Raw genomic sequence first — 57053 nt, 5'->3', positions numbered from 1 at the left:
CGTCGTCGAGGGTGACCGATCCGGCGTCGGGCGTGTGGAGTCGGGCGATGCTGCGCAGGAGGGTGGACTTGCCGCTGCCGTTGGGGCCGATCAGCGCGGTGACCGTGCCGGCCGCCAGGTCGAAGGATGCCGACTCCACGACCCGCCGGTTGCCGTAGGAGACGCCGAGGCCCGCGACGCTGAGGGACGGCGGGACTGCGGAGTCATCGAGGGGCACAAGCTCAGGTTAGGCAAACCTAAGCGGAAGTGCAAGAAATAACGTCACATGGGCGTGCGCTAATCCTCCCTCCAGCGAGGGTGGCCGTCCATTCGTGTGCGCCGAGGGGCAGAAATGACCGCCGAAAGCGGCTTTCGGCGGTCTTTTCTGCTTTCTCGGCGCTACGGGTCCAGATCAGCCCTCGGGCAGTGCAGCGAAGGCCTTCCTGGTGTCGTTGTACCAGCCCATGCCCTTGATGGGGTTCTTCCAGCGGCCCGTCATCGCGTCGTGGGCCGCCTGGTGCCGGGTATCACCGGCCGCGGTGGCGTCCTTCAGGTGCTGGTCCTGGGCCTTGATGACGTCGTCCGCGGAGTCACCGTGGAGCGCCAGGTCGCAGGGGCCGCCGAGTTGCCTGCACGTCATGGTCTTCATGAGAATTTCCTTCTGGTGGGTGCGGTGTACGAGATCGGCGTCTACCGCCCTCGTACTGATGACGAGTCCGGCGCCGGAAATGTGACCGCCGGCGTCATTTCCGGTCCGCGGCGGTTCGCCGGGTGAGGGAGGCCAGGACGTCCGGCTCGGCGCGGAACGTGATCGCGCTGACCGCACCGTCGGTGATCGTGAAGTCGAACGCCACCCGGGCCGCGCCGCGGTGGAACCACGCCGCGCCCGGCCGCCCGTCGACGAACACCGGGAACGCCGTCGTGGCGGCGCCGTCGAACATCGCCGCCACCGCGTTGCGCCCCTCCAGCCGGGCCGGGGTGCCTGCGGCGATCGCGTCGGCGTCGGCGAGAACGACGACGTCGGGCGCGAGCAGGTGCACCAGGCGCGCGAAGCTGCCGCCCCGGGAGGCGGTGAGGAACGCGTCCACCACCTCCCAGTCGGCCGGGGTGCCGTCCGGGGCGAGGGAGGAGACCCTGGTCCGGGCCCTCGAGGCCAGCTTGCGGGCGGCCTCCGGCGAGACCGTGAGGACGGTCGCGATGGTGCGGAAGTCCACGCCGAAGGTGTCGTGCAGGATGAACGCCACCCGCTCGGACGGCGACAGGCGCTGCAGCACCACCTGGAGGGCGACGCCGACGCTGGTCGCCTCGGCCACGTCCTCGGCCGGATCGGGGATCGTGCCGGCTTCCAGCACAGTGTCCGTCGGCTCCGGGACCCGGGACCGCAGGCGGTCGAGGCAGAGGCGGGTCGTGACGACCGTCAGCCAGGCCGGCACGTTCTCGATCACGGTGTCGGTGGCGTCGAAGCGCAGCCACGCCTGCTGCACCATGTCCTCGCCCTCGGCGCGGTCGTCGAGGACGCCGGCAGCGATGCGGACGAGGCGGGGGCGCTCGGCCTCGAACTGTTCCGTCGGGTCCATGCGCACACCCTAGACCCGTCCGTGCCAGGGCGGCAGGAGGACTCTGGCCCCCGGTCATGGGCGGGCGTACAGTCCGCCCATGGCAGACGATCCAGTCCAGACGAACCCTGACAACTACCGCGTGGTCTTCGAGAACGACCGCGTCCGTGTCCTGGAATACACGGACGAGCCCGGCCACATCAGCACCGAACACCACCACCCCGACAGCGTCATGATCACCGCCGGGTCCTTCCACCGGCGGCTGCATGCCCGCGGCACGAGCGTCGAGGTGGAGCTCCTGGAGGGGGCGGTCCGCTGGCTGCCGGCCCAGGACCACTACGGCGAGAATACCGGCTCGACACCGACGCACGTCTTCTTCGTCGAATTGAAGGAACCCGATCCGAACCCCACCCCGGACGGCCCGCAGCTGGGTCCGGTCAAGCTCTGGCCGGCCTGACGCCGACAGATACCAAGCAGGCTGATGATTCGCGTACGCTGAAGGAACGACGTCGAAGAACGTGCCCGGGCGGTCCTACCCCGCACCCCGCATGGCGTCGTACGGCCAGCAGGATCCATCGGAAGGACTCCCATGAGCACGCAGAACGAGCAGCCCCAGCACGACGCGTCGGCCGACGAAGAGCTGTCCGAATCGCTCGAGGGCCACGAGAAGCTGTCCCAGGACGACGACGGGGGCTCACCCCTCGAGGAGATCGAGGACAGCCCGGTCCGCACCAAGAACAGCTGACTACTGCTCCATCCCGCACACGAACGGGGCGTCCGCTGCTGCGGGCGCCCCGTTCGTTTGTCCCGCATAGGAAATGGTCAGGTATGTCGCGTACCGGGGCGCCGGTACCGGGTCTGCTGAGCGTCGCGCACGGCTTCCATCATTTCGTCGACGGACATGAGCACCGTCGTCTCGAACCAGCTCAGTGCGCCACCTCCGCTGATAGCCAGAGCGACCGACCCAGCAAACTCCTGAGAGACTGCTTCGAGCTCCCCGACGGCGAGTACCTGTTCAGGGCGCTGGTTCGCCGAGCCGGATAGCCGCACCAGAACCAGGACTCAACCCGGCCCTGGCCGCTGCGCCGCGGTCCCCGGCCCGCACCATCAGCCCGGCCCTACCATCGGCCGGCTCATTCGATTCGCCTTGCCGGACGAGGAGCCGGCTGGTGTAGCCGTTGTCCTGCCCCCACTGGCTACTTTGCTCACCGGTAGTTCACCCGTCGTGGGCGAGGCGGGCCGGGTGGGAACGGTTGGATCGTTGCGCGCGAGTGTCACCGGCGCATCCTCCACCCGAAGGGATTCACCCATGGCCCGTCTTGTCGGCCCCATTTGTTCTGCTGTTGCCGTCGTCGTCGGGCTCTCGTTTCTCGCTGTTCCTGCTTATGTCGGCCAGGTCGACGCCGCCGCCGAGTCGACAGAGCCCCACGGCAACGTCGAGCACCAGGCGGGTCTGCTCCTCGTGGGCCACCGCGGTGCCGCGGGTACGGCGCCCGAGAACACCGTGGCGGCCTTCAAAGACGGCCGGGCCGCCGGCGCGGACTTCATCGAGGTCGACGTTCAGCTCAGTGCCGACGGTGTCCCGTTCCTCTTCCATGACGACACGCCCGCCCGGACCACGAATGTAGAGGACGTCTTCCCGGAACGCGACGGCGACCCGATCACGTCCTTCACGTGGGCCGAGCTGCAGCAGCTCGACGTCGGCTCGTACTTCGACGGGCGCTTCATCGGCGAGAAAATCCCGCACCTCGACGACGCTGCGAGGGTGGCTACCCGCGCCACGGGCGTGTACATCGAGATCAAGTCGCCGGTGAACTCGCCCGGCATCGAGGAACTGGTGGCCGAGGAGCTGAGCGCCGAATCTGCGTGGCGGAAGCTGGTCGGCGCGGACAAGGTGCAGGTACTCGGCTTTGACGAGTCCTCCAACCGCAGGTTCGCTGCGTTGGCACCGGAGGTCCCGCTGCAGCAGCTCACGGGTGTGGTCCCGGGGTCCGAGGTACTGGCCGACTGGGCCACCGTCGTGGACTCCGTCGGCGCGAACTACCGTGGCCTCACCCCTGCCGATGTCATCAGGGTGAAGGAGGCGGGCCTCGTGATGGGCGTCTATACCGTGAACTCGCCGGAAGCCGTGCAGGCCGTCGCGGATTTCGGTGTCGACGTCGTGATGACTGACTTCCCAATTCAGAACAGTCGTTCCCTGCGCGGGGTTCCCGCGTTTCCGGGTGCAGCCCTGGAGATCAGCGGAGCCGTGAGCAATCCGTTGGGCTACGATGTCCTGCCGGGGGCAGGGGAGTATGTGATGCTGCGGAATGCCTCAGGCTCTGCAGTGGACGTGAGCGGGTATTTCCTCCGGGACGCCGCGAAGAACGTCCTGCGGGTGGGGGAGGGCTATGTCCTGCAGCCCGGTGGTGAGTTGCGCGTCCACACCGGCCCCGGCACGAACACCTCGACCGCCTGCTTCAACGCAATGCCGTCCTCCGTCCTGAACAACACCGGCGACTCGCTGGGTCTGTGGACGCCGGAACTGCGCCTGCTGGACGTCTACGCGAACTAGCTGTGCGTGTCATGACCTTGGTGACGTCCCCGAAAGGCGTCCCCGACGGTCCGCGAGAGCTGTCCGAATCGCTCGAGGGCCACGAGAAGCTGTCCCAGGACGACGACGGGGACTCACCCCTCGAGGAGATCGAGGACAGCCCGGTCCGCACCAAGAACAGCTGATAACTGCTCCATCCCGCACACGAACGGGGCGTCCGCTGCTGCGGGCGCCCCGTTCGTGTGTTCTCCGGGGGCTACTTCGTGAGGTCCACCCGGTACGTGCCCGAGGCCGAGCCGTCCTCACTCGTCACTGTGAGGACGGTGGTGCGGTCCTTACCCGAGGGCTGAGTGACGGTTACCGTCGCATAGGGATCGGCGGTAACGGCCGAGACCGTGGGAACCTTCCCCTTCGACGGAACCGCGTAGGCGGTGATCTCGGGGGAGAACCCGGCCACCGGCGTGTCGCCGAGGCTGATCGAGGAGAGCGTGGCGTCCGAGGACGCCGCGGGGACGAGCCCGAGCACCTGAATCTCGCTGACCACCATGTGGGTGTTCGGGCGTGCCGTCATGACCACGCGAACGGACTGCGCCGTGACGCCGCTGATCGGCAGAGTCACTGCGGGGGCCGGCGAGCCGCCTGGGACGTCGACCGGCGAGCCGACATCGCTCCACGCGCCGTCGGCGCCCTGGACCTGGAGCTGGACGGACTGCGCGTAGCTGTCTGTGGTGCCGTCGCGGAAGAAGTTCACGACGACGCCGCCGACGGGCTGCGCGGACGGCAGAGTGACCGTCAGGGTCTCCGAGGTGTTCTTTGCACTGGACTTCCAGTTGGACCAGGCCTTGTCGCGGAGGTCCCCGTTGAACAATCCAGCCGTGCCGTAGCCCGGCTCGGTGAAGGTGGCCGCGGCGGTGGTGCCGCCGTCATCGGCCACGTTGTCCAGCGTGCCCTCGGTGACCTGGATGCGGACGGTCGCCGGGAGTGTGCCGTCCGCGCCGTCATCCGCCCGGCCGGCCAGCTCGTACACGCCGGGGGCGGGGTAGCTGACGGCGGTGTCCCAGGTGACGTCACGTTCCACGGTGCCGCCGAGGCTTCCCACGGCCGTGACGGTAGCCGGCAGGACGGGGACGGCCCCGACGACGGCCTTGGCGCGTGCCGGCTGCGTGGAGACGAGGGTGTCGACCGTGACGGTCAGTTCGGCGGGGAACTGCGCGCCGGTGACGTCCGTCGCGATGCCCTTCACCTTGACGGTCCCGGCCTTCTTCCAGCGGTTCCCGTTCGGGATCTTCCACTCGACGGGGATGGCTCCGCGGGCGCCGTCGCGGTACACGGGAGTCACTGTCTCCGGCAGCACGGGTGCGGTGCCGGGAACGGTGAAGGCGGTGGCGGGTTCGACGTCGATTACGGTCTCGTCGATCAGTGCCCAGCGCTGGTTCGCACCGGAGTTCGCGAGGTACAGCGTGACTGCCGCACCCTCGGCGGTCGATCCGCCACCCACCTCGAGCAGGAGGTCGGTCTCGGCGTTGACGAGGGTGTAGGTGCCGTCCCCGGTGGTGGAGGCGATCCACTCGGCCCGCGGATTGCCGCTGGCGGGAGCGACGACGGCGGCGCCGCCCTCGTCGGCGAGCTGCGCGGAGCCGTCGAGCGTGGTGATCGAATAGCGCTCGCGGTTGGTGTTGTCCTCACCCAGGCTGGTGAAGCGGAACAGCTGCTGCGCGTCGGCGGGGTCGGTGGCGCTGATGACGGCGGTACCGCCGGTGGTTTCGATGGACTTGCCGCTCTGCACGCCCTGCAGCCGGTACACGTGGCCGTTCTGGATGGCGGCCGCGTCCTCGGCGATGCCCGAGACGCCGTCGACCACGAAGGTGGTGACGGACTCGGCCGGTGCGGTGACCACGGCGCTGGCGCCCTCGATCGCGACCGGCTCACCCTCGACGAGGGCGCCGTCCGCGTCGCTGACCACGGGCGTCACCGTGGCACCCTTGGCAACGGAGCCGAACTTCGAGAAGTCGAGGACCAGGGGCTTGTCCTCGGCGTCCTCGTTGATGTGCACGACGGCGGCACCGGCGCCGGTGATCGCGGCGGTCGTGTCCTCGTCGTTCACCTGCACCAGGCGGTCGCCGGGCTGGATGTAGTGCGTGTAGTTCCGCACGGTGTTGAACTTGGTGTTCGTGTAGATGGGGCACGTCTCGAGGGTGTCCACGTCGGTGCAGTCGAAGGGCATCTGGATGCTGCCCCAGTTGGCGCCGGCAGCGCTCTCGCCGCCGGGGGCCATGTTGTCGTAGTCCTCGACGGGCTGCCAGAACACCCAGGCGCTGGGCTCGAGCTCGCGGAGGTCGTCGGTGATGCGCTTGGCCATGCCGAGGCCCGGTTCCATGCTGGTGAAGCTTTGGCCGTTCCCCCAGGAGCCCTCGACCTCACTCATCCACAGCGGCTTGTCCTCGGCCTTGGCGATGTCCCGCACGGTGGTGCGCTGGCCGGTGCCGTAGGTGTGCACGTTCAGCTGGTCCACGAGGGCGCGGACATCCTCGGGGTAGGAGTTCCAGTTGGTGGCGAAGGTGCCGGGATTCGTCTCGTCCATCGCGGAGATGGTGGCGGCGGTGTCAGCGTCCTGCAGCTTCGCGGCGAGGTCCCGGAGGACCCGCTGCTGCAGCTGCGGGCCCATGTGGGCGCCCTCCTGGCGGCCGCCGGTCGGTTCACCGGAGGCGTCGAGCTGCGTACTCCAGTAGTTGGTGTTGGGCTCGTTGAACGGATCGAGGGTGTCCACCTCGATGCCGTGAGCTTTCTCCAGTTCCTCGGTGACGCGCACCAGGTAGGCGTTGAAGTCGGAGATACTCTCGGGCTTCAGCTGGTCGGCGGTGGAATTGAACCCGCCGGAGGTGTAGCCGCTGACGGTCTGGAACCAGGGCGGGGAGTTGCTGAACGTCTCCCAGTGCGTGATGTCCTGCTTGATGCGGTCGATCCACCAGCGCTGCGTGGCATCCGCCTCGAGGTTCCAGTCCGCGGGGTCCTCGGGTGACCACCAGTCGGTGTCCTCGCGCGTGGTGCCCTCGGGTGCGTTCCACCAGCCCTCGACGGCGCCGCCGGGACGCAGGTAGTCCTTCACATCGGGGGCGTTGCCGCCGCCGATGTTGTAGCGGGCGATGTTCAGGTTGAGGCCGTCGGGTCCGAAGACCAGCTCGGCGAGCCGGTTCCGGATCTCGTCGGGATAGTCGCCGGTGGCGTTGGCGAACCAGACGAGGCTGGTCCCCCAGCCCTCGAACTCCTCGCCCTGGTAGGAGGGGTCGGGGGTGAGCGTGAGGGCGCCATCGGGTACGGCCGGGGCGGTGGGCGGAGCGGGACGGGCGGGTGGTGCGGCCTGCGCCGCACCACCCATGAGGGAGGCGGCCGCCAATACGGCGGCAACTCCGGTCGCGGCCGCCTGGGTGGCGCGCCTGGATCGATTCGTCATTGAACGTGTTCCTTCCAGCGAGGTTGTGCAGGTCCTACGAGACGGTGGTGCGGTCCTTCCTCGTGAGCACGGCGACGGAGCGGGGAGCCAGCTTGGACTCCTCGCCGGTGAGGGTGTCGCCGTGGACGCCGGTGATGTCCACGGGCGCGTCGGTGCGGTTGATGAGGAAGACGTAGTCGGCGCCGTCGCCGGCACGGATGACCTGCTCGACGGCGCCGCGGAGGTCGGCGGGCAGCTCGCTGGTCAGCCCGGCGCGGGCCGCGAGATCCGCGAGGACGGGCTCGAGGCCCTGGGCGCCGAGGCGGGCGCCCACGTAGGCGGCACTGCCGGATCCCGGATCGGAGGAGACGGCGCGGCGCGTCACGGCGGCGTCGCCGGTATGGTCACCGCTCGTGTAGCGGGCGAGGACTTCGACGTCGTCGGCGCGTGGTAGGACTCGATCGGCCCACAGCGTCGCGGCGGTCCCGTTGTCCAGCTGGACGGTGTCGCCGTCGAGCAGGGGCCCGAACTCGTCGATGCGGATGCCGAGCAGGTCCGCGAGGGCGCCGGGGTAGCCGCCGAGCCAGATGTGGTCGTTCTCGTCGGTGATGCCGCTGAAGTAGCTCGCGACGAGGTGCCCGCCGCCGGTCATGTAGTCCTCGAGGCGCGCCTTCAGTGCGGCCGGGACCACGTGGAGAACGGGGGCGACGACGAGCCCGTAACCGGTGAGGTCCGCCGCGGAGGGGACGACGTCGGCGCGGAGGCCGAGGGCGAGGAACGCCGAGTACCAGTCGAGGGCCTCCTGCTTGTAGCGGAGGCGGTCGGTGGGGTGGGAGTCCTGCTCGGAGGCCCACCAGGAGTCCCAGTCGAAGAGGATCGCGGCCGGTGCCTGGCGGCGGCGGGAGCCGACGACGTCGGACAGTCCAGCCAGTTCACGGCCGAGCGCGACGACGTCGCGGAAGATCGGGCTGTCCTCGCCGGCGTGGGGGACCATCGCGGAGTGGAACTTCTCGGCGCCGGCCTTGGACTGCCGCCACTGGAAGTAGCAGACGGCGTCGGCGCCGTGCGCCACGTGGGTGAGGGAGTCGCGGCGCAGGGCCCCGGACTTCTTGGGGGTGTTGATGGGCTGCCAGTTCACGGCGCTGGTGGAGTGCTCCATGAGGAACCACGGCCTGCCGCCGGCGATGTTGCCGGTGAGGTTCGCGGAGAAGGAGAGCTCGTCCACGCCCTGCGGGCCGGGGACGAAGTAGTGGTCGTTGGCGACGAAGTCCACCTCGGCGGCCCAGTCGGCGTAGTCCATACCCTTGGTCTCGCCCATGACCATGAAGTTCGTGGTGACGGGGATTTCCGGGGTGATGCGGTTCAGGATGTCGCGTTCGGCGCGCAGGTACTGCTTGAGGGCGTCGGAGGAGAAGCGCTTGAAGTCGAGCTGCTGCGTGGGGTTGGGGTGCGAGGCGGCCTGGCGCGGGGGCAGGATCTGCTCGAAGCGCGTGTACCGCTGGGACCAGAAGTCGGTGCCCCAGGCGTCGTTGAGGGCGTCGATGCTGCCGTACCGGTCGGTGAGCCAGAGGCGGAAGGCGCGGGCGGCGTCGTCGGAGTAGTCGTAGATGTTGTGGCAGCCGAGCTCGTTGGAGATGTGCCAGGCGCAGACGGCCGGGTGGTCCCGGTACCGCTCGGCCATCGCCGTGACGAGCTTGAGGGCATGCTCGCGGAACACGGGGCTGGTGGGCCGCCAGTGCTGGCGTGCGCCGGGCCAGAGGGTGCCGCCGTCGGCCGTGACGGGCAGGATCTCGGGGTGCTCGGTGGCGAGCCACGGTGGCGGGGAGGCGGTGGCGGTCGCGAGGTCGACGGCGATCCCGCTGGCGTGCAGGAGGTCGATGACCTCGTCGAGCCAGGCGAAGTTCCAGGTGTCCCGCTCGGGCTGCAGGCGGGCCCAGGAGAAGATCGCGAGGGACACCACGTTGACGCCGGCCTCGCGCATGAGGCGGACGTCCTCGTCCCACGTCTCGCGCGGCCACTGCTCCGGGTTGTAGTCGGCGCCGAACGCCATGCGTGCTCGGTTCGGTTCGGACGGCCAGCGCAGCCAGCGGTGGGTGGTGGGTGTCGACACGGTAGTGCTCCTTGGGGATGTCTCTCGAGGCGTTCAGGCGCGGGTGGGCCTCCCGCCGTCGTCGTGCCCTTGTTCTGTGAGGACGGGCAGGGGCGACGACGGCGGGTACAGCGGGATGGGACGGACCGGGCGGGTGCGCGCGAGCTCCCGCCCGGCCCGGGTCTGATGGTGCAGGTGCAGCTGGTGCTACTCCGAGACGGTGAAGCCCTGGTCGGTGCCGTACTTGATGCTGGCGTCCTGCCAGCTCTTCAGCCCGTCCATGAGAGGGGTGTCCGAGACGTAGGCCTGGCCGGCGGTGTCGTTGAAGATGCTGTTCGCGTAGACCTGGAAGGGCAGGTAGGACCAGCCCTCGACGACGTTCGCTGCGGACTCGGCGAAGAGTTCGTTGGCCTTCTGGCCGCCGAAGTACTCGAACTCCCGGTTCAGGAACTCCTCGGATTCGAGGTCGGCCGTCGTGGCGGGGAAGGCGCCGCCGTCGATGCGCGTCTGGACGCCGTCGCCCACGCTCGCGTAGTCGAGGAAGGCGTAGGCGAGGGCCGCGTTCTCCGTGGCGGACGGGACGGCGAGCGAACTGCCACCGTTCTCGGCCGTTGCGGTGCCGCCCTCTTCCCACTGGGGGAGCGGTGCCACGCGCCACTTGCCCGCGCCGGCCTGCACACCGGACTCGAAGTTGCCGGGCATCCAGGCACCGGTGTTCAAGGTTGCGATGGTCCCGTCGCCGAGGCCCTGGTACCACTCGTCGGTCCAGGAGTTGATGGGGGCCACGAGGTCGTCCTCGATGAGCTGCTGCCAGGTCTCGGCGAACTGCGTGGAGCCCTCGTCGGTGAAGTCGATCGAGACGTCGGTGCCGTCCACGGTGTAGGGCTTGCCGCCCGCCTGCCAGATGAGGCTGGTGGTCAGTCCAGCGTCGCCCGTGTCATTGGTGATGTAGACGTCGGGGTCGGCCTCGTGGATGGTCTTCGCCGCTGCGACGTACTCGTCCCAGGTCGCAGGGATCTCGACGCCGAACTTCTCGAAGACCTCCGTGTTGTAGTACATGACCATGGGGCCGGCATCCATGGGGAGGCCGTAGATGCCCTCGCCCTGCTGGACGGCGTTCCACGGGCCGGGGCTGAAGGTCCCTTCCAGGTCCGAGGCCCCGAGGGCGCCGATGTCCGTGAGGGAATCGGCGAGGGCGAACTGCGGCAGGGCGAAGTACTCGATCTGGGCGACGTCGGGGACCCCCGAGCCTGCGGCGATGGCGTTCTGCAGGGCCGTGTACTGGTCGTTGCCCGTTCCGGCGTTGACCACTTCGACGTCAACGTTGGGGTGCAGCTCCTCGAACTCCGCGGCGACGTCCTGGACGGTCAGGTCCCAGGCCCAGACCGTGAGCTCGCCGCCCTCCTCCAGCGCCGCCGCGACGTCGTCGGCGTTGGCGCCGTCCGCGCTGCCGCCTCCGGCGTCGTTCCCACCGCCGCCACACGCCGTCAGGGCGAGGGTCGCGGCGAAGGCCAGGGCGGATCCGCGCAGTACGGCGGGGGCGATTTTCCTGTTCATGGATTTCCTTATCACTTCGTTGTTGACGGGAGGGGTTCTACTCTTTGACGCTTCCGGCGCTCAGGCCGGACTGCCAGTACCGCTGGAGGAAGAGGAACGCGATGATCAGCGGCAGGATGGTCAGCAGTGCGCCGGTGATGACGAGGTTGTAGATGGCGTCGCCGCCCACGGTGGACGCCTGGTTGTTCCAGGCGTTCAGGCCCAGGGTCAGGGGGTACCAGTCCGGGTTCTTCAGCATGATCAGCGGCAGGAAGTAGTTGTTCCACGTGGCCACCATGGTGAACAGCAGCACCGTGACGATGCAGGGGCCCAGCAGCGGCAGGCAGATCTGGAAGAAGGTGCGGAACTCGCCGGCGCCGTCCATACGGGCCGATTCCAGCAGTTCCGTGGGGATGGCCTGCGCGGCGAAGGTCCACATCAGGTACAGGCCGAACGGAGAGATGAGGGACGGGATGATGACCGCCCAGGGCGTGTTGGTGAGCCCCATCTCGCTGAACATGAGGAACGTGGGGACCGCCAGGGCAGTGCCGGGAACGGCCACCGCCCCGATGACGACGGCGAACACGGCCTTCTTGCCGGGGAAGCTGAACTTCGCCAGGGCGTAGCCGCCGAGGACGGCGAGGAACGTCGCCCCGCCGGCCCCGACCACCACGTACAGCACGGTGTTGAGGAACCAGCGGCCGAAGATGCCGTCGTCGTAGGCGAGGGTGTCCTGGATGTTGGAGAACAGGGCGAAGTCGTCGCTGAACCAGAGACCGAACGAGGTGAAGAGATCGGCCTGGGTCTTGGAGGCGTTGATGAACAGCCATACCAGGGGCACGAGGCTGTAGACGAGGACGATGCCCGTCAGGGCGGTGAGCAGGACGTTGCGCCTCGGGTTGTCGAGGCTGCGCCGCGTGCTCCTCATGCGCACGTACGCGGGCTTCTGCTGCCGGGTCCGGGTGGGTTCGGTGGCGACACTCACGGTCAGCCCTCCTTCCGCATGCCGCGCAGCTGCACGGCGTAGGCGATGACCATGGTGATGACGCCCATGATGATGGCCACGGTGGCGGAGTAGTTGTACTGCTGGCCGGAGAAGCTCAGCGAGTAGGCGTACAGGTTCGGGGTGAAGTACGTGGAGATGGAGTTCGGCGCCAGGCCCTGCAGGATCGCTGGTTCGTTGAACAGCTGGAAGCTGCCGATCACCGAGAAGATCGTGGCCACCACGAGGGCCCCGCGGATGGCGGGGAGCTTGATCGCGGTGACGAGGCGGAACTGGCTGGCGCCGTCGATCTCCGCGGCCTCGTACAGGGACTTCGGGATCACGCGGAGGGCCGAGTAGAAGATCAGCATGTTGTAGCCGATGAACTCCCACGTGACGATGTTGCCGATCGCCGCGAGGATCAGGTCCGGGGAGAGCGGGTTGGGCAGGTCGGTGCCGAGGGCGCTGTTGATGTTGCCCACCAGGCCGAACCGCGTGCCGTACATGAAGCCCCACATGAGGCTGGCGACGACGGCGGGCACCGCGTACGGCAGGAAGATCGAGATCCGGAAGAAGGACTTCCCGTAGAGCCGGCCGCTGTCCAGCGCCAGGGCTACGAGGAGCGCGATCAACAGCATGATCGGGACCTGCACCGCGAGGAACAGCGTGACCCGCAGGAGGGAGGACCAGAACTGGGTGTCCTGCAGGGCCTGGGAGTAGTTCGCGAGTCCTACGAAGCCGTTGCCACCCACGAGCTGGTTGCGGAAGAAGCTCAGGTAGATCGAGTACGCGATGGGGGCGAGGAAGACGAGGGCGAAGACCGCCATGAACGGGCCGATGAAGAGCCAGCCGGACCAGGAGCGCTTCTGCGTGCGCTTCGGTGCTCGCTTCGCGGGCTTCGGTTGCGTGCCGAGTACCGCCGGTGGGGGTGACGCCGTCGTCATCTTCGTCCTTCGTGTCGGGCGATGTTTACGTAAACACAGATGCGTTTGAGGGCGGCATGTTTACGTAAACATTGTTGTTACGATGGTCACATGTCCTCCCCGTCGCGTCAACACCCCGTTCGCGAGGATCGGCGTGTCTCCATGTCCGACGTCGCCCGGCTCGCCGGCGTGTCGGCGCAGACGGTGTCGCGGGTCTCCAACGGCAGTCCGGGCGTCATCGAGGCCACGCGGCAGCAGGTCATCGCGGCGATGAATGAGCTCGGCTACCGCCCCAACAGTGCGGCGCGGGCCTTGAAGCGGGGCAGCTTCCGGACCATCGGCGTCATCTTGTTCACGCTGTCCACCACCGGGAACGTCCGCACGCTCGAGGCCATCGCGGCACGCGCTGCGGAGGAGGACTACGCCATCACGCTGATTCCCGTAGCCGCGCCCACGCAGGCCGGGGTGCGGGGGGCGTTCTCACGGCTCAATGAGCTGGCGGTGGACGGCATCATCGTGATCATGGAGGTGCACCTGCTCGACGCCGCCACGGTGTCCCTGCCGCCCGGCGTCCACGCCGTGGTAGTGGATTCCGATGCGAGCGAGAGCTACAGCGTGATCGACACGGACCAGGCCGACGGCGCCCGGAAGGCCGTGGAGCACCTGCTGGACCTGGGCCATTCCACGGTGTGGCATGTGGCCGGACCCTCGGAGTCCTTCGCGTCGGAGCGGCGCGTGAATGCGTGGCGGTCCGTGCTGGCTGACCGGGGGTGCGTCGAGCCCGCGCTGCTGCGCGGTGACTGGTCGGCGGAGTCGGGCTACCAGGCCGGGCTCGCACTGGCGTCCTCCGACTGCACCGCGGTGTTCGCCGCCAACGATCAGATGGCGCTCGGGGTGCTGCGGGCCTTCCACGAGAAGGGTGTCCGGGTGCCGCAGGACGTCTCGATCGTCGGCTTCGACGACATCCCCGACAGCACCTCCTTCAGCCCGCCCCTGACCACGGTGCACCAGGACTTCGCGGAGGTGGGCCGGCGCTGCGTGGACAAGGTGCTGAAGCAGATGCGGGAGAACTCGACGGAGCCGGGGCTGGATCTCGTGCCGACGCGGCTCGTGGTGCGGGCGAGCACCAGCGCGCATGTGGTTGCCCCGCGAAACTGACACGTAATCGAATCGGTGCTCCTGCGAAACCTGGCTCTGTTGGAATGGGGCATCACTCGGAGCTCTCACGACCCACCTGATGGAGGCGGGCTCCGCCACCTCGTCAGAAGGACACCAGGCATGCTGTTTTCCCTTTCACCGTCACTGCCTCGTACCCGACGCGTCACGTCCGGGGTCGCCGCAGGACTACTCGCGGCCGCCGTCGTCGCCGGTCCCGCTGTCGCTGCACCCAAACCACTGCCGCTGGACCTCAGCACCGCCGGCGTCGCCGACGTCCAGGCCGGTCTCGCCTCCCGCAGCTTCACCTCCGAAGCCCTGGTGCAGGCCTATCTCGCGCGCATCGACGCCCTGAGTGTGAACGGGCCACACCTGAATTCGGTGCGTTCCATCAATCCCTCGGCGCTGAATGATGCGAAGGCACTGGACGCCGAGCGGAAGAAGGGCAAGGTTCGCGGCCCGTTGCACGGTGTGCCGGTGCTGGTGAAGGACAACATCGATGTCGCCGGCATGCCCACCACGGCCGGTTCCGTGGCTCTGGCGAACTCTTTTCCCGCCGCGGATGCTCCGATGATCGCGGAGCTGAAGAAGGCCGGTGCGATCATCATCGGCAAGACGAACCTGACGGAGTTCGCGAACTTCATGACGAACGGGATGCCCGCGGGGTACAGCTCGCTCGGTGGCCAGGTGCTCAACCCCTACGACGCCAGCCAGACGCCCAGCGGTTCCAGTGCCGGCTCGGGGTCGGCGGGAGCCGCGGGGCTTGCGACCCTGACCATCGGCACGGAGACTTCCGGGTCCATCCTCAGCCCTGCCCGTGCCAATTCGCTGGTGGGTGTGAAGCCGACCGTGGGTATCGCGAGCCGGACCGGCATCATCCCGATCTCCGCCACCCAGGACACCGCGGGACCCATGACGAAGTCCGTGTACGACGCCGCGGTGCTGCTGGGTGCGATGACGAGCATCGATCCTGAGGATCCCGCGACTGCGGCGAACCCGAGCGACAACGTGGACTTCACGGCGGCCCTCAGCGACAGCGCCCTGGTGGGGGCGCGCCTCGGCTACGTCGCCAGCAACACCGACCCGGTGTACACGGCGTCGCTGGATGCGTTGCGGGCCCAGGGTGCAACGCTCGTTCCCGTCACGGTCGGCGGTACCACGGCGCCGAGCATCCTCACCCTGGAGTTCGAGCGGGACCTCAACGCCTATCTGGCGCGTCTTCCCGAGGACGCACCGATGGACACGCTCAGCGACATCATCGCGTACAACAGCGCCAATGCGCCCGCGGCGCTGAAGTTCGGGCAGACGCTCCTGACGGACTCGGAGGCAGTGGACCTCGGTGATCCGGCGCAGTCAGCACGGTACGAGGCGGCCCGCGACACCGGCCTGGCGGAGACCCGGGACGCTATCGACACCGTGCTGACCGCGAACGACCTCGATGCGATCGTGTCCAACTCGGCGACGACGGGTGTCGGGGCGCGGGCGGGCTATCCTTCCGTGATCGTGCCGTCAGGCTACTCCGAGGCCAACCGGAGGCCCTCGGGCGTCGTGTTCCTCGGCACCGCGTGGAGTGAGGCGGACCTCCTCGGCTTCGCCTACGACTTCGAGCAGGCCACCAAGGCCTGGCAGTCGCCGCAGAACATCAACCCGTCCCTGTTCCGCTGCACGTCGGTGGTCCCGGCCTCGGAATGGGACGCCGCCTGCACGACCACGACGACGAAACCAGGCAAGGGCAACAAGTAGACTTTCGGACCCATGGCTGGAGCTAGTACTCACGACGGAGGTGCCTGTGTCGTGCACAAGGCGGCAGGAGGTTACAAGTTCGACCAGTGAGGCTTATCCTGCCGTGCAGGATAGTTGGTCGTCAGGAACGGGGAAAGTCCCGGGTGGCAGCCTGGATTGGGGGATCAGGTAGGGCGTCCGGACCTTCACCGGTGGAGGTAGCCGGGCGAATGTTCTCCACCGAAGATGATCTGTCGAGGAGTCAGTCAGATGAGGAAACCGCCCTATGCCGGCCCGAATGGCACCGACGATTTCGAGAACCTCAGCCCCGACGAAGCCCTGAGAGCGTTCACCTCGTACCGGTTGCTCGGAGACTGTTTCGAGCAGTCCAGCGATGAGGACCTGGCGGCTCATGGGTGGCTCATCGAGGACTGGAAGACCTTGCTGAAGGACCGCCAGCAACAGACGCAGCGAGCCGACCGGGAGCTCGGAGCCGCAGTCCGGCTGGCCCGGAATGAGGGCGCCAGCTGGCATGACATCGCCCGCACCCTCCGCCTTCCGATCGAGGAGACACGCGCCCACTTCGACTGGCCCTACGGAGATTTTTGAGACAAGGGGCGGTGCAGGTCTCGGTTGCTGGGATGCCGGATGCGTGGCAGGCCAACCTCAGAGGTTCGAGGAACCGGATCCTCACCGCCGTCCGGGTGTAGGAGAGGGCGTGGGCCTGGACGCGGACGGCTTTGGAGGGGTAGCGAACCCATGCGTACACCCGGCGGGGTTCCGGGAAGTCGGTGGCAGGAGTGTTCTGAGGTCGAGTTCTGCTGCGGTGAGCCTGCTGAGTTCCTCGCGCATCATGAGCTCCTCGATTCGCATATCCGTCGCCCGGGTGGAAGACGCCCCGCGTGGCTGAACATCAGGAGCCTGCTGCGGAGGATCTCCTGGGCATCGTTCTCGTGGACCGTTACCTGAGGTAACGGTGCCTTTCACCGGCAGTTCATGCGCCATTGAGCGGAGTGCCGGACGGGGACGGTTGGCTCGAGGTGAGCGGTCATCGCTTGCGTGTCCTCCACCCGAAGGGATCCATCCATGCCCCGTTTCGTCCATTCCATCCGCTCGGCTGCTGCTGTCGCCGTCGGGCTCTCCTTCCTCGCGGTTCCCGCCCACGCCGTCCAGGTCGGCGCCGACACCGAGGCGCCCGAGGTCCGCGACGCCCAAGCGGGTCCGATCCTCGTGGGGCATCGCGGCGCCGCGGGGACGGCGCCGGAGAACACGGTGGCGGCCTTCAAGGACGGCCGGGCCTCCGGTGCGGAGTTCATCGAGATCGATGTGCAGCTCAGCGCCGACGGTGTCCCGTTCCTCTTCCACGACAACACCCCCGCCCGGACCACCAATGTGGAGGACGTCTTCCCGGATCGCGCCGGCGACCCGATCACGTCCTTCACGTGGGCGGAGCTGCAGCAGCTCGACGTCGGCTCGTACTTCGACGGGCGCTTCGTCGGCGAAAAGATCCCGCACCTCGACGACGCCACTCGGGTGGCCACCCGCAACACCGGCGTCTACATCGAGATCAAGTCGCCGGTGAATTCACCCGGCATCGAGGAACTGGTGGCCGCCGAACTGAGCACCGATCCCGCCTGGCGGAAGCTGGTCGACGCGGACAAGGTGCAGGTGCTCGGCTTCGACGAGTCCTCCAACCGCACGTTCGCCGCACTGGCGCCTGATATCGAGCTGCAGCAGCTCACGGGTGTGGTCCCCGGATCCGAGGTGCTGGCCGAGTGGGCCACGTTCGTGGATTCCGTCGGCGCGAACTACCGTGGCCTCACCGCCGCCGATGTCACCCGGGTCAAGGACGCGGGCCTGGTGATGGGCGTCTACACCGTGAACTCGCCGGAAGCCGTGCAGTCCGTCGTGGACCTCGGTGTGGACGTCGTGACCACCGACTTCCCGATCCAGAACAGCCGCTACCTGCGCGGGATCCCCGTGTTCCCGGGGACGGCTGTGGAGATCAGCGGGGCCGTGAACAACCCGGCGGGCGACGACGTCCTGCCGGACGCCGGTGAGTACGTGAGCCTGCGCAACGTCTCCGGCTCGGCCGTCGATGTCAGCGGGTACTTCCTCCGGGATGCGGCGAACACCATCCTGCGCGTCGGGGAGGGCTATGTGCTGCAGCCCGGTGGTGAGCTGCGCGTCCACACCGGCCCCGGGACGAACACTCCGACCGCCTACTTCAACGGGATGCCGGCCTCCGTGCTCAACAACACCGGCGACTCGCTGGGCCTGTGGACGCCGGAGTTGCGCCTGATGGACGTCTACGCGAACTGACCCGGCACCCTCGGCTGATCTGCTTGGCCGACACCGTGCGACGGCGATCTGGGACCGGTCTCTGTCCCGGATCGCCGTCGTCTTGCCGGGGCGCCGGTCCGTGGTTGCCGGGCGGTCATAGCCGCTCACGCGTTTCGTGTGGCCCGGCGATCGAGTGGTTCTCGGGTCGGCTCGTTCGGTTCCCGCGTGGGGGCGATGGCCCGGTTCTCGAGCTGGTGGGTGTAACGGCCCGGCCTGGTTTTCGCTGCCGGCGGTGTCGAGTGCGTCCCGGTAATGGGCAATTGGTGGCAGCCGGGGCTGTGACCGATTACGTGGGGGAGGACTGCATGGATCGGTGTTCGGCGATGGTAGCTCGGTGCCAGTAGATAGTGAATCCGCCGTTGCTCAGATCGACGCGGTGCCCCCGGTAGTCGCGGACTCCGTGGGCGTCGACGCCCGACACTTCCACCTCGAGGATGTATTCGGCAGGGAGGAGATGCTCCTGGACCTCGCGTTGGGCGGCACGGAACATGGATCGATGTGGCGTGACGGGCCTCGAGGCGAAGATGTCACCGGATCGTCCGTAAATCGCCTCGGGAGCCATCGAGCAGATCGGTGTGAGGTGCCGCGCGTGTTGTACCGCCTGTCACCAGGACGTCCGTGGTGGGCGTGATCGCGGAGTGGGTGACTGGTGTATTCAGGGTGTCTGTTCTCTGGTTCGCTTCCGCAGGTGCGCCAAAACCGGCCCCAGATCGCCCTGGTGCAGGTCCCGGATCGAGGTCACGGGCCGGCCGGCGCAGGTGCTGAGGAGGTGATGGCGATCCTCAGGCGTAGGAATGTGGGCGTTGTGCAGAGCTTGCTGGACCATCAGGATCTGTCGTTCCCGTAGCGGACTTTGCACCGGTGCAAGGGCCAGCGCGTGGACCTTGTCCAGGTCGATGTCTATCGTCATGGGCTGACCATAGCCATCAGGCATGTCCCCTGCAGGTAAGGGAGGTAACAGTCATATGAACAACAACGCCGGGCACACCGCTTCCCGGTCATCACCCCTTGCCGGCCATCACCGCTTCATCGTCGGCGTCACTGAACCTCGGAAGAGCCATGAGCGCGGGCGAACGCCCGGCACTGGTGCCCGTGACCGGGTGGGTCAAGTGCTGGGGGTGGTGTCTCGGGTGGGGGAGTGGGGCCGGGGCCGGGGTGGCAGGGCGTGTGGCCCTGCCGCCCCTGCTGGGTGGCCCCCGGTGCCTGCTGCTAGACCTGCGGACGGTCACACCATCAGTGAAGCCTCCGCTATGTTGGCCAGGGTAGGGGCGTAGGTCCCCGGTGCCTCCGATCCGTCCGGAACGCCGGCGGCAAGTTGAGTCCCTGATAGTGGTGTAGCGCGGTTGCCCGGTGGTGCCGGGTCGATGTCCGGAGCGTGTGGCGGGCGTGGACCGGGAGATCCGCCGGAACCCTGGCTGGCTCGATGGGTGCCTGCTGGTCCACGTCCAGCCAGTCTGGGACGGGGCCGCCGCGAAGAAGTTCGCCCGGAACAGGAACCGGGTGTGGTGGCAGCACTACCGGCACGTTGCCGCGCACATGCGGGAGCGCGGGGGTGCCCTGCCGGCGCAGAACGAGAGTGTGCGGGCGCGGGGGCTGTACCGGTGGCTAGAGGCCCAGCGACGCCAGCACGACGCCGGGAACCTCACCCAGGACAGGATCGAGGCCCTCGATGCGTTGGGGGAGTGGAGGGGCACCCGCAGGGGCAACCCCGACGCCCTCTGGGCGTCCCGCCCGGAGCAGGTCCGGCAGTTCCATGCCGAGAAGGGCCGGTTCCCGGTCTACACCCCGCAGCGCCGCCCGGAGGAGAAAGCCCTCGCGACCCGGCTGCACCGCCAACGCACCTGGGCCCGCAACGGCCGACTCCGCCACGACCGCCACCAGCACCTGGACCGGGTACTGCCCGGATGGAGCACACCGACGAGCTGAGCCCACGGGTAACAGGAGACGGCCCCGGAACGGCGTGAAGGACGCGCACCCGGTGGTCCCTGACCGTTCGGGTCGACAGTGTCATCGTCTGGCGCAGGCGGCTGTCACACCACCGCTGACCGCCAGAGCTGTCAGGGACGACGAAGAGGCCGACCGCCCCTTGGGGGCGACCGGCCTCTTCCGCTTACGGCGAGCTACGCCGTGCCACAGTCATGACCGGCGTCGACTCGCGATGGGTGCTGCCCTGACCCCTGGGGGGAGACGGGTTAGTGGGCTTGGTTGTAGGCGTCGACGATGGACTGGGAGATCCGGCCGCGGGCGCTGGTGGAGTGCCCGTTGTCCTGCGCCCACTGGCGGATCCGCTGCGTTTCCTCACGCTTGGCCTTGCCCGAGCCTGCCCCCGTGGCGGCGGGGGACTTGCTGCCCTGGCCGCGCCGGGTGCTGGCCTTACGGGCCTTGTCCGCGTATTCGGCGAGGGTTGTTCGGAGTTTCTGGGCGTTCTCGGTGGTCAGGTCGATCTCGTACTCGGTGCCGTCCACACCGAAACGAACGGTTTCCTGGGCGGTTTCACCGGTGAGGTCATCGACGAGTTCGACCTGTACACGCTGTGCCATAGTATCTGTCACTCCTGAAATTATTGTCGGATATTGCGGGACCCCCTGCATCGACTGTATCGCGCCATGAATCCATGACGCACATCTTTGAATTACCTGAGAATCATTGATGACTACTCGGACACGATCGGGCGAGCGACAATCGGAGTCCCGCCAGAGGCCAGCCGGAACCGCGCAGGAATCGATGTGAGTGTTCACGGGGTGCCCATTCGGGGTTCTTCACAAGCGTCGGTAGGACTCCGCATTTGGGGAGATCGCCGGTGGGTGTGGTGTTTTGTTGCATGTCGCTGCCGGGTGCAGGGGGAGCAGGCTCGTACCGCCTTTTCCGAGGTGGTTAGGGTGGAGGATGACTGGAGAGTCGAGCACCTGGCATGACAAGCACGAGGCGTCCCTGACCGGCGGACAGCGGGCCGCGGATCTGATGCGTAATGGGATGGGAAGCTGGCCCTTTGTGGGAGGCTTCATCGGTTTCATGCTGATCTGGGCCGCCGTGAACACGTGGGCGTTAGCCGCTCAGGCCTGGGATCCATACCCCTACATCCTGTTGAACCTCTTCTTGTCCATGTTGGCCGGTTTGCAGGGAGCGATTCTGCTCATCGCGGCCAAACGCCAGGACGCGATCGCCGCGGCCATGGCCCAGCATGACTACGACACCAACCTTCAGTCCAAGGCGGCGATTGACCTGCTGATCGATATCAACCGTCAGCAGTTGGACATCCTCCGTGAACTGCAACATCTCAAAGAACAACGAGAGGACAGCTGAGATGCCAGGGCAGGAGGAGTCCACCGCCCCCGCCCCGTCGCCGTCAGCGAAGGAACTCTCCCGAATGAGGTCGCACATTCGCGGGTGCGAACCGGGCACAAAAAGATCCCGAGGGTGGTCGCACCAAGTTTCCCCCTTTTTCCGACATCCGCTCAGCCCTTCGGGCTGCAGATCTGAGATTTATTCAGGGAAACCCCGAATTCGCCCGATAATGCCGGTACCGTGTGCTCATGTATTTCGCCACGCCTTCGTCCGGTGCGACTGACAACGTGGTTCGTCACGGGCACATCCTTCGCGCGTGGGAGTTGTCGCTTCCCGGATCGGAGCGGACGATCCTGGCGCACCGGCGCAGCCTCAGGCAGTTTTGCGAGTGGCTCGATGATCATGGGCTCGATTTGTTCAGGGTTCAGCGGGTGCAGGTGAACCAGTGGCGGCACGAGCTGACAGGGGCACCGGCCATTGTGGCGTCGGCGCCCGTGGCGCAGTGCATCGCAGCAGTGTCGGGGTTCTACCGGTACGCGGTGTCGTACGGGGCGGTTATCGCCAACCCCGCCGAGTTGGTGGAGCGTCCCAACGGCATGGCGGTTCACGCTCGCACGCGGGGCCTCAGCAGAGCCCAGGCACGGGAGCTGCTGAGGGTGGCGCGAGCCAATGGGCCCCGATCCGATGCATTGGTGAGCGTGCTCCTGTTCACTGGCCTGCGCCTGAATGAAGCGCTGAGCGCGGATACCACGGACTACGGGCACGACGGCGGTCACCGGATCCTGACCGTGCGGCGGAAGGGCGGGACACCCGGCACGGTGGCCGTGCCGGCCCCCGCCGTCAAGGCGCTGAATGCATATCTGGGCACGACCGGACAAAAGTCCGCGACGGCGACCGGCCCCGGCCCCGGACAGCCGATCTTCACCATGATCACGGGTCAGCGGTGGGCGGCGTTGGAGGCGCTGCGCACGGTGCACCGGTTGGCTCACGCGGCAGGTATCAAGGGAGAGCTTGGCCCTGACAGTCTCCGGCACACGTTCGCAACGATCGCGTTGGAGGCGGGCACTACCCTGCAGGACCTTCAGGACTCGATGGGAGATACTGGCGCGCGCACCACGCTGCGCGCGGAAGGGGTGCACCGTGACCTTGCGAAATCGGCCGGCTATGACGTGGCACGCGCGCTGGCCTGACAACCATCGAGACCAGGCCCAAGATGGCACCGGCGCGGCGGCCGTGACGGGCGGCAGGGTCCACCCTCGGTGAAGATCATGGCGGCCCCGCCGCCGGTCAGCATCGGCTAACGGCTATCCTGCAGGCCGAGCCCAGCGTGGTGAGAAAGAGGAGGATCGGCGGTACCGGACAGGGTCCAAACAGGGGACAAAGTCCCCGGTCCCGCGCCTTCTGGGTCGTTGGTCGCCCGGCCAGTGGCAGGTCAGGGGGGGCGCGTGAGTACCGCAGGACGCCGTGCATGCAGCCGGCGTGAATGTGGTGATGGGTGTAGCGGATAAGCGACCCGCGCCCTATCCAGGGAAGGGACTATTGGGACGGGATATCGACAGTGTGGTCGGATCGAATTAGTGTGCCGAGCTATGAAGAATCTTTTGCCACCCTGAACGCTCCGACGAGCCCTCGACGAACGGGTTCTTGGATACCGGGGTTCGTGATACGTTCTCACACGCGAAACTCAGGGATCGCACATCCGGCATGAGCACGCCGTCGACGGCCTCGGTGAACGCGGCGGCGACGTCCGGGACGCTCAGCAGAGACTGCTCGACGCCGTCAAAGGCCCGCTGCGCTGCCGCACCCGGATCCTCCAGGAACGACAGCGTCACGCGCGTCTGCGCGACGACACCTCGGACATTCTCAACGGCAACACTGTACGACGGCATCGGACCCCCCAGATTCATGGATGCTCAGCCCACCCTATAGATACCCGATACACGAGTACCGGAACACGCTCATGGGCCCAAGACCGTAAGGATTGGAGCTACAAAATATTCGCCCGGGGAGTGATTGGTTCGTCGGCACCCGAAAGACCGATCGCTGCAAAGGGCCGTCGAAGGTGAAAATCCCTACTGCCACAACACCGTCGCGCATTCGTGCGGCACACCAGGCTTCGAAGCCAAGCGAAGCGTCGGCGCTCGGGTGCAATGAAGAGGACGGGTTCTACCATCACGGAACGGACCCGTGCGCTTTGTTGACGATCCAATCAAAGGATCCCTTGATTGGACTCATGGTGAGGCCGGCGTGTCGTTGTGCAAACCCGTGTGCGGACATAGCCAGACGGCTCTGACTGTCTAGCCCAATGGGGATGTCAGCAGCGTCAGGCCGACGAAGACCCCGAAGGAGAGGATGGGCGTGGTAAAGGCGAGCCAGACCGCCCACCGCCCGTGGCGCCGTCCTCGATGATCCGTCACGGCCACGATGCCCTGAATGAGAGCCCATAGGCCGAGTCCTAGCCAGACCACTTGAGACCCCAGCCCGATGAAGCAGGTGATGAGAAGGGCTTGTTCAAGCTCTGAAAGGCCCTGAGCGCTTTGTGCTTCGAGTGGGCCAAGGAATAGCCCGATAAGCACGGAAGTCGTCAGGGAACCGATTGCGGCAATGACCGCCAGTCGCCTGGCGCCTACTCCTAATCTCGCCGACGCTGGCGGCTTCCCGGCTTGCATCACGGTGGAAGTCATAGGCTCAGCTTTTCATGCCGATCTCATTGCGCAGGCGGACGTCGACGCCGATTCATCACGTCCATAGCCCGCCATCATTCATCACCTCATGCATTCCCGTTGCGAGTGACACGACCCGGCGACCGGTGTCCGGGCGCTCTTAGGCGTGCCTCCGTTGTGCACCTCGGGCCGGGGTGGGCGGGCCTTAAGGGTCCGTGCCATCTGCTCCCCTGCTTACGTTGCGGCATGAAGCAGCAGGTCGCAGTGCAGAGTCAGCACAGTGTTATTCCAGTGTCACCGCAGTGCCAGCGTGAGGCCGAGCATGGCGAGGGCGAGGATGGGGAAGAGCCAGTTGGTGACCTGAACGAAGACTTTCATCCCGGTCCCGGTGCCACCGGCGGTCGCCGCGCTGGGGTCGGTGATGTCATCGTGGCCTGTTGTGCGGGCTGCCTGGATGGTGTTCCTGATCGAGAATGCCACCATGACCAGGGCGCTGGCGATCAGCCAGGGCAGCGGCTCGATGGCCAGCCATGCGTCGGCAGGGTTTTCAGGGGCAGCGACGGCTGATAGGAGTCCGGACAGTGCGCCGATACCGCTGAGACCGACGCAGGCCCAGATCCGGCGGATGATGGCGTCGAGGTAGAGCGGCAGAAAGGCGATGAGCACCACCGGTGTGGCGAGGAAGGCCAGTTGTGCTGGGGATACCAGTAGGAGTTCGGACCGGGTCCAGGGAACAACAGCCTGGTTGAACAGCAAGAACGCCAGGAGGCCGAGCGTTGCGGGCCAGAGCGCTGTGCGGATCCAGTCGTGCTTGGGTGCAGAGGGAAGCTCGAGTGCTTCGGCGTAGTCGCGGGCGGGACCGAATGCTTCTTCGGCCGGTTGGCCGGTATCGCGCAGGAGTTCCTTGGCGCTGGCGACGGTGTCGCCGATGGCGCTTCCGTGGACTTGGCGCAACCGGAGTTCCATGACGAGCTGGTCAAACCACTTTTTGTCGCTGGTCTGCTGGATCATGCTGGGCCCTCCATGGTGGGTCGGTCGAGGTAGCGGGTCGTGGCATCGGTGAAGCGCAGCCAGTCGGCGCTGAGGCGTGTGAGTTCGGTGCGGCCCGTCTCGGTGAGGGCGAAGTACTTGCGGCCGGGCCCGCCGTCGCCGGCCCGCCATTCCGTGGTGACCAATCCTGCTGTCTCGTAGCGGGTGAGCAGCGGATACAGGGTTCCGCCCTTGATGGTGCCGAAGCCGTGGCTCTCCAGGTCGCTGATGATCGCGTAACCGTAGGACGGACCGGCGGAGAGTGCGCGGAGGCAGAGGAAGCCCAGGGTGGCCCGAAGCCAGTCGCTGGGCCAGTCGACGCTTCCCGCGACGTGAGGAGCTGAGGTGGAGACATCCATGACTAGATTGTGTCTCTAACTAGTTAGCCTGTAAAGCCCTGCGGATCAAGTGATTCGTGAATGATCGTCCACGAGACACTCTCGGCCATGAGCGCCGAGAACGGTGTGTCGTGTTCCATGGGTCGTGTCCGAGAACTACGTACCGTTAGGCACGATTACGGTACGTAGCTCTCGGACACGGGACAGTTGTTGGGCACGCGCGGGTGTCGCGTCGGATCAGGGTCTGGATGGTCGGGCCGATGTCCTGGAGGCCGCGGGGCGCGAGGAGGTCTTCATCGAACACGTCTCTGGGGGGCCCTGGCGAAGCGGCCGGCCCCGGAGGATGTTCTGGAGTATGTGAGGGCGGGGGGGGGCACCCTGGTGGTGACGAATCTGTACTGGTCGGGTCGGTCGGCGCGGAATCTGAAGGAAGTTGCCGACGGCGTGGCTTGACGTCCTGCGACCCCGAACTACCGATCAATACCGGGGCCCTTGAATCATGCTCTGGGCGTTGGGCCCGCCTCCAGGCTGCCGTGGGCTCCCGTTACTCGATGGGAACTCAGGTTCAGGCGCATGCTCAAGGACTGAGAATCCTTCGGGGGGTCGGTGGGCTGATGCGGTGGGGGTGGGGAGAGGGGCGGGTTAGTGGTGTGCGCTGCGGGCGGCGCGGAGGAGCTCGTCCATCGCCTCGAGGTCGACGATCGCTGCGCGAAGGAGGAGTTGGCGTTGCCCCGACGCGTGGCCTGGCTGCCCCAATCGAGGGGCAACGGGGTCGATGCTTGTCGCAGGGGTGAATGCGAGGAACTGGATAACGTCTTCGGCCAAAGTAGTTCTGACGTCTTCGAGTGAACCGATTCCACTGTGCTGCGAGACGAGCTCGTACTCGTTCTGGTCCGGGAATTCCATGAGGATCTCATTCCTGTGATCGAGGTATTGGGGTGTGCCGGGGCAGGCCGGCGCGACGCCTGTGGTGAGGGATGGGCGGCAATCCGTCATGCCGTGGCCGGTGACGCACTCCGACAAGACCTGGAGCGGGGTGCGGAGGGAACCTGTAGCGGTCGCGTGTCAGACGGCGCCCTGTCAGACGGTCCTAGTCAGGCGGTCGAGGGCGTGAGCCGGGTGATGATGGCGATCAGTTGGCTCCGGAGGATCTCATCCTGCAGCATCGCTGATTCTGCTGCGGTTCGGCGCATCTGTTCGATGCTGTCCAGGAGTGTCTGGCCTCGGGCCGTGACACGGGTGCGTATCGACCGCGCATCCGAGGTGTTTCGGGACCGTGACACCAGTCCTTTGAGCTCGAGTTTCTCGAGGATCTTGCCCATGGTTTGTGACTGAACCTGCATCAGGGCGGCGAGGCTCGCCTGGCTGATGGGGCCGCTATCGGACAAGGCCTTCAACGTGATCGCACTCGCGTGGGTGACGTTCAGGTCGAGCAGCTGCTGGTTCTGGTGGTGCTCGTTCAAGCGGGCGGCCGTACTCAACAAGCGACTGGTCGTCCAGTGTGCTGTATTCACGTACACCTTCTATCTCCCCTGACCCCAGCGTAGCCCCTGCCCCGGAGCAGCAACGACCCCCACCAGGAGATCCCGCAAAACGAGAACCTGCAAAACGAGAACCTGCGAAACGAGAACCTGCGAAACGAGAACCTGCGAAACGAGATTGGCAGGGCTCAATACCGTGGTGTAGCGGCCCGGTCGAGCGGATGTTGTTGCCGGACACGTCAGAGGTCGCGACCCAACTTCTTGCGCGGGACTATGAATTCAGCGGTGTTTCTCTTAACGCGCTGCGGCCACGAGTTAGCTGTAACGTACCGACCCTTGCAAGGGTCGGTACGTTGCAGCAATGTTCGGAACGGTGAAGTTCACCTACAGGTGGACGGTTTCGAGCTTCGCTCTTCAGTCTCCATCCGCCCACGGGAGATCATCAGGGACAAGCGTCGGGGATTTGTCACCAAGAGAAGGGGGGGCTAGCGCACGACGATGACGTTTGAAGTGGTGTGGTGCAGGACGGCGTGGACTGTGGACCCGAGTCTGGCTCCAAGGGTGTTGCGGCCTTTCGCTCCGAGCACGACGCAGGACGCGGTACGGGCTCGTTCGATGATCGCCCCCGGTGTCGATGTGGCCGTCGTGGCCTCCTCGGCGATGGTGAGCTTTGTGTCGGTCGGCAACAAGTTCCGGGATTGCTGGATGACGGGGTCGCGTTCGGAGTCGGCGGCAACATTGGCGGCGACGTCCGCCGGGTGCCGGCGGTAAGGGAGTATGTGGAGAAGGTGGAGGGACTGGTTCAGGGCCTCTGCCAAACCCGCAGCTATCAGCACCGCGCGGTCGCTTTCGGGTGATCCATCGACGGCGACCAGAACACTGCCTTCGGCGGGCTGATCTTCGCGCACGACCGCTATCGGGCAGGACGCACTAGCTGTTAGGTGCAAGCTGACGGACCCTACGAGCAATCCGGCGAAACCGCCCAGACCGCGCGTTCCCGTCACGAGCAACGACGCATCTGCTGACAGCTTGGTCAGCACGTCGGCCGGGAAGCCGGTGAGGAGGCGCTGTGTGATTTTGAGGTCGGGCGCAACCTGTGCTGCGAGCTCAACGCCTTCAGAAACAGTCCTTTCAGCTGCGTTCTGCAGACCGCTGTCCTTGATGCCCTCGACCGGGCCGAGGTCGTCGGTGAAAAGCGGCCATGTTGTGCAGTGGGCAACGAGGAGAGGTAGTCCGGTTACTGAGGCATGCTGGGCCGCCCAGCGCACTGCTCGCTGGGATCCGTCGGAGCCGTCGTATCCGACGATGACCGGTTTGGGTGAAGTGCTGGTGTTCATGTGGGTACTCCTACGTCGGGTAGCTGCAGCGCTTTAGCGAAGTTTCGCATACCGCGTCGCCGGAGAACTTGTAGTAGAGCCGGTGTCTGGTCGCTACTGCTACTGGTGTTTTCGTCCTGCCCCCTGATAAATGATCCTTCGCCTGGTGAGACGAGAGGATGTAAAGACCCACTCATTGCTCATGGGGTACTCGGGGTGCCTGGGATGGCTGATGCTGGGGTGGCCCTGTCGTTGATGAGGTGTCGAAGTGAGTGGTGGGGTGCTCTGTGGTGATCGACGCGATGATCGCTGTGGCGAGGTTGCGGAGTTTGATGTTGCGGGCGCCTGATGCGGCTTTGAGAATGGTCACGGCAGCTTCCTGACTACACCGGTTCTGGGCCATGATGATGCCCGCGGCGAGGTCAATGGCGGTGCGGGAGTCCATAGCTGCTCGCAAGTCTTGTGCTGTATCGGTGAGCTGAGCGATATGCGCGGCGATGCGCACGGTGTCGGCGGCTTCCCGTGCGAGATGCTGCGTGGTTTCTATGTCGGCGGCAGCGAAAGCGCGTGTTGTGTCGGCGTACAGGTTGATGGCGCAGCTGCTGGGCCCAGCCGGATCGAGAGGAATAGGCACTGCCAGGATGGAGTGCAGCCCGCGCTCTGCCATGACGGCCCGAAACTCCAACCATCTCCCGTCCTCTGCGGTGGTGTTCGCGGCGTCTGGGACGTAGTTGGTGCGGTGGTTACGGGCGGCGTCGAGGCACGGCCCGTCGCCGAAGGAGTACTGCACTTCGTCCATGGCTTTGGCGTGGACGCTGCTGCTGGCGACGGTGATGGTTGTCCGGGCCCGGATCAGGGTGATGCCGCACAACACTGTTCGATTCGTGGTGGACAGTTGATCGGCGATGAGATGTGCCAGCTGGTCCAGGAGATTGTGGACGGCCTCGCTATCAAGCACGAGGGTTTGTGCAACAGCTGCAACACCCCGGTCCACGGCATCCGGACCACCATCGGGAACTGCCGCAGCGGCGAAGGACGCGTCCATCGTCGAGGATGGATCCGGTACTGTCCGGGACACGGACGCATCAACGGATTTGTCTGCGGGTGCGCGCGAGTGTGTGGCCATGAGGGGGTTCCTTGTCGGTAGATAGGTTCACCACCGATCGCGTCGGGAAGCCCGGACGGCGCAGCGGAGAATATCTGCACCGCCCGCTGCTGAACGACACCCTGACACTACGCCCATAAAGCCCTGCCACCTCACGTCAAGAACACCCGTCTTCGAGCTGCTTCTCCTTCATGGAGGCAAGATGGCATGAGGAGCTCAGCATCCAAACGCACTTCGTACTTCCTTCGGATGCATCAGTAAGGGTCTTCATGCCTGTTCTGACAGGTGCATGGATATCCATTGAGAAGGCGCTCACCGTGCTGTGCGCTCGAGCCGGGCCAGATAGGAGAGATTGATTGCTATGAGCGACAAGACAGGGGAGGGGCCCCAGGAGGATGCCCTGATCGGTGAGACGATCGGCGGGTTGATTGAGGGGCGGGACGTCCTGGCAGCCCAGCTGGGCTTTCTTGCCCGGTCTCTGCAGCACGAAGAGGACCCGGAGCGGATCCTGGCGACGATGGTTCGTGGTGCGATCGATCTGATCCCAGGGGTTGATGAGGGCTCTATCAGCGTTGTGCATGACCGGAAGAACATCGGCTCCCGTGCCCCGTCGAGTAAGTTGGCAGAACGGCTGGACGCGCTACAGGGTGATACCGGGCAGGGGCCGTGCCTGGACGCAATGTTCATGCATCAGACAGTGCACGTGCCCGACCTGGCCAGCGAAACAAGGTGGCCGGACTTCGCCACCCGTGCCGCTGAGGCCGGTGCGGGCAGCATGCTGTGCTTCCAGTTATGGGTCGAGGGCGACAACCTGGGCGCATTGAACCTCTACGCCAGTCACGCCGGCGCTTTCTCCCGTGAGTCCGTTCATATCGGTCTGCTGGTAGCAGCGCACGCCGCAGTGGCATTCGCTGAAGCCATGAAAGTGGAGCAGCTCGGCGAAGCCCTCGCGACCCGAGACCTCATCGGGCAGGCTAAAGGCATCCTCATCGAGCGGTACAAGATCACCGCCGACCAAGCCTTCACGATCCTGGACCGCTCCAGCTCGGAGACCAACAAGAAGCTCCGCGACGTGGCTGAACACCTTGTCCTCACCGGTGAGATCTCCCGTTAGCTGCGCCCACACATTCTGTCGCAGCTTCCCGGCTCCCCCTCACTACTGGACCGTCCGACCAATTAGGCTCATGACGTCCGCGCGCCTGTTCTCCTAGCGATCGCGGGTCAGTCGGAGGGCTCGTTTGCCGGCACCTCATGCTCATACATCTCAGTGGGTTTGAGAGCCGCAGCGGCTTCCATGGCATCGATTTCCCACTGCTCGGAGAATTCCGTGAGTGGGAGCCGGATCGGGTTACCTTCAGCGTAGGTAGTCATGCGTCGCAGCCTACGCCCCGTCCTTCTCACGTGGTGGGGCGAAGGCCCCTTACGGGCCTTGGCGGTCGAGTAAGTGGGCCGGTTCCAATTCTTCTCGGGGCTGACGGTTGAGGTCTGAATCAGGCGGATGTGGCCAGAAGACGGGATGGATGGTGCGATTCGAAGAAGCACGGCGCACACTGGGAGCACTTGGCTGTCGCTGGACGCGGTATGTGAGATTCAGTCAACGACATTGCCGGAACGAAAAAATGGTGATGGGTTCCCCTCACCTAGTCAAGAAGCCGGCTCTCTGAGGGAAACACTCAGCACTCCTGTGAATTCCACCGCGTGTGCAGCTGAAGCGGCCGCGTAGGAGGTACCTGTGCTGCCTTGGTCGTCCTCATGACTATGACAGGGCCGATCATGTCACCGTCCGTGTGTCGCCTAGAAGGGCCTTCGTGCCGGATGAATGCTCATCCGAGCGGGAAGTGTGGCCGCGGAGGTGTTCAAGCCGCCCCAGTGATCCTCCGAGGGGCTGTTGCTCGTACACCGTTCGAACGCTAACGATACGGTTACTGTCTCTTTCCCCTGCAGCGTCGTTGAAATGATTCCGATACTGGATCGATGGCTGGCCGTGACCGAAGAAGTGAACTTGAGTGGTCTGCGCCATTCTCGTACCACAGGGCGGCGAGTTCCGCGGTGTTCAGTGCCCGTCCAGACAGTACACCTAGGCTTGAGAAAGTCGGTCGGATTCCGGCCGCACCATCAGGGACGACAACCAGAAGGAGAACGCTCATGGGACTCGACGACAAGATCAGCAATGCCGCCCAGAAGCTCGGCGGACAGGGCAAGGAAGCCGCCGGGCACGCAACCGGCGACGAGAGCCTGAAGGCCGAGGGCCAGGGTGACCAGGCCAAGGGCGACCTGAAGCAGGCCGGCGAGAAGATCAAGGATGTCTTCAAGAAAGACTGATCCGATCAGCCACGCCTCCGGTCAGGACGTGACCCGAGGGGAGTGCTCCTTCACAAAGGGGCACTCCCCTCTGTCGTTCTTTGAATGGTGCGGCGTGACTGAAAGGTCGCTGCTGACCTAGAGCCCGGCGAGTGGTCCTGGACGGGTGGACCAAGGTTTTCGTGGTGTCTAGGGGTGTTGTGGGGGCGTTGGTCTCTGCCGCCGGCGGGGCGCGTTGCGGCAGGATGGGCGGAGTGGCCTCTCGATGGGCGGCGCGGTTCGCAGGGAGTGGGCCGCGGAGGCTTAGATCTGAGGGGCGTCCTGATGAATTCGCTGGGAACCGACGCGACGGGTCGTCCTTCCCGGCGGGTGCGGGTCTTCATCGGCGAAGAGCATGAACTCGTGCGACAGGGACTCAGCGATCTGCTGGAGGACCAGGGATGCGAGGTGGTGGGCGGCAGCGGGTCCGCGGTCGAGGCGAGCCGGGAGGTCGCGCATCTGCGACCCGACGTGGTCATCCTCGATCACCGCCTCGCCGACGGGACGGGTCCCGAGGTGTGCCGGACGATCCGTTCCATCGACCCCGGCATCCGGTGTGTGATGCTGACGAGCTTCGATGACGAGGCCGCAGTACGCAGCACCATCCTGGCGGGGGCGTGCGGGTATCTGCTCAAGGAAGTCGGGAACGACCGGCTGATCCGTGGGGTTCGGCGCGCGGCGGTCGGTGAGACCCTGCTGGCGCCGGGCACGATCAACCGGGCCCGTGAACGGCTCTCGTGGATGCTCTCCGACCGGCCCGCGTTGTTCACCCCGGTGGAGGGGCAGGTCGCTTCCGGCATCATTGCGGGGATGTCGAACCGGGAGATCGGCGCGAGCTGGGCCTGCCCGACCCCGTCGTCGCCCGTCTGGTGTCCTCCGTCCTGGCCACCCTCGACGACTCATAGAATCCTTCACCTAGAACCCTTTCACCGGTCGTCCATTCCAGGAACCCCGTCGTCGGCCGGCGCGAAATGTATGTAGCTCCGCTCGCTCACGGCAGCACCTTGGCCTAGCATCACCGTTGAGAATCTGATGCCCGCAAGGGGCTCCCCTCTGCCACCCTTCGCCCTGCAGGACAAACGCATTGGGCGGTTTGGTACCTGTCCCGCCAGGGCTGCAGTTCACGACCAGCGGCGAAGGAGGACTGGATGGTGATGTTCTCTGGCAGTGGTGATGACGCCGAAGGGCGCTGCGTGTGCAGCGCCCTTCGGTACAGCCGGCTCTGCGGCCGTCATTCGCTTACACCTGCAACGGCTATCTAGCGCCGGCTGGTGGTATCGGTCCCATCGGTGGTCCTTCCGTCGGTGCTGCCGTCGATGATCTCGATTTCTTCCTTGCGGACCTCGTCGGTGACGGTCTCCTGATCGGTGACGGTTTCCTTGTCGAGGCGGACGCGCTCGACCGGCACAGCTTCCTTCTCCACGACGGGGCGCTCGGCGTGGAGGACGACTTCGTGTTCCTCTTCGCTGATCGCGGGACCGTCGTAGGCATCGCCACGGTTGGCGTTGGTGATGGGCTCGCGCTCGATGCGGACCTCTTCGTGCGTGACCGGTACGGTCGTGGTGACGTTCTCGGTGACGACGTACTTGCGCAGCCGGGCCTTGCCGGCTTCGCGGCGTTCGGTGCCGACGCGGAGCTGCTCCTCGGAGCGGGTCATCGCGTCGTCGGTCGTGGGCCCTGAGGTGTCGTGGCCCACGGTGCCAGAGCGGTCGTGACCCTCGTCGCCGGCCTGGAAACCGGGCTCGAACCCGGTCGTCCCCGCCGTCGTTCCCGTGGTCCTACCCGTGGTGTTCGTGTCGGTGTCGCCGGTGGTGCCGGTGGTCTCAGTGCGATCCGAGTGATTGCCATGACCGGAGAGTCCGTAGTGGCGGTAGAGGCGGTCCTCTTCCTCGGGGCTGATCTGGCCGTCCGATTCCACGCGGGGTGCGTCCTTGACCTGTTCCTTGGAGTAGGCGACGGTCACGTCCTCACCGTTGACAACCGCGCCCTGCAGGGGCGCGAAGGACTCGGAGGTGCCGAACAAGCCGGTCTTGACGGTGACCCAGCTCGGATCACCGGTCTGGTCGTCCAGGTAGACCTGGCCGACGGAGCCGACCTTCGTGCCATTGCTGTCGAGGACGTGGCCGGAGAGGATGCTGTCGATGTCGTTCTGCGTGAGCATGGAAGTCCTTTTGTCGTAGGTCGGGCGAAGTACCCGGCCGTATGTGAGGTGGAAATCTTGGTGACGCCGTGGTGGCAGCCAGCCGACACCCGCAGGTCGACCGTGATGTCGCCTACTGCGTCGTCCGGGGCTTCGGGGCGCTGGGGCTGGGGGCTGTGCCGGTGAAGGCTAGTTGGTCAGGCCTGACTGGTGGTCGATGCCGACCTGGTCGACCTTGCGGTGGAAGTGCATACCGGCCTTACCGCCGGTGATCGCCCCGATCAGGGGTACGAGGACGGCGATCGCGAGGGCGATGAGTCCACTGGCAGTCAACAGGCTGCCATCGACCGGGATCTGCGGCGCGCCGCCGATGCTGGAAAGGACGTTGAACTGATCCCCTGCGATAGCGCCAAGGATCGCCACGATGATCGCGATCATGATGCCCCACAGCCACACGGCGACGCCCTGCTTCACACCATCGAAGCGCGCCATGCGGCCTGCCACGTATCCGCCGCAGTAGTAAGCGACGAACAGGACGATCGCCAGGACGATCCCGCTGACGATCCCGATGGTTTCGGCGTTCTCGGTGGCCTGGTTAGCCGCATCGGATGCGCCGGTGGTGTTCGCGGCTCCGACGCCGGCGCCGATTGCGGTGGCGAGGGCGCTGAGCAGGACGGTCAGTCCGATGGCGGTGAGCCAGCCGAAGAACGCCGAGCCCCATTTGATGCCGCCGAAGCGTTCCTTCTCCGCAGCGACGACGTCGTTCCTGCGGCTCTTGGGAGTACTCGCCCCGGACGCGTTGTTCTCTGCCATGTCAGACCTTCTTTCATCTCAGTCATACCCGTACTGTTTCGTGGGAGCCTTCTCCGGGGTGCGCCTCCGATAAGGCGTCGAAGGATTGACAGGGGAAGGCCACGGCAGCGCCTAGTTGATGGTTCGCCCGAATTTGGGCGGTGAAAGAGCCTCTTCATAACTCCTTCGCAAAGGCGATGCCTCCACGTACAAGACCTAAGCATACTGATACTAAGCCGCCTTGCTTTTCGTATTTGGCTACCCCTACTGTGGGGTTGACATGTGCTGGTGGCGCTGGGGGCGCCTGGAAAACCGGCCCCTCACTCACACCACGGAGCATTTACTCATGGAAGAAACTCTCAGAAGCGGTCTGGCGACCGTTGTCGAGTTCGTACCGAAACTCGTCCTGTTCCTCGTCATTCTGATCGTTGGCCTGATCATCGCGAAGGTCATCGCGAAGGCACTGGACAAGCTGCTGGAGAAGGTCGGGTTCGATCGTGCGGTCGAGCGCGGCGGCGTGAAGAAGGCACTGGCCCAGTCCAAGCTCGATGCCAGCGACATCGTCTCGAAGATCGTCTACTACTTCCTGGTCCTGTTCGTCCTGCAGTTCGCCTTCGGCGTCTTTGGGCCCAACCCGGTCAGCGACCTGCTCGCCGGCATCATTGCGTTCCTGCCCAAGATCATCGTCGCGATCGTCATCGTCGTCATCGCAGCGGCCATCGCTGCGGCTGTGAAGTCGCTGATCCAGAACGCTCTGGGCGGCCTGTCCTACGGCAAAGTCCTGGCGAACATTGCGAGTGTCTTCATCCTCGGCATCGGCATCATCGCCGCCCTGAACCAGGTCGAGATCGCCACGACCGTCACCACCCCGATCCTGATCGCGGTCCTCGCGGCTGTCGTCGGTGTGATCGTTGTCGGCGTCGGAGGAGGCCTCATCGGCCCGATGTCCCGCCGTTGGGAGGGCTACCTGAACAAGGCAGAAGAGGAAGCCCCGAAAATCAAAGCCCACGCAGACGCCGCCCCGTCCGCCGGTCAGCAACTCAAGGGCAAAGCCCAGCAGGCCAAGGCCCAGGCCGGTCAGCGTACCGACGCCCGCCCTGATGGTGCACACCGCATCTAGTCCTCCCTTGTCCTGACGGTCCATCTGCCTGGGCTTACAGGTGAGGCGTCACCCGGACAGGACGAAGAAGGTCTGGGAGAGGGGTACTACCCGACGGGTAGTACCCCTCTCAGCTATTGGACCTCAGCCGAACCCGCTCATTGCGTGCAAGACCACGCCAGCATGAGGCTGCGCACATCTACTTCTCGCTCGAGGTGATCTTCCCCGTGTCAGTGACGTAGGTGGGTGTGTGTGAGTGGGCGCATGGCTTCTGTAGTCCAGGGGTGTGCAGGACAAGCAGCGAAGCGCGGGGAGCTTGTGCCGAGCACATGAAGTCAGGAAGCCTGTCAACTCTTCCACGCCAACCGACCGGCTGCGCGCCTACAACCTGCGACCTATCTGTACGGCAGCCCCCACACCTGTTCGGTGGCAGGGGACAGTCGAGTTGGCCGGAAGTCATTCCTGTCGTCGCAGGCTATTACCCTGCTCGCAGTCGATCGCACCCGTTACTGCCTTCATTCAGCACGACTTGTGTCACTGTAGACGGATGATGCCGGACGCAGGAGCCTATGACCTCGAGGATCTGCGGGCGCGGGTCATGCAAAAAAACGGCGGGGCGGTGGACGACAGCATCCCCGAACTCGCCGCCGCGGACGCCGACCAATGCGCGCTGGCCCTGGCCCTGCCCGACGGGACGGTGCGCGGCACGACGCAGGCGGAGTCACCGTTCAGCGTGCAGTCGGCGGTCAAACCTTTCCTGTTCGCCCTGGCTCTGCTGGACACGGATGGTGACGCCATGGACCTCATCGGAATCGAACCGACCGGCGAAGCCTTCGACGCGATCAAGCTCGAGAGCGGCACCGGCCGCCCACCGAACCCGATGGTCAATGCCGGAGCGCTGCTCACGGCATCGCTCATCGACGGCAGCGATGTCGATGAGCGTAACGAGCGAATCCTCCAAGGCCTCTCTGCCTTCGCCGGGCGCCGGCTCGAAGTGGATGAAGGCGTCGCCCACAACGAGCACCTCCTCGGCGACCGCAACCACGCTCTCGCACACCTCATGCGGGCGGAGGGAACCCTGCACGTCGGTGCCGACGATGCCGTCGCCGTCTACGCTCGGGCCTGCGCCGTCCTGGTCGACGTGAAGGCACTCGCGGTGATGGGGGCGACCCTCGCCAGCGGCGGAGTCAACCCGGTGACGGAGGAGCGCGTCGTCCCGCCGTCCGTGGCTCGCGACGTCGTCTCGGTCATGGCGACCTGCGGTGTGTATGACGGTTCAGGCCGTTGGATGCGTGGAATCGGCATCCCCGCGAAGTCCAGCGTCTCCGGAGCGATCGTGCTCGCCGCCCCCGGGCGGCTCGGTGCCGCAGTCATGAGCCCGCCTCTCGACGAGCAAGGGACGAGCGTGCGCGGGCGAGTCGCCTCCGACCTTCTGAGCGTCGAACTCGATCTGCACGCCTTCGGCTCCGCGACGGGCGGCGACCGCAGGGGACGCGCGTCCCGCACCAAGCAGTGACCTCGTCGAGCATCGGCACGTCGACCCTGGGGGTCACCGACTTGTCGTGAGTCGAGCTCGCTCAGCGGGGGCACTGACCGACAGCACAGTCGTCATGCAGTCACACTGGCGACGGCTTCATATGAGGCAGACTGGCGGAATGAGGCATCTCGGGCACACCCGCGTGAGTACGTCGGCCCAGGACGCGAAGCTGCAGCTCGACGCGCTGCACGCTGTCGGGGTGCAGCGACGCGACGCCTTCGCCGATGTGACCTCGGGCAGTCGGTCCGCGGTGGAGCGTCCCGGGACGAGGAAGCTCCTCGAGTACGCCAGCAAAGGAGACACCGTCGTGGTGTGGCAGGTCGACCGGTTGGGGCGGTCCCTGATCGATGTGTTGAATACCGTGAACTTTGCTGCATTAGCGGGGGGATCCTCGTCCGGTCCCTTTCCGATGAGATCGATCCGGCGACCTCCACGGGCCGGCTGATGCTGAACATGCTGGCCACCCTGGCCGAGTACGAGCGTGAACTGATAGACCCTCTCATGCCGTTTTTCCTACAGTCACCTCGGTCGTGGCCGGAGTTGTGACCTCCGACAGGGAGGACTTTCCAGGCTTGCCAATCCCAAAATGATCAGCATACTGATTATTAGCTGTGGTGTACGAGCACAGGCAGGGTGGTAGGTCGCGGCGACCGGTCGGGGTCGAAGGCAGCGGGGGTTCAGGTGGAGACATGGCTATGTGTCCGGCAGGTCCGGGAGGCTCTGACGTCGACGGACCTGCGGGTGGAGGATCTCTGGGTCAGGTACTACGCGATGGGGGGTACGGCGTCCTGGTTCGAGCTTGAGGCGTGCCTGGCAGGGGTCCTGGTTCTGGATGGTGGGGAATGCCGGATCCTCGTGGACGCGGCGAATGCACTGCTGTCCCAGGCTCGCAGCGGGACGAGGGTCGATCGCTGCGCGGATACCTCGCCCGAGCGGCTGTTGAGCGGCGCCGGGCACGGGCTCGGGGCGGCTGGCGCGTTTCTTCTGACCCCTCGGGAGCGGGAAGCCGAACGTGTGGACGCCGTTGTCCGGACCGGGCTGCTGGATACGGGTCCGGAGGATCGCTTTGATCGGATCAGCCGGCAGGCGCAGCATCGGTTCCAGGTCAGCTCGGTGATGATCACCGTCATCGATGATGACCGGTGTTTCGGGAAATCAGTGATTGGTCCGCTGCGGCGCAGCGTTCCCCGGACCGTGTCGCTCTCCACCGCCGCACTTCATCGGGCTGGTCCCGTCGTCGTCGAGGACGCCTCGGCGGATGAGCGTTTCAGGGAGAACCCGTTTGTGCGCGGCGACCCGCATGTGCGCTTCTTTGCCGGGTATCCCGTCCGAGGGCCGCTGGGCTGGTTAGTGGGCTCCTTGTGTGTGGCGGATCAGGTTCCCCGTTCCTTCTCGACCGCTGATGTGCACGCTCTGCGCGCTCTGGCCCTGGACGTGGAGGACGAGGTCAACGGGCCCCGTGCCCTGTCGGAGCTGTGAACAGCGGCCGGGCTCACCGGTCCGAGGTGTTGTCAGCCGGGCTCTATATGTCGAAGTGGGTGCGGACCGGTTGCCCTTGGCCCAGGGATGCGAGCAGATCCGCCGCGAGATCGCGGAGTTTGATGTTCCGGCTTTGGGAGGCGCTGCGCAGAATCGCGACCGCTTCGTCCTGACTGCACCGGTTCTGTCCCATGATCACGCCGACCGCAAGATCGATGACGGTCCGGGCTTCCATCGCGGCGCGCATGTGCTTGGACGTGTCGCTCAGAGAGGCGATCCGGACCGCCAACCGCAGCGACTTCGACGCGTCCCGGGCGAAACCCTCCGCGACGGCGATGCTGGTGTCATCGAACGCATGAGGTGCTGTCGAGTAGAAATCCAGGCCAGCACTGGCGCCGGCCTCCAGTCGGATGGGGATGCCCAAAGCGGCGCGGATGCCGTGCCCGGCGATGGCCTGCCGGTAGGCGGGAAAGCGGGACTCGGTGAGGAAATCCGGGATATGCACGGTGTAGCCCTCCCGGGCCGCGCGTAGGCACGGGCCGTCGTCGAAACCGTACTGTACCTCGTCCATAACCCGTGCCTGCTCACTGCTGCTGGCGACCGTAATCATCGACTGGGGTCGCAGCAGGGTCACACCACAGAACACTTCGCCGTGCGCCCCGGAGAACGCGGTCGCGGCGACATGGACCAGCCCGTCCAGGAATTCCTGCACGTCCTCACTGTCGAGGACCATGTCCTGCAGCAACGCCACGGTCTCATGATCAGCGGTTTGGACCGCCAACTCCCTCTCATCCGGCATGAGAACCCTCCTTCACATACCACCGCGGAGCGCACGACATGTCAGCTCGCGGAACTCCTCCGGTAATGCTCCCCGATGCTCCGGTGGCACGATGATCACTTTGAAGACCCGGCCTGATCAAAGGCGCCGGGCGGCGTTGAGTACCGGAGCCGATTGTTGGGAAGGATGCTCGGCGGACTCTGCGCCGGCGGCGGCATCACGCCGGTCGAGTTCCTCGGTAAGTTCCTCATTGCGGAACTCCGTCTCCGGATCAGGCAGACCATCCTGGACGTACTCGTGGGAGAGCTCGCGCTGAATCTTGCTGTTGAGGACCTCGACCTGAGGAAGACTCAAGGACGACAGGTCCTCGGGGAAGGGTTCAGACGGAGTCAGGCGCGTGGTCACAGGACACCTTTCAGAAGAGAGCAGAGCGAAATCAGGCTCTCTTCTGAACCGATGCTGACCCTATCAAAACCCTGACATGCTCCTCAACCAGCCCGATCCAACCACTGCAGCACCACAACCCTCATCCTGCGGATCTCTCTCCCAGTAGCACCCTCAGTTTAGGAGGGCCCACCGTCCGAAATCCCTAGGCCGCCCAGACCAAGTAGCAGGCAAGGGACGAGGTAGTTCCGTACATGAGGGGAAGCATGGCCGAAAAGGCGGAAGGTTTCGAGTGGGTTGGGTTCACTGACGACCAAGCAAAATTGCTGGACCGCACCGATCACCTCGGCAACAACGGGTGGGACAGCAATGGACAGACCGACGAGTTGATGCCCAAGCACCTAGCGAGGTGCGCGGAGGCAGGGCTGTCGATTGGTCAGATCGTTGAGGCGATGCAACGCATCGGTTATGACAAGAGGACCATGCACCAGCTCGAGAGGTGGGAGGGTAAGCGCCTCACCGGCAAGTTCGGACGCTTAAGGCACCTGTCCGCCCCTTAGCCGGAGGGCCCACTCCATATGGACACTGCGGGCGCATCGCTCACGCGAGGCGCCTGCAACATCGCTCAGTGTCGGCTGCAGCGGGCAGAATGGCCGGCATGTGTGGATGCTTCGTAATCGCCGGCAGAACAGGCATTATTGCCGGGGCGGGACGGCGCAATGCTGTGGGCAGCGACGAGGTGTACGGATCAGTCATTCCTGCCGATTCAGTCGAGGAAGTAGGAGCGGATCTTTTCCTCGGAGTCCAGGATTTCGCCGGTGGGGACACCGCAGCGCTGTGCGAGCTCGGCTGATCCAAGGAGCGCCACCTGCAGGTCAGGCGAGAAGGCCCGTTCGAGCAATCCGAGATAGTCGGACATGCTCTCGTGGAGCCTCTGGATGAGCTCCTGGTACTCGGCGGAAAGCTGCTCGTCGAGGACGCGCTGCTCGTCCACGTAGCGTTCGATGAGCTCGGCTTCCCGGTTCGAGAGGGACGACGCGACGGTGCTGTACATGATGGCGCCGATGGTGTTGCCGATTACGGCGCCGAGGACGGGAACGGGGATGAGCGCCTGACCGACAAAGGAGGACAGCGCACTCACGGCTGCCTCCAACGAGAGACGTTCGGAGTCCTCGATGAACTCGAGCTCGTCGATCTCACCGCGGCGAAGCCTGTTCGCCTGCTCTGCGATACCGAAGGCCGCGGTGACCATCGAGCTTGCGACCGCGGCTGACGTGGCAGTGAAGTTCGTCAACGCATAGATGCTGGAGCCTCTGATTCCGCCCTTGCCGAAGCCCAGCCCGGTGTCGGCTGCGATATCTGCCCAGTCCTGCTGGTCGAACTCTCGAAGTCGCTTGCCTCCGCGGGTTTTGGCGATGATGGCCAGCACGAAGGCCGTCCCGCCCTCGATCGCGCCGGCCGCAAGGGTGGCCGACGCCCCTTCCTGCAGCGTCGGCAGGCTCTCCTGATACGCGGTGTTGCGCAGAGACTGGTCGGTGGAGCGGAGGGAGTGTTCCTCGGCTGCCATGGTCGAGGCGTACGCGCCTCTTTGAACGTCGCGGTACTCGAGCGTTGATGGTTCGAGAGAGTCGATGCCGATCGACCCTTGCTGGAAGAATGCGTCGATCCGTCGCCAGTCCGTGAAGGACGGTCCGCCGCTGCTGCGCGAGAGCAGCTTCCCGGCCTCCTCCTGTGGCATGGCACGTAACCGCTGGACCATCTCGAAGTGATCCGCGGGGATCTGATACTTTCCGCCGTTGTTCACGTAGTCGGGATACTTCTGGAGGTGCTCGGTGATAGCTCCGAGTGAGAAGCGGCCGCCAGCGGCGACGAATTTCTGCTGGATTTCTACACCGTCGCGCAGGAGGTCCACCGGCCCATTGTCGTTAACCCATTGATAGACGGGGTCTTGGCCGAGGATGTGCTTGCGGGCATTGCCGATACCCACCTCGGCGAGTTCGGCAATGAAGCCGTGCATGCCGTGCTGCCCACCGCGATTGGCGGTGACGACCTCGAGGTTGATCTTCCGGATCGCTTCGTGGACGCTGCCCAGGGCAGTCAGGAGGTTCTCGTCCTGCTGCTGGAGTGAGCTCAGGAGGCGGTCGATGCGGACCTGGTTGAGGTAGTTCACCCAGGAAGCGACTGCCTGCTCCTGAGTGCTCCTGGTCATCTTCGTGACCTCACTCATCGGGTGCGCCCTGATCAACGCGCTCTGCCAGCAAGGCTGCACACGCCTTCGTGTTGTTGACCAGGACCGCCAGGCTGCCCTGCTGGGATGCGGGAAGCGAAAGGAAGTCGGCGCCGAAGGACGCCAGTGCCGCGCCGTAGCAGTTCCTGAGCTCGACGCGAAGAGCGGTCGTTTTCTCGAGGAGGTCGCTGATCTGGGCCTCGTCACGCTCGACCGTCGCGATGTTCTGCTTCACCGCAAGCAGTGCTTCCTGTCTTGCCGCCCGCGTTTCCAGCTTCTTTTTCGAGAGCAGTGCGACGGAGGTGAGGAGGGAGGCTCCCGCGACGGTCCATCCGATGGGTCCGGCCAGCGCGAGCAGGGCACCCCCTGCGGCGCTGCCTCCACCGCCTGCGGCCAGGGCGCCGCCGCCAAGCCAGGCCAGGGCGGCGTTGCTCGCGGCGGCCCCGGAGAGAGTGGAGATCGCGGTGCCCGTCGATGCGGTACCGAAGGTGGTGGCGACCCACATGGCAGCCGTGGGGGCCACGCCCGCCACGGCTGCTCCCGTCGCGAAGCCGACACCGGCGCCGGCCGCGGAGCGTTTCGCGGCTTCGAGGTCCTTGCGGGCGAACTCCTCTGCGCTCAGGAACTCGGTCTTCTGCGCGCTGACCGTACCCAAGATGGTCTCGAACGACTTCGGGGTGTTCGCGATGCTGTTCACCAGCAGTTCGACGAGTTCGATCACATCCGCCGACCGCTCGCGCTGGCGCAGGAGAGAGGTCCCCTTGTCGGTCATCGCGGTGAAGGCGACGTTGTACTCGGTGAGGACTTCCTCGTAGGGGTCCGCGGTCTTCGCCGCCAGCTTCTCCACCGTTTCCTTCGCGGCCTCTTTGACGTTTCCGGCCTGTCCAGCGATATGCGCTGATGCGCCCCGGAACGCCCTACCAAAACTCTCTTTGGCGCCACTCACGTCGAAATGCTCTGCCATTCGTTTCCCCCAACTCCATCGCGGTCTGATCCGTAGAAGAGAGTATCGACTGCCGGCGACGACACGCACCGCCCACTCCGCGGGACCACGGAGGCGCTGGAGGGACCTTCATGCCGGGCTCTCCTCCTACCCACCTAAAGCCGTGCGCTGGAGGTCCTGAAAATGTGGGCGTGGTTGGGGCGACTGTGGCGTCGACGCATCTGGGTAGGCTTGATGCCGATGAGCAGAACCCCTCGCCCCGTACACATGACGAGCATGAAGCACTCTCGCTGCTCCCGCCTGAGTCTCGCCGCTGCCGGTGTCGTCCTGGTCCTCGGCCTTACCGGGTGCGACACGATGTCATCGGTGCACCCGGACTTCGACACGGAGCAGGTGTCGGCCGACACGGCGCTGACGGCCCTCGAGCAGATTCCCGTCAAGGGCCGCGCCCCGAAGACCGGCTACAGCCGCGAGGAGTTCGGCGACGCCTGGGCCGACATCGACCGCAATGGCTGCGATACCCGCAACGATGTCCTCAATCGCGATCTGAGCGACGTCGCGCACGTGAACAGCGTCCCCTGCAAGGTCAAGTCCGGGGTCCTCGACGACCCCTACACCGGCACCCGCATCCAGTTCCAGCGCGGGCAGGACACCAGCTCCGACGTCCAGATCGACCACATCGTCGCCCTCTCGAACGCCTGGCAGACCGGCGCCCAGCAGCTCTCCATCGAGGAGCGGATCCAGTTCGCCAACGACCCCCTGAACCTCCAGGCCGCCGACGGCCCCACCAACGGTGCCAAGGGCGACGGTGACGCCGCCACGTGGCTGCCGCCGAACAAGGCGTTCCGCTGCGAATACGTGGCCGCGCAAACCGCGGTGAAAGCTGAATACGGGCTCTGGATGACCACCGCCGAGCACGACGCCATCGCGCGTGTCCTGACGACCTGCCCCGATCAGCCGCTGCCCACCTAGGGCAGCCCAAAAATAAGCGGCGGCCGTCGTTCAGGCGCCGGACCCTGCAGCCGCTCGAGGGGTGTGTCGAAACCGCCTACTCTTTTGGCGCATCACAATTTAGCTAGCGCAGGTCTGGCTACTGGTCGTACTTGAATGAGAATGGCGACAATGGTCAGTCTGGCGTGCCAGCCGGGGAGGGCGCCGCATGCAGGAGTGAGACAACTAAGCGTGGAAAAACCACCCTGTCAGACAGCTACCATCGACACGCCATGAGCGAGGTCCGGAACGCAATTCTGGGCCTAGTATCTACAAGGAATCGGGTGGCTGCGCGGTAAATTTTATCGGCACAAGGATCGGGGATCTCGTGGGGTTTTTGAGTTGGTTGCGGTCTTTATCGGGTGAGGCTGAGCGGCCGAGGGCGCCCTCCTCTCCGGTGGTCCCCCCGCCTGTTGATCGCCCTCTTCCAGTACATCGTGCACCGAACGCCCCGCCCGTACGCCAGAAGTCCAACCGTGTTTCAAGTAAGACGCGCTGGTACGGATACGGCGAGGCGGTACAGGTCGGCGGCTACCTGATCCCGGGTGGCCTGGTCTATGTCGGTACAGCTATGCCCTCGCCCAAGGGCCGGACAGAGCCGTCCCTGATCAATCCTGCACTCAGGATCAATTCGCAGAACCCGGACTGGGCAGGACAGTCCCTGGACTACTGGCCTTCTTATGAATCGATCACACCAGCCGCGCGGGCTGCGTATCTCACCTGGCTGGCGGACGCACGACGCTATCCCGAGGTGCCGATCGGCTATGTCTTCCTGTTCATGTACGGGCTCGAGCACCGCGTCCTGGTGGACATCGGAAGCGACCCCTCTCTCGCGAGTGAACTGGTCCCGATCAGAGCTGAAATGGTGTCCCTGCTCGAACTGCACGGGGATCGCAGCAGTTCCTTTTCCGGGTACGCGTCCCGATTCTTGGATTTGATCGACTTCATGTTGATGCAGGGCCCGGCCTCGGCGGGAGGCAAACCCCCGGCCCTGACCGAGTCGCGGTGGCTGGTTCCGATCAATCTCAAGGTCGGGCTGGGCGACCTGGCAGCGAACGGTAAACCGATTCCTGCGCACTGGGCTCTGGCCTGGGCATGGTTCCACCCCGAGATCCCACTGCGCACCCCTGCCTCCCGGTGCACCGAGGAATTCACCCGGCTCTTCACGCTCAGGTACCAGCAGAAGTTCGGGGACGGGTTCACCGTCCGCCCAGGCAAGACCACAATCAGAACCAGCTATCACACGGCCAGCTCTCAGATCGGCCAAGCCAACCTAGAAATGGACAACATCCCGGATGTGTTCGCCCAGCAGGCACCTCTTCGGAAGCTCGCGGCACTCTTCGACGGTGTGAGCGCTGAGCTGGAACCCTACAGCCGGTGGCTCGGGCGCAATCCGGATAAGGCAGGAACCCTGGCCGCTGCCGCACTTTTGCCAGGGGACCTGATCGACGGCAGCACCGGGTCCGTTCGGGACTTCCAGGACTGGCTGGTGAAAAAACTGGCCCCTTCGGGAACCGCGCTGATCTCCGGAGCAGAGCTGTTCAGCCACTGGCCCGCCGGTGGAACCGGCAAAGCCAGCAAGCCCGAAACCGTCAATCTCGCAACCCTGCTGGACAGCCTGGGCGCCGCCCTGGAGCCCGATGTCCGCTTCGGGGGCGCCGCGGTCAGCGAGCTGACCCCAGTGGTGCTCTTCCGGGTTCAACCCGGCAGCCCACACTCTCCGACCCCTGCCTACAGCACCGCCCTGACGATGATGCACCTGGCCGCTGCCGTGACCGCCGCCGACGGCCATATCCTGCCGGCCGAACTCGATCACCTCACCGCCCACCTGGAATCATCCCTGCAGCTGACCACACCCGAACGCACCCGGCTCCAGGCGCATCTGCAGTGGCTCGGTGCCACCGAAGTGAAACTGACCGGACTCACCAAACGCCTGGAAAGCCTTTCAGGTGCACAAAAGGCCGCGGTGGGCGACATGCTTGTCACCGTCGCCGCCGCCGACGGCCACATCGCACCGGCCGAAGTCACCACCTTGCAAAAAATCTACAAACTCCTAGGCCTGGAAGCATCAACGGTATCCAGCAGGCTCCACGCCGCCATGACGGGATCCCCTGCCGCTGCCAGGGGACCGGTGACGGTCCGTCCGGCCGGGGAGCCGGAACCGGGCTACCCCATTCCCGTACCTCCGACCGCCGCCCCAGCCGAAACAGGATTCATGCTGGACCCGACGATCATCCAGGCCAAGATGAGCGAAACAGCTGCAGTGTCAGCCCTGCTGGGCGGAATCTTCGACGAGGACCAGACCCTTCCCGCCCCGGAACCGGGCGGACCGAAACGGCCGCAACAGCCTGGACTCGAGGAACCAGCCGGGACCAATCCTGGCGATACCTTTCCGGTGGCCGGCCTCGATCAGGCACACTCCTCGATGCTGCACGCTCTGGCAGGACGCAACCAGTTGGACCGCAACGAGTTCGAGGACCTCGCCGCCCACCACGGGCTACTGCCGGACGGGGCCCTGGACACGCTGAACGAAGCAGCCCTTGACGCCTCTGATGAACCTCTCATCGAAGGCGATGAGATCCTCACCATCAATGCCTACGCTCTAAAGGAGCTTTGCTCATGACCGGTCCCTCCGCTGCCGCCATCCGCCCCCGAGAGCGGGACGCGCTGCTGCAGTCCCTGCGTGCAGGCGTGGTCCCGCGGACGGGCCAGCAGCATGTCCAGGTGGGCCGGGTCAACGAAGTGCAGGCGCTGCTTTCGGACATTCACCGCATCAATGACGGCGGAGCCGGCAGCCGCTTCATCATCGGCGACTACGGCTCCGGCAAAACTTTCTTTCTGCATCTGATCCGCTCGATTGCCCTGCAGCAGAAACTTGTTACGGTCCACGCCGATCTCTCACCGGACCGGCGCCTGCAGGCCACCGGTGGGCAGGCCAGAAGCCTGTACGCCGAGCTCACGCGCAACATGTCCACCCGGGCCAAGGCCGACGGCGGCGCCATGTCCAGTGTGGTGGAACGCTTCGTCACGCAGGCCCTCACGGAGTCCCGGGCCTCCGGCGAGGCCGTGGAAACCATCATCCGCCGCGACCTCGATCAGCTTTCCGAACTCACCGGTGGATACGACTTCGCCGAAGTGATCGCCAAGTACTGGCAAGGACACGACACCGGGAACGAACAACTCAAGGCCGATGCCGTTCGGTGGCTACGCGGCGAATTCACCACCCGCACCGATGCGCGCGCTGCCCTGGGCGTACGGACCATCGTGGATGACTCCAACTTCTACGACCAGCTCAAGCTGCTGGCCCTGTTCGTCCGTCTCGCCGGGTTTGGAGGCCTCCTGGTCTGCCTGGACGAGATGGTGAACCTGTACAAGCTGGCCAACAGCCAGGCCCGTAATTCCAACTACGAACAGATTCTCCGGATCCTCAACGACTCCACCCAGGGCACCGCGTCAGGTCTGGGATTCGTTTTCGGCGGCACCCCCGACTTCCTCTTGGATCCGCGCCGTGGCCTCTACTCATACGCGGCCCTGCAGTCTCGGCTCGAGGAGAACAGCTATGCCGTCGACGGACTCGTGGACTACTCCGGGCCCATACTGCGCCTGTCCAGCCTGACCCCGGAAGACTTCTATGTCCTACTGACCAAGCTCCGGCACGTCCAGGCCGGAGGGGAGAAGTCGGCGTATCTGATCCCCGATGACGGCATCACCGCCTACATGCGTCACTGTGCCCAGCGCATCGGTGACGCCTATTTCCGCACCCCCCGCAACACCATCAAGAGTTTCCTGGACCTGCTCGCGGTACTGGAACAAAACCCCGGGCGGCAATGGGAAGACCTACTCGTCGGAGTAAAGCTCGACCACGAGTCCAACCCCGACCTCGCCCCCCTCACACCCGCGGAGCCGGCGCCACAGCGCACAACGCCCACGCAGACCGCAGAGACACCGGCCAATTCAGGGTTCGGCGCTCCACACGGCAGTCCACTGGCTGACAGGGACGATGACGAACTGTCCGCCTTCAAGCTGTGAGCTCATGAGTGATCCCGCCGCCGCGTTCGACAGGCTGCACCGCCGTGTCCAAACCTGGATCTGGGAACAAAAGTGGCAGCAGCTGCGGACCGCTCAGGCCCAAGCGGTAGACCCCATCCTGGCCGCTGACACGGACGTCATCATCAGTGCCGCGACCGCCAGCGGAAAGACCGAAGCCGCCTGGCTGCCGATCCTCTCGGCCCTGGCCAGCGCAGCCGAGAACGGACTCGTCCCCGCAGGGGTCAAGGCTCTCTACATTTCACCGCTGAAGGCCCTGATCAACGACCAGTACGAACGGCTCAGCACCCTCGCGGAACACGTCGAAGTGCCAGTGCATCGCCGACACGGAGACGTCACCGGGGCGGCCCGCAAAACCCTCAGGGAATCACCCGACGGGCTGCTCCTGATCACCCCGGAATCTCTCGAAGCACTCTTCATCACCCAAGGCACCCGCATCCCGGCACTGCTGCACGGGCTGCAGTACATCGTGGTCGATGAACTGCACTCCTTCATCGGAACCGAACGCGGGGCGCAGTTGCAGTCCCTGCTCCACCGGGTGGAACTAGCAGTCCGCCGGAAAATCCCGCGCATAGGTCTCTCCGCCACGCTCTCGGACCTGTCCGTAGCCGCGGACTTCCTCCGGCCGGACCGGGCCCTGCCGGTGCACCTGATCGGTGGAACAGACGATGACCGCGCGGAACTGCGAATGCAACTGCGCGGCTACCTCACCACCGGCACCGGCCCGGATCCGCAAGCTTCCTCCCAGGTGGACGAGGAGGAAATGGAGAGCGACATCGATAAACGCGCGATCGCCGAACATCTCTTCCGCAACCTCCGCGGCCGGGACAATCTGGTCTTCGCCAACTCCCGCGCCAATGTGGAGACCTACGCCGATCTTCTTCAAGAGATCAGTGAAAACAACCGGGTAGCCAACGAGTTCTTCCCTCACCACGGAAACCTGTCCAAAGAATTCCGCGAAGACGTCGAATCCAAGCTCCGGAGGACTGAAACCCCGGCCACGGCCGTCTGCACCTCCACCCTAGAAATGGGCATCGACATCGGATCGGCCGACACCGTCGCACAAATAGGATCTCCCGGCAGCGTCTCCGCCCTGCGCCAACGGCTGGGCCGATCCGGACGGCGAAACGGTCCGGCGACCCTGCGCCTCTACACGTCCGAAGAGCCCCTTCACGAACGAACGCCACCGGTAGATCAGCTGCGCACAGGAACCTTTGAAACCCTCGCGATCGTTGAACTGCTGCTCGAGAAATGGTACGAGCCCCCCAACACGGCCGGCCTGCACCTCTCCACCCTGATCCAACAAATCCTCTCCGTGATAGCCCAGCACGGAGGCGCCCAAGCAACCGAACTTTTCAGTGCCCTCTGCCAGGCGGGACCGTTCCGGCATGTAGACCAGCGCATGTTCATACAACTGCTCCGAACCTTGGGCAGCAAGGAGATCCTCACGCAGGCCTCGGACGGAACCCTCCTGCCAGGGCGAATCGGTGAGCGGTTGGTCAACCACTACAGCTTCTACAGCGCGTTCCAAACCGCGGAGGAATACCGCCTCGTGGCCTCAGGCCGGACCCTTGGATCCATCCCCATCGACCACCCGGTCACCGAAGGTAGCCTGCTCATTTTCGCAGGGCGGCGATGGCGGGTCCTGGACGTCGACCTCGCCGGCAAAGTCATCAACCTCGCCAAAGCCGCGGGCGGTAAACCTCCCGCGTTTACGGGGGCGGGAGCGCAAATTGCCGACGGCATCCGCCAGCGCATGCACCGGCTCTACGAAAACGACACGATGCCTGCCTACCTCGATCACACCGGCCGGCTCTTTGCCTCCCAAGGGCGCGAATCCTACAAGCGCCTCGGTCTGCGCCACCGGGCGATCCTCCCCTGGGGCGACGACACACTCCTCTTCCCGTGGGCCGGGGACCGGATCATGAACACCCTCCATGTCCTGCTCTCCAGCGAAGGCATCGCGGCCAGCCAGGACGGAGTCGCCCTGAACTGCCGCAAAACATCCCCCGCTGAACTCGCCGGTCTTCTCCACCAACTAGCAGCATCCGAGCAACCGGCCCCCACCGAGCTCGCCCAGACCGTACTGGTCAAAACCCAGGACAAACACGACGTCCACCTCGATGATGACCTGCTCACCCATTCCTACGCTGCCAGCTCTCTGGATGTACCGGCAGCATGGTCCACCCTGCAGCGGCTCGCCCACATCGACCCGGATATACAAAGGGGCGACAGCGGTATGGGGCTGGCCAAATCTTTCCGATCATCATCTCCGGGGCTCCCGGTCGTGCTAGGGAAGACGCCCTTCGCGGTTATTGACGTCGAAACCACCGGATTCTCCCCGCAGAGACACCGGGTCGTCGAAATCGCAATCATCCGGCTGAACGCCCACGGCGTGCGGGAACGCAGCTGGACCACCCTCATCAACTCTCACCAACCCACCGGGCCCAGCCATATCCACGGCATCACCTCCGCAGACATCGCAGATGCTCCCGGCTTCGCTGAAGTGCTGAATGAAATCGCCGAACAACTCTCAGGTGCTGTCGTTGTTGCCCACAACGTCGCCTTCGACCTGGGCTTCCTAACAGCAGAATTCGAGCGGGCCGGCATGTCAGCACCGGCGTGGCCGGTGCTGTGCACCATGCAGCTCAGCCGAGCCTTCGAGCCCGGCAGCCCTGCCACTCTTGCTGCGGTCTGTCAGCGGTTGGGAATCGACACCGGTACGGCGCATACCGCTCTTGCAGACGCGGCTGCAGCCGCAGAGATACTCCGGACCTATCTCGAGCAGAAAGCGGATAAAAGTCGGCACCTCTTCCAACCAAAGCCCGCAAGCGTCCCCAGTACGTGGAGCGACGAAAGGGCTAACGGAAGATCCGGCCACCCGGGAAAACCGCGCGAAGGCCAGTAGCACATCCTCTTTTGAATCCTTACGCCCCTGTGGCCCGCTTCGGCGCCGCCGCTGAAGGTGAAAGGTGTACGAGGTTCACAAAGGCGCGTCTCATCATTGGATCCGTTGAGCGGGCTAGGGAGTACCTGGTCAATTGTCAGTTGCAGCGCGCCCGTGAGGTCGGGAAGCAGAAAGGGCTGAAGTTGTCCGCTTGGGGAGGGTGCGGTGAGCCAATAGGATCGCGCTATGACTGAAATGCGGGTTCTGGCTAACGCCACGACGACTGAGGATCTACAGCATCTACTGACCGATCTCCCGGCGGAGTTGGAGACGATCGGACTACAGCTCAGCCGCCTGCCGATGATGGTTCCGCGGATTGTTGACTTGTATTTCCGTTTCCCCGAGGTAGCCCCTGCCGAGATGGCCGAGTTGATCAAGGCCGGCGGCGGCTCTCTCGTCTTTTTGGAGCGCGTGTCGTTTGATCCACTCTCGCTGGTCGATGAGGATAACGAGCTGCCCGACGATGCGCCGGGGGTGGACAAGGTGCTGGAATCTGCTTTGGATCGCAAGGGCGAGCTGAGCGGCATCATTCTCACCTGTCCCGTACAGGGCCTGGTCTGGCGCTGGCGGGCCTCAGCAGGCTGGGTTGACGATCTTCAAGACCAGCTCAACGCCGCGATCGAGGTGGCTGAAGATGAGGAGGTGGAGGCCAACAGTGCGCTCTTCCACATCCGTCGTGCCGGGGTTCAGGGGCTCATCGAAAAGACCATGAACGACCCCTCCTACCGAGGAACACCGCCTCATAAGCGCGGTGCCGCCGCGAAACGGCTTGCTCCGGAGCCGACATCCGAGGAGGAGTTCTTCGTCTTCACGACCGCGATGGAAGGGCTTGGGCGACGTGATCGGGAAGCAGCCGAACTGCGAAACTTGGAAATCCGGGAACAGCTTCCTGAACTATCGGAGGCCCTCATTCAAACCCAAGAGTGGATCAGATCGCACACTGTCGCGGCCAGGAAGCGGACTGCAGCTGACTTCCTGGCCCGGCAGTTCGAGGGATGGGCCGTACACGCCCAGGTAGCGGACGAACTGAGAGCTCACGCCGCTAACCTCGGTGGAAGACCATAGGGCAACCGCCACTCGGCGCTTCAAAGGGTCCTACACTGAGAGCCGTTTCGTCGTAGCCGACTGCAGCCACTTTGCAGCTCGCCGAGAGCAGTTCGTCATCAGTTGACCTGCCACTCGTCAGCTTTCGCTTGTTCGATCTCGGCGAACCGGGCTGCCATTGTCGCGTTGCCTCGGGTGAGCTTCCTGATCGTAAGGTCTGTGGCCTTGTCGTTGGCAAGCCGCAGGTTGTTGGCCGACTTGTGCAGCGCCGCTTTCGTCTTCTCCAAGTCTTTAATGGCTTCGTCGATGCGCTTCACAGCTTCTTCGAAGCCGTCAGAAGCGAGCCGCCAGTTGCGGCCGAACGCGTCCTTGAAGTCCTCGACTTGTTGCTCGAAGTTCGTGATGTCGATGTTCTGTGCCTTCACCAGGGCGAGCTCGGTCTTGTACTTGAGCGAGTTCATTGCGGCGTTCCGCAGCAGCGCGATCAGCTGGATGAAGAATTGCGGCCGGATGACATACATTTTTGGGTAGCGGTGAGAGACGTCGACGATCCCCGTGTTGTAGAGCTCACTGTCGGGTTCGAGCAGAGAGACCAGGACAGCGTACTCGCACCCCTTCTCGGTGCGGTCCTTGTCAAGCTCCTTCAGAAAGTCTTCGTTCTTGTGCTTCGTCGCGGTGCCATCGTTCTCGTTCTTCATCTCGAACATGATCGAGACGATCTCAGTACCAGCATCGTCGGAGTCGCGGAAGATGAAGTCACCCTTGCTGCCACTCCGGGCATCGTTATCCTTCTCGAAGTAGGCTCGAGGGAAGGCCGTGGCACGAATGCGGTTAAACTCGATCTCGCAATGCTGTTCGAGGGTTTCACCGACCATCTTGGTCGACAACTTCGCCTTCAGATCTCGCAGTCGCTCGATTTGATCTTCGCGATCCTTGATCTGCGTTTCGTACTTGTCCTTCAGCGACGTCTCGACGAGCTGCTTCTCGAGCTCGGCGCGCTGCAGGCCGCTCTTTAGTTCGTCGCGTTCCTTTTCGACGGTGCCGACCGCCTCGGTGATGGCAAGCTTCTTCTCGGTCTCAATGGCCGCCAGCTTCGCCTGAAGGTCCTGGATCGCAGCGTCCTTCGCCGAGACGCTCTTCTCAAGCTCACCGGCAAGCTTCGCATCAGCCAGCTCTACCGATGACTGCATCTCCTGCTTCGTTCGGGCGAGTTCGCTCGCGATCGAGTCCCGCTCCCGCTCCACTGCAATAAGGGCCTCGGTCACGGCAAGCTTCTGCGCAACCCCAACGGCATCGAGCTTCGCGTGCAGATCCTGTATCTCGGCATCCTTAGCCGCCGCAGTCTTCTGAAGCTCGCTGGTAGCCTTCGCTTCCGCCAGTTCAAGGGCATTGCTCTTTTCCTGCTCGGCCAACTCGAGCCGCTCGTGGAGCTGCTGTTCGAATTCGGCGTCCCGAACCTGCTTGACGATGTCGGCGTAGCCGGCTTCATCGATCGTGAATGTTCGTTCGCAGTGTGGGCACTTGATGTCATGCATGATTGGAACTCCAAGTTAGGTTGCGTCAGCCCCGAACGGCCGCACGCGGGTGGTCCTCTGGTCTCTTAGAGGAAAGACAATGCTTTAGGCAGGCTAGTTTCCGATGGCGCGGCATACGAACTGAATGCCGCAGCACCGAGCAGGGTGCGGAGGGAGTTACGGTGCGGGTCCAGCCACCAGTCGATCAAAGACGCCCAAATCACGACCTGGGAGGCCGATCTTGTACGTGGTGTTCGACTCGACTGACTTATTCCCGAGAGATGTCTAACACTCATAACGCGTATTTGTCGAGAACTTCGTCAAAATTTACCCGTGTTGATTCGGTGGGTAGTCCGGCAGTGGCACACCACTCACAATGAGCCGCTTAATGCTGTCGCTCTAGGGTATTCCGGCGGCTTCCAAAATGGAGACTCGCGAGTTTCTTAGCATCGGGAATATCGCTCCGTTGCCCGGCAGGTTCCAGCTCGCCTTCGTCGGAATCAGGGTAGTTCTTGAGGTGGCACGACGTGTCGGGTCGGAACGAGCGCAGTAGGTTTTCTCATCTGGATCGGATCGGCGCTGCTGGCGGCCTCGAGTCTTGTCGTCCAAGCAAAGGATTCTTTGCTTGGACAGGCAGCAGCGTACGGCAGCGACTCGGTAAGGCTGAGGGTGTGAGCAGTGTCAAAGCTCGTGGTAGCGGTAGCCGACCTTCTTTACGTAGAGGTCGAAGTACGTTCCGACGCTTTTCCCCGACTTATTCACCTCGATCAGCGCGTCGAATACGTCAGGGGGGACATTGAAGTATCGATAGAACCGTCTGTGTTTGAACTCCACCTCGAGTGTGCCGATTTGGGCGTCGTACCCGACCGAAACTAGGTTGCTGCTCTCAACTGGGACGCGCTTCATTGCTCCTCCTCAGGTCCGCCTGCAGCCAGCTCAGCGAACCTACCGGCCATCGTTGGGCTGCCGACACACCCAGCGCCATCGATAGTAAAGGTCTTGTTGCAGTGCGGACAAACTATTTCGTGCATGGTTCGCGACCTTCGGCTCGTCCTAAAACTTCTTGCAGCATCGAGGGCACTGCTCCCTCAGACTCGAGGGTGGCCGTGCGGTATGCGAGCTTGTTCTTCTCGAGCGAGATTCCAGCAGCGGCTTCGACTCGTTTGCAGGCGACCAACCATTCTGGCCACTCTGTAGCCAGGAAGGTTTCGAGACAGTCACCGAAGAATGCCACATCGTCCAGCACGGATTCAGCGGGAAAGTCTTCTTCGGGTTGCCCGAAATAGGCGAGGAGTCTCCTATTTTGTGTCGAGTGTGTGTTCCTGTCTTTCGGTGCAGCTTCTGCATCAACGTCGAACACAGCGTATGCGGGGATGCCGAGCTTGGTGAGGATCGCGTGCGCCAGAGGAATGCTTGCCTTGCCGTTCGCCGGAACGATGGCAACGCCGCGGGACTCAAGGCCCGCTATCGATTGTCTGTCCCCGATGCCGTAAAGCACCGCTAAATCTGTTGGACCCTCGACGATCAACGCACGCGATGCGAACAGCGCTACTGCCAGCTCCCCGGTCGCTGCGCTGCTCAGCTGACGCTCCACCTGGTCTGCGGTGAGGGCTCCTGCGACCTTCTCTTTGACGTCGGCGATCGTCGCCGAATGCACCGTCACACTAGGCGGTTCGGCGTTTGATCGCACGAGGCGCCGTACCTGCTCGAAGTGCCGACCTTCGACGAAGTACGGACTATGGGTCGCATAGGTCACCTGCACTCGTTTTGACGCGTCTTCGGCCAGCGCGCGCAACACCTTCGCAAACGCCTGCGCCTGGATCGGGTGTTGGAAGAGTTCGGGCTCTTCGATTGCTAGGCAGATTGAGCCCTCCGCCGACGCGGCGCCAGATTCTGCCAGGACCTGGAGTGCTGAGATGAGCAGTGTGCGCTGGAATCCGTGACCCTGGCGATCAACTTTCGTCTCGGTATTACCATCGAGGACTGCCACCTCGAAGGTGGTCCGGGGTGCCTTCAGTTCGACTTCGCTGGGCTTCACTGTGATCGTACGACCGGGGGAGTAGCGCGCGACTACCTCATCGAGTTTGGTCTTGACTTCTACCAGCTGCGTTTGGAACTTGTCTGTATAGACCTGCTGCTGGCGTGCCCTGCTCTCTTCAACGATGGTTGCGATCGCCTCATCTGCGGCCGTTCTATCGACTGAGCGCTCAAGGATTCGTCCGATGATGCTTGCTTTGCCATCGAGCGATTCCTCGCTTGCTCGAAGATCTGCAGTGACGAGCACGAAGTCGAATAGCCCGCTCATCTTGCCGTTGCTGTTGAAGCCGAAAAAGTTTGTCGGTAGCCCCTCGGGTGCGTTCGTCAGCTGCTCCGTGTGTGCCGATTCCCAAGTTGTCATCGCCTCGTCGATGAGTGCCGATGTTGACGCAGCGGGTAGTTCTAGCTCCGGGTGTGCTGCTCGAAGCGCGACGTAGAGCTTCTTCTTCTCGGCCGCAGCGCTTGAGGCCCTGATGTCGTTGAAGGCTGCGAAGCTCTTCGCGTTCGCCGACATCGTCTCGGAGCCATCGGGGCGACGAATCTTCCAGGCAGTAAAGGTGGCAGCCCTTGGTGGTGTGTACTTGGTCAGGGCCTCGCGATCTTTGCTTGTCAGATCCGAGAACGTCACCTGGACCTCAATGTCTGCGACCGCACCAAACGCGCAGTCCTCGTCGTTGAGGGATCCAGGCTTACCGTTGAAGAACCACTCCAAAGCCCGAAGCGCCGTGGACTTTCCTGTGCCGTTGGGCCCAATGAACGTAGTGACTGTGTCAAATGCAATCTCTACATTCTCGAGGGCACGAAAATTGCGTATTCGCACGGATTGAATGCGCATCAGCGTCCTACTTCTGCGTCGAGCGTCCCTGACGCACTGGGACGCCTGTACTCGGGGCACTCAGGAGGACACGCGGTGACAGTCATGGCGACTCATTCCTGTGCTGCGGCGCACGGTGGGATTTGATCAATCTTCACGCGACTCTAGCGGTGGCGGGCTGCCGGCACGCAGTAAGTGCTTAGTGACACGCGCCTTTTATGAACGACCGTCCACGAGACACATCCGCCCAGGACCGTCGGGAACGGCGTGTCGTGTGCCATGGGTCGTGTCCGAGACCTACGTGCCGTTAGGCACGTTCACAGCATGGTCTGGCTCAGGGCAGTTGTTGGTTATGAGCACTCCTGCTCCTGCTGGTGTGGGTGTTGGCCCGTCGGGTGGTGATCCGGTAGCGCACGATGCGTTGGATCATCACTGGGTAGGCGTGCAGGATCAGCCCGATCAGCAGTATCTGACCG

52 protein-coding genes and 1 pseudogene (1 of these 53 running past the window's edge) are annotated in these 57053 nt (G+C 64.7%); 24 read left to right on the top strand and 29 right to left on the bottom strand.

Features of this window, described 5'->3' with window-relative positions; genetic code table 11:
* The 3 genes from C4K88_RS11695 to C4K88_RS11685 all read right to left on the bottom strand — a co-directional run.
* Positions 1-217 carry the start of an ABC transporter ATP-binding protein gene (locus C4K88_RS11695; RefSeq protein ID WP_104121819.1) on the bottom strand. 617 nt of this gene lie to the left of the window's left edge, so the window shows 217 of its 834 coding nt (coding positions 1-217); the start codon lies at positions 215-217; the stop codon falls past the left edge of the window.
* Between the two features lie 174 nt (positions 218-391).
* Positions 392-628 (bottom strand): DUF1059 domain-containing protein, encoded by a 237-nt coding sequence (locus C4K88_RS11690; RefSeq protein ID WP_104121818.1) that lies wholly within the window; start codon positions 626-628, stop codon positions 392-394.
* Positions 629-722: 94 nt separating this feature from the next.
* Positions 723-1556 (bottom strand): sigma-70 family RNA polymerase sigma factor, encoded by an 834-nt coding sequence (locus tag C4K88_RS11685; protein WP_104121817.1) that lies wholly within the window; start codon positions 1554-1556, stop codon positions 723-725.
* A gap of 79 nt (positions 1557-1635) precedes the next feature.
* On the opposite strand from C4K88_RS11685, the gene C4K88_RS11680 reads away from it, so the two are divergent.
* The 4 genes from C4K88_RS11680 (at position 1636) to C4K88_RS17405 (ending at position 4253) form a co-directional block, all read left to right on the top strand.
* The gene (locus C4K88_RS11680) at positions 1636-1992 is read left to right on the top strand and encodes a cytoplasmic protein (protein WP_104121816.1); all 357 of its coding nucleotides are present in this window, start codon (positions 1636-1638) and stop codon (positions 1990-1992) included.
* Positions 1993-2124: 132 nt separating this feature from the next.
* The gene (locus C4K88_RS17410; RefSeq protein ID WP_167399040.1) at positions 2125-2280 is read left to right on the top strand and encodes a hypothetical protein; all 156 of its coding nucleotides are present in this window, start codon (positions 2125-2127) and stop codon (positions 2278-2280) included.
* A 564-nt stretch (positions 2281-2844) separates the two neighbouring features.
* On the top strand, positions 2845-4089 hold the full coding sequence (locus C4K88_RS11670; protein WP_104121815.1) for a glycerophosphodiester phosphodiesterase family protein: 1245 nt from the start codon (positions 2845-2847) through the stop codon (positions 4087-4089).
* 20 nt (positions 4090-4109) lie between these two features.
* Positions 4110-4253, top strand: a complete 144-nt coding sequence (locus C4K88_RS17405) for a hypothetical protein (RefSeq protein WP_167399039.1) — start codon at positions 4110-4112, stop codon at positions 4251-4253.
* 71 nt (positions 4254-4324) lie between these two features.
* Here C4K88_RS17405 and C4K88_RS11665 read toward each other — a convergent pair whose 3' ends face one another.
* The 5 genes from C4K88_RS11665 to C4K88_RS11645 form a co-directional block, all read right to left on the bottom strand.
* On the bottom strand, positions 4325-7519 hold the full coding sequence (locus tag C4K88_RS11665) for an RICIN domain-containing protein (protein ID WP_104121814.1): 3195 nt from the start codon (positions 7517-7519) through the stop codon (positions 4325-4327).
* 34 nt (positions 7520-7553) lie between these two features.
* On the bottom strand, positions 7554-9608 hold the full coding sequence (locus C4K88_RS11660; RefSeq protein ID WP_241521882.1) for a beta-galactosidase: 2055 nt from the start codon (positions 9606-9608) through the stop codon (positions 7554-7556).
* 186 nt (positions 9609-9794) lie between these two features.
* Positions 9795-11144 (bottom strand): ABC transporter substrate-binding protein, encoded by a 1350-nt coding sequence (locus tag C4K88_RS11655; RefSeq protein ID WP_104121813.1) that lies wholly within the window; start codon positions 11142-11144, stop codon positions 9795-9797.
* A gap of 37 nt (positions 11145-11181) precedes the next feature.
* A complete protein-coding gene (locus C4K88_RS11650; protein WP_104122219.1) occupies positions 11182-12051 on the bottom strand; it encodes a carbohydrate ABC transporter permease in 870 nt (289 codons plus the stop codon).
* 59 nt (positions 12052-12110) lie between these two features.
* Positions 12111-13049, bottom strand: a complete 939-nt coding sequence (locus tag C4K88_RS11645; protein ID WP_104121812.1) for a carbohydrate ABC transporter permease — start codon at positions 13047-13049, stop codon at positions 12111-12113.
* A gap of 141 nt (positions 13050-13190) precedes the next feature.
* Between C4K88_RS11645 and C4K88_RS11640 the strand changes: the two genes are divergently transcribed.
* The 4 genes from C4K88_RS11640 (at position 13191) to C4K88_RS11625 (ending at position 18227) form a co-directional block, all read left to right on the top strand.
* The gene (locus C4K88_RS11640) at positions 13191-14186 is read left to right on the top strand and encodes a LacI family DNA-binding transcriptional regulator (RefSeq protein WP_104121811.1); all 996 of its coding nucleotides are present in this window, start codon (positions 13191-13193) and stop codon (positions 14184-14186) included.
* Positions 14187-14306: 120 nt separating this feature from the next.
* Positions 14307-15926, top strand: coding sequence for an amidase family protein (locus C4K88_RS11635; protein ID WP_104121810.1), 1620 nt, complete (start codon positions 14307-14309; stop codon positions 15924-15926).
* 249 nt (positions 15927-16175) lie between these two features.
* Entirely contained in the window at positions 16176-16514 is a 339-nt protein-coding gene (locus tag C4K88_RS11630; protein ID WP_104121809.1) for a hypothetical protein, read from the top strand.
* 477 nt (positions 16515-16991) lie between these two features.
* Positions 16992-18227, top strand: a complete 1236-nt coding sequence (locus C4K88_RS11625) for a glycerophosphodiester phosphodiesterase family protein (RefSeq protein WP_104121808.1) — start codon at positions 16992-16994, stop codon at positions 18225-18227.
* Positions 18228-18534: 307 nt separating this feature from the next.
* Here C4K88_RS11625 and C4K88_RS11620 read toward each other — a convergent pair whose 3' ends face one another.
* Entirely contained in the window at positions 18535-18738 is a 204-nt protein-coding gene (locus C4K88_RS11620; RefSeq protein WP_104121807.1) for a hypothetical protein, read from the bottom strand.
* Positions 18739-18903: 165 nt separating this feature from the next.
* A complete protein-coding gene (locus tag C4K88_RS11615) occupies positions 18904-19158 on the bottom strand; it encodes a hypothetical protein (protein WP_104121806.1) in 255 nt (84 codons plus the stop codon).
* A 476-nt stretch (positions 19159-19634) separates the two neighbouring features.
* Here C4K88_RS11615 and C4K88_RS11610 point away from each other — a divergent pair, with 476 nt between their 5' ends.
* Positions 19635-20174 (top strand): helicase associated domain-containing protein, encoded by a 540-nt coding sequence (locus C4K88_RS11610; protein ID WP_146065681.1) that lies wholly within the window; start codon positions 19635-19637, stop codon positions 20172-20174.
* Between the two features lie 266 nt (positions 20175-20440).
* Here C4K88_RS11610 and C4K88_RS11605 read toward each other — a convergent pair whose 3' ends face one another.
* On the bottom strand, positions 20441-20788 hold the full coding sequence (locus tag C4K88_RS11605; protein ID WP_104121804.1) for a histone-like nucleoid-structuring protein Lsr2: 348 nt from the start codon (positions 20786-20788) through the stop codon (positions 20441-20443).
* A 346-nt stretch (positions 20789-21134) separates the two neighbouring features.
* Here C4K88_RS11605 and C4K88_RS11600 point away from each other — a divergent pair, with 346 nt between their 5' ends.
* A complete protein-coding gene (locus tag C4K88_RS11600; RefSeq protein ID WP_104121803.1) occupies positions 21135-21551 on the top strand; it encodes a DUF1003 domain-containing protein in 417 nt (138 codons plus the stop codon).
* Positions 21552-21781: 230 nt separating this feature from the next.
* Positions 21782-22723 carry a tyrosine-type recombinase/integrase gene (locus C4K88_RS11595; protein WP_146065680.1) on the top strand — a complete coding sequence of 314 codons (942 nt, stop codon included), beginning with the start codon at positions 21782-21784 and terminating at the stop codon, positions 22721-22723.
* 384 nt (positions 22724-23107) lie between these two features.
* Here the strand turns inward: C4K88_RS11595 and C4K88_RS11590 are convergent, their stop codons facing one another.
* The 8 genes from C4K88_RS11590 to C4K88_RS11560 form a co-directional block, all read right to left on the bottom strand.
* On the bottom strand, positions 23108-23440 hold the full coding sequence (locus C4K88_RS11590) for a hypothetical protein (RefSeq protein WP_146065679.1): 333 nt from the start codon (positions 23438-23440) through the stop codon (positions 23108-23110).
* A gap of 390 nt (positions 23441-23830) precedes the next feature.
* Positions 23831-24217: a hypothetical protein gene (locus tag C4K88_RS17150; protein WP_146065678.1), complete on the bottom strand. Its 387-nt coding sequence runs from the start codon at positions 24215-24217 to the stop codon at positions 23831-23833.
* 273 nt (positions 24218-24490) lie between these two features.
* Positions 24491-25207, bottom strand: coding sequence for a hypothetical protein (locus C4K88_RS11585; RefSeq protein ID WP_104121800.1), 717 nt, complete (start codon positions 25205-25207; stop codon positions 24491-24493).
* Positions 25204-25584, bottom strand: coding sequence for a PadR family transcriptional regulator (locus tag C4K88_RS11580; RefSeq protein WP_104121799.1), 381 nt, complete (start codon positions 25582-25584; stop codon positions 25204-25206). Before C4K88_RS11580 ends, C4K88_RS11585 begins: the two co-directional genes overlap by 4 nt.
* Positions 25585-26205: 621 nt before the next feature.
* The gene (locus tag C4K88_RS17550; RefSeq protein WP_104121798.1) at positions 26206-26469 is read right to left on the bottom strand and encodes a hypothetical protein; all 264 of its coding nucleotides are present in this window, start codon (positions 26467-26469) and stop codon (positions 26206-26208) included.
* A 188-nt stretch (positions 26470-26657) separates the two neighbouring features.
* Positions 26658-27077: a MarR family winged helix-turn-helix transcriptional regulator gene (locus tag C4K88_RS11570; protein ID WP_167399038.1), complete on the bottom strand. Its 420-nt coding sequence runs from the start codon at positions 27075-27077 to the stop codon at positions 26658-26660.
* Between the two features lie 452 nt (positions 27078-27529).
* Complete coding sequence (locus C4K88_RS11565; protein WP_104121796.1) at positions 27530-28381, bottom strand: universal stress protein; 852 nt, start codon at positions 28379-28381, stop codon at positions 27530-27532.
* Positions 28382-28553: 172 nt separating this feature from the next.
* On the bottom strand, positions 28554-29486 hold the full coding sequence (locus C4K88_RS11560) for a GAF and ANTAR domain-containing protein (protein ID WP_104121795.1): 933 nt from the start codon (positions 29484-29486) through the stop codon (positions 28554-28556).
* A gap of 340 nt (positions 29487-29826) precedes the next feature.
* Here C4K88_RS11560 and C4K88_RS11555 point away from each other — a divergent pair, with 340 nt between their 5' ends.
* Positions 29827-30579, top strand: coding sequence for a GAF and ANTAR domain-containing protein (locus tag C4K88_RS11555; protein ID WP_241521880.1), 753 nt, complete (start codon positions 29827-29829; stop codon positions 30577-30579).
* 107 nt (positions 30580-30686) lie between these two features.
* Here the strand turns inward: C4K88_RS11555 and C4K88_RS17400 are convergent, their stop codons facing one another.
* Positions 30687-30836, bottom strand: a complete 150-nt coding sequence (locus tag C4K88_RS17400) for a hypothetical protein (protein WP_167399037.1) — start codon at positions 30834-30836, stop codon at positions 30687-30689.
* Between the two features lie 774 nt (positions 30837-31610).
* Here C4K88_RS17400 and C4K88_RS11550 point away from each other — a divergent pair.
* Both C4K88_RS11550 and C4K88_RS11545 read left to right on the top strand, forming a co-directional pair.
* Positions 31611-31787 (top strand): CsbD family protein, encoded by a 177-nt coding sequence (locus tag C4K88_RS11550; protein ID WP_104121794.1) that lies wholly within the window; start codon positions 31611-31613, stop codon positions 31785-31787.
* A gap of 303 nt (positions 31788-32090) precedes the next feature.
* Positions 32091-32786, top strand: coding sequence for a response regulator (locus C4K88_RS11545; RefSeq protein WP_104121793.1), 696 nt, complete (start codon positions 32091-32093; stop codon positions 32784-32786).
* Positions 32787-33063: 277 nt separating this feature from the next.
* Here C4K88_RS11545 and C4K88_RS11540 read toward each other — a convergent pair whose 3' ends face one another.
* Together C4K88_RS11540 and C4K88_RS11535 are read right to left on the bottom strand one after the other, a co-directional pair.
* Complete coding sequence (locus C4K88_RS11540) at positions 33064-33966, bottom strand: DUF2382 domain-containing protein (protein WP_104121792.1); 903 nt, start codon at positions 33964-33966, stop codon at positions 33064-33066.
* Between the two features lie 168 nt (positions 33967-34134).
* A complete protein-coding gene (locus tag C4K88_RS11535; protein ID WP_104121791.1) occupies positions 34135-34758 on the bottom strand; it encodes a hypothetical protein in 624 nt (207 codons plus the stop codon).
* A gap of 220 nt (positions 34759-34978) precedes the next feature.
* Here C4K88_RS11535 and C4K88_RS11530 point away from each other — a divergent pair, with 220 nt between their 5' ends.
* From C4K88_RS11530 to C4K88_RS11515, 4 genes and pseudogenes are all read left to right on the top strand, one after another.
* A complete protein-coding gene (locus C4K88_RS11530; RefSeq protein ID WP_206604368.1) occupies positions 34979-35857 on the top strand; it encodes a mechanosensitive ion channel family protein in 879 nt (292 codons plus the stop codon).
* 526 nt (positions 35858-36383) lie between these two features.
* Positions 36384-37352: a glutaminase A gene (glsA, locus tag C4K88_RS11525; protein WP_104121789.1), complete on the top strand. Its 969-nt coding sequence runs from the start codon at positions 36384-36386 to the stop codon at positions 37350-37352.
* Positions 37353-37491: 139 nt separating this feature from the next.
* A pseudogene (locus tag C4K88_RS11520) lies at positions 37492-37865 on the top strand (recombinase family protein); the annotation flags it as partial.
* Positions 37866-38114: 249 nt separating this feature from the next.
* Positions 38115-38852: a GAF domain-containing protein gene (locus C4K88_RS11515; RefSeq protein ID WP_104121788.1), complete on the top strand. Its 738-nt coding sequence runs from the start codon at positions 38115-38117 to the stop codon at positions 38850-38852.
* 43 nt (positions 38853-38895) lie between these two features.
* Here C4K88_RS11515 and C4K88_RS11510 read toward each other — a convergent pair whose 3' ends face one another.
* A complete protein-coding gene (locus C4K88_RS11510) occupies positions 38896-39651 on the bottom strand; it encodes a GAF and ANTAR domain-containing protein (RefSeq protein WP_104121787.1) in 756 nt (251 codons plus the stop codon).
* Between the two features lie 117 nt (positions 39652-39768).
* Positions 39769-40035 carry a hypothetical protein gene (locus tag C4K88_RS11505; RefSeq protein WP_104121786.1) on the bottom strand — a complete coding sequence of 89 codons (267 nt, stop codon included), beginning with the start codon at positions 40033-40035 and terminating at the stop codon, positions 39769-39771.
* A 245-nt stretch (positions 40036-40280) separates the two neighbouring features.
* Between C4K88_RS11505 and C4K88_RS11500 the strand changes: the two genes are divergently transcribed.
* Entirely contained in the window at positions 40281-40574 is a 294-nt protein-coding gene (locus C4K88_RS11500) for a hypothetical protein (protein WP_104121785.1), read from the top strand.
* A 206-nt stretch (positions 40575-40780) separates the two neighbouring features.
* Here C4K88_RS11500 and C4K88_RS11495 read toward each other — a convergent pair whose 3' ends face one another.
* Both C4K88_RS11495 and C4K88_RS11490 read right to left on the bottom strand, forming a co-directional pair.
* Positions 40781-42223, bottom strand: coding sequence for a hypothetical protein (locus tag C4K88_RS11495; protein ID WP_206604367.1), 1443 nt, complete (start codon positions 42221-42223; stop codon positions 40781-40783).
* Between the two features lie 10 nt (positions 42224-42233).
* Positions 42234-43205, bottom strand: coding sequence for a hypothetical protein (locus C4K88_RS11490; protein ID WP_104121783.1), 972 nt, complete (start codon positions 43203-43205; stop codon positions 42234-42236).
* Positions 43206-43460: 255 nt separating this feature from the next.
* Here C4K88_RS11490 and C4K88_RS11485 point away from each other — a divergent pair, with 255 nt between their 5' ends.
* The 5 genes from C4K88_RS11485 (at position 43461) to C4K88_RS11465 (ending at position 52233) form a co-directional block, all read left to right on the top strand.
* Positions 43461-44156: an HNH endonuclease family protein gene (locus C4K88_RS11485; protein WP_104122217.1), complete on the top strand. Its 696-nt coding sequence runs from the start codon at positions 43461-43463 to the stop codon at positions 44154-44156.
* 346 nt (positions 44157-44502) lie between these two features.
* Positions 44503-46797, top strand: a complete 2295-nt coding sequence (locus tag C4K88_RS11480) for a tellurite resistance TerB family protein (protein WP_104121782.1) — start codon at positions 44503-44505, stop codon at positions 46795-46797.
* Positions 46794-48203 (top strand): ATP-binding protein, encoded by a 1410-nt coding sequence (locus tag C4K88_RS11475; RefSeq protein ID WP_104121781.1) that lies wholly within the window; start codon positions 46794-46796, stop codon positions 48201-48203. Before C4K88_RS11480 ends, C4K88_RS11475 begins: the two co-directional genes overlap by 4 nt.
* Positions 48204-48207: 4 nt before the next feature.
* Entirely contained in the window at positions 48208-51129 is a 2922-nt protein-coding gene (locus C4K88_RS11470; RefSeq protein WP_206604366.1) for a DEAD/DEAH box helicase, read from the top strand.
* Between the two features lie 225 nt (positions 51130-51354).
* Positions 51355-52233, top strand: coding sequence for a hypothetical protein (locus C4K88_RS11465; protein WP_104121779.1), 879 nt, complete (start codon positions 51355-51357; stop codon positions 52231-52233).
* A 98-nt stretch (positions 52234-52331) separates the two neighbouring features.
* On the opposite strand, the gene C4K88_RS11460 is transcribed toward C4K88_RS11465, so the two are convergent.
* The 3 genes from C4K88_RS11460 to C4K88_RS11450 all read right to left on the bottom strand — a co-directional run bounded on the left by C4K88_RS11460 (position 52332) and on the right by C4K88_RS11450 (position 56598).
* Positions 52332-53747, bottom strand: a complete 1416-nt coding sequence (locus C4K88_RS11460; protein WP_104121778.1) for a DUF2130 domain-containing protein — start codon at positions 53745-53747, stop codon at positions 52332-52334.
* Between the two features lie 660 nt (positions 53748-54407).
* A complete protein-coding gene (locus C4K88_RS11455; protein WP_104121777.1) occupies positions 54408-54632 on the bottom strand; it encodes a KTSC domain-containing protein in 225 nt (74 codons plus the stop codon).
* 112 nt (positions 54633-54744) lie between these two features.
* Positions 54745-56598 carry an ATP-dependent endonuclease gene (locus C4K88_RS11450; RefSeq protein ID WP_104121776.1) on the bottom strand — a complete coding sequence of 618 codons (1854 nt, stop codon included), beginning with the start codon at positions 56596-56598 and terminating at the stop codon, positions 54745-54747.
* Positions 56599-57053: the final 455 nt, after the last annotated feature.

Origin of the sequence: Arthrobacter pityocampae (assembly GCF_002927275.1) — a bacterium.
GTDB classification, from domain to species: domain Bacteria; phylum Actinomycetota; class Actinomycetes; order Actinomycetales; family Micrococcaceae; genus Arthrobacter_D; species Arthrobacter_D pityocampae.
Note: the sequence above shows the minus strand (reverse complement) of the source record. Positions and strands in the feature narration are given on the sequence as shown.

Coding starts and splice junctions, on each gene's coding strand:
- C4K88_RS11690 (WP_104121818.1), bottom strand. CDS start 628: ATGAAGACCATGACGTGCAGGCAACTCGGCGGCCCCTGCGACCTGGCG.
- C4K88_RS11685 (WP_104121817.1), bottom strand. CDS start 1,556: ATGGACCCGACGGAACAGTTCGAGGCCGAGCGCCCCCGCCTCGTCCGC.
- C4K88_RS11680 (WP_104121816.1), top strand. CDS start 1,636: ATGGCAGACGATCCAGTCCAGACGAACCCTGACAACTACCGCGTGGTC.
- C4K88_RS17410 (WP_167399040.1), top strand. CDS start 2,125: ATGAGCACGCAGAACGAGCAGCCCCAGCACGACGCGTCGGCCGACGAA.
- C4K88_RS11670 (WP_104121815.1), top strand. CDS start 2,845: ATGGCCCGTCTTGTCGGCCCCATTTGTTCTGCTGTTGCCGTCGTCGTC.
- C4K88_RS11665 (WP_104121814.1), bottom strand. CDS start 7,519: ATGACGAATCGATCCAGGCGCGCCACCCAGGCGGCCGCGACCGGAGTT.
- C4K88_RS11655 (WP_104121813.1), bottom strand. CDS start 11,144: ATGAACAGGAAAATCGCCCCCGCCGTACTGCGCGGATCCGCCCTGGCC.
- C4K88_RS11650 (WP_104122219.1), bottom strand. CDS start 12,051: ATGAGGAGCACGCGGCGCAGCCTCGACAACCCGAGGCGCAACGTCCTG.
- C4K88_RS11645 (WP_104121812.1), bottom strand. CDS start 13,049: ATGACGACGGCGTCACCCCCACCGGCGGTACTCGGCACGCAACCGAAG.
- C4K88_RS11640 (WP_104121811.1), top strand. CDS start 13,191: ATGTCCGACGTCGCCCGGCTCGCCGGCGTGTCGGCGCAGACGGTGTCG.
- C4K88_RS11635 (WP_104121810.1), top strand. CDS start 14,307: ATGCTGTTTTCCCTTTCACCGTCACTGCCTCGTACCCGACGCGTCACG.
- C4K88_RS11630 (WP_104121809.1), top strand. CDS start 16,176: ATGAGGAAACCGCCCTATGCCGGCCCGAATGGCACCGACGATTTCGAG.
- C4K88_RS11625 (WP_104121808.1), top strand. CDS start 16,992: ATGCCCCGTTTCGTCCATTCCATCCGCTCGGCTGCTGCTGTCGCCGTC.
- C4K88_RS11620 (WP_104121807.1), bottom strand. CDS start 18,738: ATGTTCCGTGCCGCCCAACGCGAGGTCCAGGAGCATCTCCTCCCTGCC.
- C4K88_RS11615 (WP_104121806.1), bottom strand. CDS start 19,158: ATGACGATAGACATCGACCTGGACAAGGTCCACGCGCTGGCCCTTGCA.
- C4K88_RS11605 (WP_104121804.1), bottom strand. CDS start 20,788: ATGGCACAGCGTGTACAGGTCGAACTCGTCGATGACCTCACCGGTGAA.
- C4K88_RS11600 (WP_104121803.1), top strand. CDS start 21,135: ATGACTGGAGAGTCGAGCACCTGGCATGACAAGCACGAGGCGTCCCTG.
- C4K88_RS11595 (WP_146065680.1), top strand. CDS start 21,782: ATGTATTTCGCCACGCCTTCGTCCGGTGCGACTGACAACGTGGTTCGT.
- C4K88_RS11590 (WP_146065679.1), bottom strand. CDS start 23,440: ATGAATCTGGGGGGTCCGATGCCGTCGTACAGTGTTGCCGTTGAGAAT.
- C4K88_RS17150 (WP_146065678.1), bottom strand. CDS start 24,217: ATGACTTCCACCGTGATGCAAGCCGGGAAGCCGCCAGCGTCGGCGAGA.
- C4K88_RS11585 (WP_104121800.1), bottom strand. CDS start 25,207: ATGATCCAGCAGACCAGCGACAAAAAGTGGTTTGACCAGCTCGTCATG.
- C4K88_RS11580 (WP_104121799.1), bottom strand. CDS start 25,584: ATGGATGTCTCCACCTCAGCTCCTCACGTCGCGGGAAGCGTCGACTGG.
- C4K88_RS17550 (WP_104121798.1), bottom strand. CDS start 26,469: ATGGAATTCCCGGACCAGAACGAGTACGAGCTCGTCTCGCAGCACAGT.
- C4K88_RS11565 (WP_104121796.1), bottom strand. CDS start 28,381: ATGAACACCAGCACTTCACCCAAACCGGTCATCGTCGGATACGACGGC.
- C4K88_RS11560 (WP_104121795.1), bottom strand. CDS start 29,486: ATGGCCACACACTCGCGCGCACCCGCAGACAAATCCGTTGATGCGTCC.
- C4K88_RS11555 (WP_241521880.1), top strand. CDS start 29,827: ATGAGCGACAAGACAGGGGAGGGGCCCCAGGAGGATGCCCTGATCGGT.
- C4K88_RS17400 (WP_167399037.1), bottom strand. CDS start 30,836: ATGACTACCTACGCTGAAGGTAACCCGATCCGGCTCCCACTCACGGAA.
- C4K88_RS11550 (WP_104121794.1), top strand. CDS start 31,611: ATGGGACTCGACGACAAGATCAGCAATGCCGCCCAGAAGCTCGGCGGA.
- C4K88_RS11545 (WP_104121793.1), top strand. CDS start 32,091: ATGAATTCGCTGGGAACCGACGCGACGGGTCGTCCTTCCCGGCGGGTG.
- C4K88_RS11540 (WP_104121792.1), bottom strand. CDS start 33,966: ATGCTCACGCAGAACGACATCGACAGCATCCTCTCCGGCCACGTCCTC.
- C4K88_RS11535 (WP_104121791.1), bottom strand. CDS start 34,758: ATGGCAGAGAACAACGCGTCCGGGGCGAGTACTCCCAAGAGCCGCAGG.
- glsA (WP_104121789.1), top strand. CDS start 36,384: ATGATGCCGGACGCAGGAGCCTATGACCTCGAGGATCTGCGGGCGCGG.
- C4K88_RS11510 (WP_104121787.1), bottom strand. CDS start 39,651: ATGCCGGATGAGAGGGAGTTGGCGGTCCAAACCGCTGATCATGAGACC.
- C4K88_RS11500 (WP_104121785.1), top strand. CDS start 40,281: ATGGCCGAAAAGGCGGAAGGTTTCGAGTGGGTTGGGTTCACTGACGAC.
- C4K88_RS11495 (WP_206604367.1), bottom strand. CDS start 42,223: ATGACCAGGAGCACTCAGGAGCAGGCAGTCGCTTCCTGGGTGAACTAC.
- C4K88_RS11490 (WP_104121783.1), bottom strand. CDS start 43,205: ATGGCAGAGCATTTCGACGTGAGTGGCGCCAAAGAGAGTTTTGGTAGG.
- C4K88_RS11485 (WP_104122217.1), top strand. CDS start 43,461: ATGAAGCACTCTCGCTGCTCCCGCCTGAGTCTCGCCGCTGCCGGTGTC.
- C4K88_RS11475 (WP_104121781.1), top strand. CDS start 46,794: ATGACCGGTCCCTCCGCTGCCGCCATCCGCCCCCGAGAGCGGGACGCG.
- C4K88_RS11470 (WP_206604366.1), top strand. CDS start 48,208: ATGAGTGATCCCGCCGCCGCGTTCGACAGGCTGCACCGCCGTGTCCAA.
- C4K88_RS11465 (WP_104121779.1), top strand. CDS start 51,355: ATGACTGAAATGCGGGTTCTGGCTAACGCCACGACGACTGAGGATCTA.
- C4K88_RS11460 (WP_104121778.1), bottom strand. CDS start 53,747: ATGCATGACATCAAGTGCCCACACTGCGAACGAACATTCACGATCGAT.
- C4K88_RS11455 (WP_104121777.1), bottom strand. CDS start 54,632: ATGAAGCGCGTCCCAGTTGAGAGCAGCAACCTAGTTTCGGTCGGGTAC.
- C4K88_RS11450 (WP_104121776.1), bottom strand. CDS start 56,598: ATGCGCATTCAATCCGTGCGAATACGCAATTTTCGTGCCCTCGAGAAT.